Raw genomic sequence first — 56,401 nt, 5'->3', positions numbered from 1 at the left:
TCGATGCAGGACAGCGCATCGGCGAGACGCTGGCGGAGCGCGGCGAGATCGTTCGTCGGCGGAAGCATCAGAACGGCCGAGCCGAACGCGCGATGACCGTTGAAGACCGCGACATCAGGATCGCTCAGATGCATACGGTCGATGAGGAGCGGCTCCTCGCCCGTCCGGCGCACGACGAGCGCGGAGTCGAGCTCGCGGAACAAGCGTCCTTGCCCGTCCGGGTCATGCATCGTGAAGGCGTCGGTCACCAGCGCCGATGCATCGGCGGCGCAGTTCAGGTCGAGCACCTGGCACAGGGCCGCCCCGGGAAAGAGGATGCGCGGCTCCGGCCGATAGTCGAGCCTGGCGCCGGTCGCGACCCGGAGCAGAACCTGCTCCTTGGCACGTGCGCCCGGCTCGGCGCGATGTACTGAGGTGGCGCCCTGCGTGGCCACGCAAACGGCTGTACCCGCAGATAGCGTGAAGCGCTGCGTCAACCGGTCCTCGCCGTGCACGGCGCCACTGCCGGTCTGCAGGATCACGCTGAGGCAATCCGGCCGCGCGGCATCGGTGTGGAAGCTGCGCGTCAGCACGAACGGCCAGGCAAACAGCCGGCGATCGATCACGGTGCGGCCGCCGCGGCGGGCGAAGGAGAGATCGAGCCGCGGCGGCTCTGGGGCTGAAGCGCTCACGTGCGGAACAGCACCTCGCGCTCGAGCAGGTCGACGATCGCTTCAACGCCCTCACCGCGCCGGCAGTTGGTCAAGAGCACCGGCCGGCCGTCGCGCACAGCGGCGGCCTCGCGCTGCATGCGTGCGAGATCGACGCCGACATGAGGGGCGAGATCGACCTTGTTGATGACCAGGAGATCGGCGCGGATGACGCCAGGGCCGCGCTTGCGCGGGATGTCGTCGCCGCCGGCGACGTCGATCACGAACATCCAGAAATCGGTGAGGTCGCGCGAGAAGGTCGAGGCGAGATTGTCGCCGCCGCTCTCCAGCAGGATCAGCTCGACGCCGGGAAAGCGCCGCTCCAGTTCGTCGGCGGCCTCGATGTTGAGCGTCGGATCCTCGCGGATCACCGTGTGCGGACAGGCGCCGGCCTCCACCGCCGAGACCCGCTCGGGGTCGATCAGGCCGGAGCGCCGCACGCGCTCGGCATCTTCGGCGGTGACGAGATCGTTGGTGATGACGGCGATGTCGATGCCGCGCGCCTGCAGCGCCGGGATCAGCTGCTCGACCAACGCGGTCTTGCCGGAGCCGACGGGGCCGCCGATGCCAACGCGCGCGGCCGTCATCGGCGCATCGGCGCGGGTGAGAGCGAGACGGCTCATCGCAGCATGAACCTCCTCGCGAGCGGCACGGTTGTCGCGGGCGGGCAAATCAGGAGCTTGCCGTCGGCACGGACCTCGAAGGTCTGCGGATCGACCTCGACATGCGGCATCGCCGCGTTGCGGACCATGTCGGTCTTGCGCAGGCGGCGCACGTTCTTGATCTGCACCGTCTCTCGGCCGAGCCCGAGCCTGCCTCGGATGCCGGCGTCGACCGCGAGCTTCGACATGAAGTTGACGCCGAGCCGCTGCGGCGCTGCGCCAAGCGCGCCCCACATCCGCTTCTGGATCATCGGCTCCGACAGCCCGAGGCTGCCATTGCCGTCGCCCATCGCGGCCCAGACTGGGAAGCCGTTCTTGATCACCATGTACGGCTTGAGCCCGAACGAGGCGCGCGGCCACAGCACGAGATCGGCCATCTTGCCGACCTCGATGGAGCCGACGACATGATCAATGCCGACGGCAATGGCCGGGTTGATCGTGAGCTTGGCGATATAGCGCTTGATGCGCTCATTGTCGGCGCGCGTCGTCGTCTCCTCCGGCAGGCGGCCAATGCGGTCCTTCATCACGCTGGCGAGCTGCCAGCATTTGGCGACGTTCTCGGCGAGCCGGCCCATGCCCTGCGTGTCCGTGCCGAAGATCGAGATCGCGCCCATGTCGTGCAGGAAATCCTCCGCCGCCATCGACTGCGCGCGCACCCGCGCCTCGCCGAACATGACATCCTCCGGCGCATTGTAGTTGAGCTGATGACAGATCATCGTCATCGGCACGCCCTCCTCCATCCCATAGGAGGTGTAGGGATTGGTCGGGTTGGTCGAGGACGGGATGACGTTGGGCCAGGACACCACCTTGAGCAGGTCGGGCGCATGGCCGCCGCCGGCGCCCTCGACGTGGTACATGTGGATGGTGCGGCCATCGACCGCCGCCATCGTGTCCTCGCAGAAGCCGTATTCGTTGATCGAGTCGGTGTGCAGATGCACCGCGAAGTCGTGACGATCCGCCGCGATCAGGGTCTTGTCGATGACATCGGGCGACGCGCCAAAGTCCTCGTGGATCTTGACCGACATGCCGCCGGCCGCGACCGCCTCCTCGACCGCTGCGGGATTGGAGCCGCCGCGGCCGAACAGCGCGTAGTTCAGCGGCGAGAACTCGATCGACTTGAGGAAATGGCCGAAGTTCGGGCCCGAGCCTGAGCCGACGTCGAACACCGGCCCCGAGCCGTTGCCGACCATCGTGGTGGTGCCGCCGGCCAGCGCGTGATCCGACTGCTCCGGCGAGATCAGATGCGCGTGGCTCTCGATCGCGCCCGCGGTGACGATGAACGGGCCGCCGGCGATCGGCGCGGTGGTGTGACCGACCACCATGTCCGGATGCACGTCCGGCATGATGTCGGGATTGCCGGCCTTGCCGATGCCGACGATGCGGCCGTCGCGGATGCCGATGTCGGCCTTCACGATGCCGATCACGGCGTCGACGATGGTCGCGTTCTTGACGACGACGTTGAGGGCCTTGTGAGTGGACGTCCGGTGCGCCGCGACGGCCTCGCCGTCGCGGATGTTCTTGCCGGCACCGACCAGCAGCTCATGGCCGTAGGTCGTGTAGTCGTGCTCGATCTCGGCGAGCAGGCTGGTGTCGGCGAGCCGGACGAGATCGCCTTTCGTGGGACCGTAAAGCTCGGCATACGCTTGCCGTGTCAGTGTTGCCATGACCTAGGCTCCGAGATAGCCACGCGATTGCGCGAGCTTCAGCGCCGCGTCGCGCGCGCCGGGCGCATCGAGCGGACCATTGACCAGCCCGGCCTGGCCGCGCACGATCCGGTCGCCGGTGATCGGCACCAGCCGCACCGATTTGAAGATCCCCGGTTCGAAGCGCATCCCGAGCCCGGCGGGGCGGTCGATCTTCATGCCCCAGGCGGCGGCGCGGTCGAAGCGCAGCGCGCGGTTGACCTCGAAGAAATGGGTGTGGCTGCGCACCTGGATATCGCGATCCCCGGTGTTGACGACATCGATGGTGACCGCCGGCAATTCGCTGAACATCGCGATGTCGTCGCCGCCGGCGATGATCTCGCCGGGCACGATAGTCTCAGGCTCGGCGCCGTCGGCCGGCTGGATCGGTTCGAACAGCGCCATCACCTTGGTGCCCTCGGCGAACATCAGCTCGACATAGAGCATCGGAATCATCTGGGCGACGCCGGGCTCGACATCGTCTGATGTGAGCAGCCGTCCGGCCATGTCGCGGATCTCGGCATAGGGCAGATTACGGCGCGCCGCGGTCATCACCTCATCGGTAATGTAGGCGACCGCTTCGGGATGGCTCAGCTTGATGCCCAGCAAGCGATTGCGCCGCGCCATCTGCGCGGCGTTGAAGATCACGAGACGATCCAGCTCGGTCGGCGACAGGTTCATCATGGCGCGGCACCTCAGGTCGTGAACATGCGCACATGCCGCAACGGCCCGCGCGACACGGCGATATCGATGAAGGGCGTGAAGCTCGACGGCATCGCGTCGTCGTCGGGTGTGCCGTTGAGCAGATCGCCGAGCCGTGCGCGGGCGCGCGCTAGGCTCTGCTGCGAGTCGATGTGGCCGATCAGGCCGAGCCGCACCGCGGCGCTGACGAGGCCAGTGATGAGGGTCCAGCCGGAGACGAGCTCGGCGGCATCGAGGCTCAGGCCGGCATCACGGCCGGCGATCGCCTGCACCACGGCGAGGTGTCCAAGTCTCGGATCGGCCGAGACGCGCGCGCGGTAGGACACGGACAAGGGGCCTGCAAGCTTGACCCAGACGCCGAGCAACGCCCTGCCCGCACGCCGCGAGCCCTCGCGCATCTCGGCCGACGGCGTCGTGGCCTCGGCGAGGCGATCCACGGCTACCATCGCCGCGGTATCGCCAGCGTGCCAGGCGCGCCGCAGCAGGATGCGATCCATCGTGGCCCAGCGCTGCGCAAGGTGATCGGCAATGACGCCGTCGAGATCGCTGCGGTCGGACAGCAGGCCATCGGCGGCGAGACCTTCGATGCCCCAAGAGAAGGCAAAGCCGCCGGCGGGAAAGGCGCTGTCGCCGAGTTGCAGCAGGGCCAGCGTCTCGCCGCGGTCAAACATGCGCGCGCTCCACGACTTCGCCGGCGTCGAGCAGCGGCTTGATCCGCGCACGGTAGGTCTCGATCGGGGCGTCGAGCAGTACGACGAGGCTGTCGCCCTCGAAGCGGACGCGCCAGTGCAGATTGCCGGCATGCCAACCGAGCTTGAGCGCGCTGGCCTCGTCACGCGCCTTGAGGCGCAGCACATGCTGCTCGCCAAAACGTGCGATGATGGCGCGATCGGAGTCGAGATGCAGCAGCGCGCCGTCGACCAGCTCCTCGTCGCGATCCAGGCTGACGGCGCAGTCGGTGCCGCGATCGGTGGTCAGGCGGAAGCGCTTGCGGCCGGCATCCTCCGGCGGCACGAACAGCAACTCGATGCCACCGCGATGCTCCAGCGCGTGGATGCGGCCGGCATAAGCCTTGTCGCTCGCGCGTCCCAGGATGCCGTGCAGACGGAGCATCGGCGATGTTCCTCTTGTTGTTCTGCGCTCGTCGTTTGGGGCCTCATGGTTCGAGACGCCCGCCAAAGGACGGGCTTCTCACCATGAGGATCGAGATAGAGGGCGGGACTTGCATGCGGTGTGGCCGCAAGCCCCGTACGATTTTGCATGAGGCTCGCTTTGGCCGAAGACTTTCATCCGGCCAAACCCGAAGCCCTCGTCGAGAGGAGCCCGCCCTTGGCGGGCATCTCGAAGAACGGTTGGTGTGGTCATCTCTCGCCGCGCCCTACCGCATCGTCGCCGAGACCTCCTGCGAGGTCACGAGAATGACCTCGCCGTCGAGGATCGGCTTGGCGATGCCGAAGAAGGTCGCCACCGCGGCGGAGCCGTTGTGGCGGTCCATCGCGGCCTTGTCGGCGAAGCGCTCATAGGTGGTGAACAGACCGGGCTCGGTCTCGCTCTGCGAGATGAAGAACCCGATCGTCTCCGGTTCGTTGGCCGCGACATGGGCCGCGACGGCGACGAGGGCGTCGCGCATCGTGGCCTCTTGTCCCGCCTTGGCCCTGATGACCGCGGTGATGGTGATCATCAGAAGGTCTTCCAGTCGCCGTCGGCCTCGAACGCCGCCGCCGCCTGGTAGATCGTGGACTCGGCGTAGTCCTTGCCGATCAGCATCAGGCCGACCGGCAGGCCATCCGAGAGGCCGCACGGCACGGTCATCGCGGGATGACCGGTGACGTCGAACGGGCTCGTCGTCGCGGTCATCTCAAAGGCGCGCTGCACCACCTCGGCGAGCGGCGCGTCCTTGGCCGGGATCGGCGTGGCGACGCACGGCAGGGTCGGCATCAGCAAGAGGTCGTAGGAGCCGAACATCGCGTCATAGGCCGCCTTCGCCTGGATCGCGATGTTGCGCGACTTGGCGTAGTAGCGGCCGCGGTAGTGCTCGAGGCCCCACTGCCCGACCAGCATGGTCAGCTTCAACGTCACCGACAAATCGTCAGCGCGCGTGCGCCAGCCGGAATGCGCGTCGAGCAGGCCGACGTCGTAGAGGCCCTTCCAGTTGAAGCCCATGCCGTTGCCGAGCATCATCTGCACCAGGAAGCCTTCCAGCGTGATCGGATTCCACGCCGCCAGCGCATGCATGTGCTCGGGGATCGAGACCTCCGACACCGACGCGCCCATCTTGGCGAAGCGCTCCGCGCCGGCCTTGACCTTGCTGACCACGCCCTCTTCCATGTTCGGCGCGCTGAAGCCTTCCTTGAGCACGCCGATCTTGAGGCCCTTGACGCCCTTGCCGAGCGCCTCGGTGTAGGCCGAGACCTTCGGCGCATATTGCCGCGGATCGAGGCCGTCGGCACCGGCCAGCACTTCGAGCAGCAGCGCGTTGTCGGCGACCGACTTGGTCATCGGCCCGGTGTGGTCGATCGTCGACTCGATCGGCATGACGCCGGTGTAGGGCACGAGACCGTGCGTCGCCTTCATGCCGTAGATGCCGCAATAGGACGCGGGAATGCGGATCGAGCCGCCCTGGTCGCCGCCGATCGACATGTCGACCTCGCCGGCCGCCACCAGCGCAGCGCTGCCCGAGGACGAGCCGCCGGCCGAATAGCCCATCTTCCAGGGATTGTGCACCGGCGCGGGATTGGAGGTATGGCTGCCGCCGGACAGGCAGAAGTGCTCGCAGACGGCCTTGCCGACGATGGTGCCGCCGGCATCGAGGATGCGGGAGACAATGGTGGCGTCGGCTGCGGGAATGAAGCCTTCCAGCGTGGTCGAGCCGTTCATCATCGGCACGCCGGCGAGCGCGACGTTGTCCTTCAGCACCACCGTGCGGCCGGCGAGCTTGCCGGACGACGCACCCTTCACCTCGGTCTTGATCGCCCAGGCGTTGTACTTGTTCTCCTTAGGCATCGGCTTGGCGCCCGGCGTGCGCGGATATTTCACCGGCGGCAGCGGGTTCGGCAGTTCGTCGATGATGTCATACTGGTCGAACATGCCGCCCATCAGCGACAGATATTCGGCGGCCTCCTCGACCGTCATGTTCATGTGCAGGCTGGCGGCGAGATCGGCAACTTCCTCGGCATTCGGGCGTTTGATGGACATGAGTCATCCTTTCTTGTGAGGACAAGCTGGGCAGAGACAGCAAATTGTCAGTTCAATGGGCCGGCGCGCGCGCGCCGGTACGGGCTCTAGCTCGGGATCATCTGACCTTCCCGGGCCAGGAGAGTCTCACGGTCGAGTTCCTCGGTGATACGCCCCTTCTGGATGTGCAGGATGCGATCCGATAACGACGTGATGAATTCGAGGTTCTGCTCGACCACGATCAAAGACATCTTCCAGCGCGACTTCAACGCCAGCAGCGTCTCGATGATCTCCTCGATGATCGACGGCTGGATGCCTTCGGTCGGCTCATCCAGCAGGATCAGCTTGGGCTTTGTGCACAGGCAGCGCGCCAGTGCCAGCAATTGCTGCTCGCCGCCCGACAGCGCGCCGCCGCGGCGGTCGAGCAGCCGCACCAGGCGCGGAAAATCCTGCAGCACGGCATCGATGACACTGCGGTCCTCCCTCGGCGCCGCAGCGAGCCCCATGCGCAGATTTTCCATGACCGACAGGTCCGGAAAGATCTCGCGGCCCTGCGGCACCAGGCCGATGCCGAGCCGGGAGCGCTCGTGCGGCTTGAGATGCGTGATGGTCTTGCCGGCAAACACGACCGAGCCGTCGGTGGTCGGCAGGTGTCCCATCAAGGTGCGCAGCGCCGTGGTCTTGCCCATGCCGTTATGGCCGAGGATGCCGAGATATTCGCCGTCGGCGACCGTCAGGTCGACGCCGAACAGGATCGGAATCCGGCCATAGCCGGACTTGAGCCCCTTGACCTCGAGAAGCGTGCTCATGCGGCCACCTTCTTGCCGAGATAGACGTCGCGCACGCGCTGGTCGGCGAGCACCTTGTCGACGGTATCCTCGACCAGCACGCGGCCCTGGTGAAACACGGTCACACGCTTGGCGATCTGCTTGATGAACTCCATGTCGTGCTCGACCACGACGATGGCGCGGGTCTGGTTGATCTCGCGGATGATCGCAGCGGTATGGAACGTCTCCTCGTCGGTCATGCCGGCGGCGGGCTCGTCGAGCAGGATCAGCTCGGGCTCGGCGGCGAGCACCATGCCGATCTCGACCCATTGGCGCTGGCCGTGCGACAAGGTCGCGACGATACTGTCGGCGTAGTCGGTCAGCCGGATCATCTCCAGCACGGCATTGACCGCCGGGCCCTGCTGCCGCGGCGTTGCCTTGCGCCGTACCGCCATCCAGATGTTCTCACGCACCGAGAGGCCGTTGAACACGTTCGGGACCTGGGTCTTGATGCCGATGCCCATGCGCGCGATCTCGTGCGACAGCTTGCCCGCGATCGGCATGCCGCGGAACGCGATGCTGCCCGACGTCGGCACCAGTTGTCCGGTCAGCGTCTTGAAGAACGTGCTCTTGCCGGCGCCGTTTGGGCCGATCAGGCAGCGCAGCTCCATCTCCTGCAGGGTGAACGTGATGTCGTCATTGGCGACCACGCCGCCGAAGCGCATCGTCAGGTGCTCGGCCTTGAGCAGAGGAACGAGGTCGGCCATGTCACTCGGCTCCTGCAGGATGCGGCGCCGCCGCTGACGGGACCGGCGGACCATTGGTCTTCGGCTTCTTGTCCGGGATCAGCCGCATCACCAGATCACGCGCGGTCGGGAAGATGCCCTTCGGCAGGAGCAGCACGAACACCACGAGTACGCCGCCGAGAACGAGGTTGGAGTTCAGGAGCTGCTGCGAGCCGATATAGGCGACGATGTACTCGATGACGACGCAGCCGATGATCGGCCCGAGCAAGGTGCCGAGCCCGCCGACCGTGATCCAGATGATGATCTCGGCGGACAGCGACAGGCTGAAGATGGTCGGGCTGACGAAGGCGCCCCAGTTGACGTAGAGCGCGCCGGCAAGACCGGCGATGGCGCCGCCGAGGATGAAGGTCAGGCACTTCACCAGCCGCGGATCGTAGCCGAGCAGCGACGCCCGCACCTCGTTCTCGCGCACCGCGACGATGATGCGCCCGGCCGGCAGCGCCAGCAGCAGCCGCAGCAGCAGGAACACGCCGAGCAGCACGTAGGCGGTGGTCCACCACGACTGCTCGGGCGACAGCACGGTCGACGGATCGAACGGCATGTTGAAGGTCGGCACCGCCGGCATGCCGTTGAAGCCGCCGAGCAGCGCCTTGCCGATCTTGTAGGCGTCGCCCGAGGTCGAATTGACCGAGTTGAACAGGATCAAGGTGACGGTGAGCGTGATGACGCCGAGATAGACGTCCGAGATGCGGCCGAAGAAGATGAAGTAGCCGAGGATCGCCGCGAACAGCGCAGGCACGGCGATCGCCAGCAGGATCGCCGGCGTCGAGTCCTGGAAGTTGACGGCAGCGATCGCGTAGGCATAGCCGCCGAGGCCGAAGAAGGCGGTTTGGCCGAACGACAGGATGCCGCCATAGCCCCAGATGAAGGCGAGGCTCAGCGCCAGAACCGACATCGCGGCGAACAACGTCAGTTGCATCAGGCCGAACAACTCGATCACGCTCGGCATGATCGCGATCACGCCAATGGCGACGACGGTCCCCGCGGCCTGGAGAGCGAGGCGAAGGCGCTTGTCCATCACAGGTTCCCCTTGAAGAAGCGCCCGGAGATGCCCTGCGGCAGCAGACGGATGAGCACGATCGCGGTGGTGAAGACGATCACCTCGCCATAGACGGGCGTGGTGAAATAGGCGCCGATCTGGTTGACCGAGCCGAACAGGCTCGCCGCCGAGAGCGTGCCCGACAGGATCGCCGCGCCGCCGCCAACCACCGTCATGAAGGCCTTGGCGACATAGGCGCCGCCCATCACCGGCGTGATGCCGGACACCGGCGCCAGCAGGCCGCCGGCGAGACCCGTCACGGCGGCCCCGAGCGCGAACGTGCTCATGTAGACGCGGGCCGGGTTGACGCCGAGCGTCGCCGCCATCGCCGGGTTCTGCATCGTGGCGCGGGCGACCAGGCCGAACCGGGTGTAGCGCATCACGCCGTAGATGATGGCCATCATGACGGCCGCCATCAGTGCAAGGAACAGCGTGTAGTAGCTCGACTGGTACGAGCCGATCGAGAAGCCGCCGAGCGGTGTCGGCACGCCCTGCTGGGTGTTGCCGTAGATCGTGGTGATGATGCCGATGATCAGGAGGCTGAGGCCCCAGGTCGCGAGCATGGAATCGACCAGGCGGCCGTAGAGAAACCGGATCAGGCAGCGCTCGATCACGAGGCCGACGATGCCGACGAACAGGGGCGCGATGATCAGCATCGCGATCCAGATGTTCACCCCGGCATTGGCCGAGATCACGGTGGCGTAGGCGCCGAGCATGATGAACTCGCCATGGGCGAGATTGATGATCTTCATCATGCCGAAGATGATCGCCAGTCCCAGGCAGAGCAGGAACAGCGATGAGATTCCGTTGAGGACATCCAGCGCGAGGATGACGTAGATCGCCATGCGTCAGGTCTTTCAGGGCAGTCCAATGAAACCGGGTCCCGCCGAATGGCGGGACCCGGCACGCGTCAGAGATTGATGATGTACTGCTTGACGTCGTTCGGGTTCTTGACGAGGTCACAGACGCTCGCGGTGTCCGCGGGCTTGGCGTCGGTGTAGGTCTCGAGCACCGACCATTTGCGGTCCTTCACCTCGGCCAGGAACGCGTTGCGGACGGTGTGATGGGTCTGCTTGTCCAGCGAGACCTTGCCGCTCGGGCCGTCGAAAACGAGGCCGCTTTCGAGCGCCTCGATCACCTTCATGCGGTCGATGCTGCCGGCCTTCTTGACGCCTTCAGCCCAGAGCATGACGCCCTCATAGGTGCACGAGGCGAGCTCGCTGATGTAAGGCGAATCCGGATGCGCCTTCTTGATCTTCTCGACGAAGCTCTTGGAGGCCGGCGTGGTCAGCTCCTCGAAATAGCCGTAGGCCCCGATGACCCCATCGCTCTCCGCCGCATCCAATGTCGAGGGCTCGTTGACGAGACCAAAGGTGGTCGAGGCGATCGGGATCTTCCCCTTCATGCCGGCCGCGGTCCACTGCCGGTAGAACGCGGTGTGGTTGCCGCCGACCAGCGCCGACAGGATGAGGTCGGGCTTGGCCGCCTGGATCTTCGAGATGGTCGAGCCGAAATTGGTGACGTCGAGCGGGAAGAAGTCGGTCGCCAGGATCTCGCCGCCATTGTCCTTGCAGTATTTGGTCATCCACTTCGCGGTGATCTGACCGTAATTGTAGTCGGCCGCGATGATGTAGGCCTTCTTGCCGGACTTCTTCATCGCGCTCGGCACAAGCTTCTCCACCGTCTGCGCCGGCGTCGTGCCGGTGCAGAAGGTGTTGCGGTCGCAGACCCCACCTTCATACAGCGTGTTGTAGAAGTACAGCACCTTGAAGCGGTCGAAGGTCGGACGGATCGCCTCGCGCGAGGCCGAGGTGATTCCGCCGTGAACGACGTCGACCTTGTCCTTGACCGCCAGCTGCTGGGCGTATTGCGAGTACATCTGGATGTTGGACTGGGTGTCGTAGTGGATCACCTTCAAGGGACGCCCGAGCAGGCCGCCCGCGGCGTTGATCTCCTCAACGGCAAGCTGCAGCGCGTAGACCATCGGCGTGCCGGAGGTGCCGATGGGACCGGACTGGTCGTGCAGGCTGCCGACCGTGATCGGGTTCTCGGCCGCGAGCGCACCCGAGCGCAGCACGGCGGGTGCCGCGATCAATGTCGAGGTCGCGATGGCCGAGCGTTGCAGGAAACGACGTCGGGAGAGAGTCATAAAGGTCCCCATGGGTTGATGATGCTGGTTCATGATCCGCGAGAAGTTTAAAATTACAATATTTGAAAAGGCAAGTGTTTTTTGGAGCGCGCCCTGCGCCTCAGCGCGAGGCGACGACCGCGAAGTCGTAGCCATCCAGCTCGGCGAGATGGATCGGATGGCGCCCGCCAACCACCGGCTGCGCCTCGTTGCCGCGCGCCGTGCGCCGCTGCAGCGTGCGCCCGAAGACGCGCCTGAGATCGCGGGCGTCGAAGCTCTCGGCGCGCTCGATCAGCGCGGCGAGCGCGTGAATGCCTTCGTAGCAGGACTCGCCATAGCCGTTGGGCGGCGGCGGATTGTCACCGAAGGCCGTGTAGTAGCGCTCGAGAAACGCGCCGTTGTTGCGCGACCGCAGCGAGGCGAAATAGCTGGAGGCGACATAGACATTCTCGGTCTCGCCGCTGTCGAGCCCGTAGACGATGGTCTCGTCGAAGGCGGACGAGAATCGCAGCACGTGACGGCTGAGACCGGCGGCGCAGAAGGCGCGGCTGAAGGCGATGCAGTCGAAGCCGAGAAAGACCGGCAGCACCACGTCGCTGCGCGTGGTCTTGATGCGGTCGAGCATCTCGTCGAAATCGTGGACGCCGACCGGCACGTAGCATTCGCCGGTCACGGTCCCGCCGAAGCGCGCGATCAAGCGCCTGGCGATGCCGAGCGACGAGCGCGGCCAGATGTAGTCGTTGCCGCACAGGAAGAAGCGCCGGGCGCGCTTGATCTCGGAGAGCCACTGCACCGCCGGCCCCAGTAATTCGCCGGCGGTCTCGCCCGTGGTCATCACATCGCTGTTCGCCGGCAGGCCCTCGAACTGGGGCGTGTAGACGAACGGCACGCGGCCGCGCGCGGCTTGCGCGACGGGATCGCGCGCGTAGCTCGGCAGCATGCCGACCAGGCCATCGACGGCGAGCTCGTCGACCGCCTCCACCGCAGCCCGGCCCGCGCTGGCGCCGGTCGCGCCGGCGTCGATGACGATCAGCTCGACCTGTCGGCGGCGGATGCCCGCGGCCTGGTTCAGCTCGGTCACGGCCAGCCGCCCACAGGCTTCCGCGGAGGGTGCCCACAACCCTGCCGAGCCGCGCCGAGGAATGATCAGGCCGATCCGAACGCTGCGCAAACGTGCCGCCTCTGCTGTTGCAGGGGACTTGCACTCACGAATCGTGCCAAGCGCGTTTTGGCGTCATCGCGGTCGTTCGTGTACCAAAGATCGCCGATTTTGGTTATGGAACCTGACGCTGATCAAAACATCGGCGCGCCGACGCCTATTCGTTAGGCATCCGCGGCCATGGCCTCGATGTCTCACCATGGCTCGCGACTCACGGCGCAGTGGCGAGGGTCTTGCTCATCGGATAGGAGGCCGCGGTGCCGAACTTGCCGGCGGGCACGCCGACATCCGCGTAGCCGCGGGCGAGATAGAATCGGTGCGCGGTCTCGGTGCTCAGCAGGGCCACGTCACGCGCGCCCAGTGCGGCCGCCCGCCGCTCCAGCTCCGCCAGCAGAGCCGAGCTGATGCCGCGAAAGCGTCCGCGCGGCGACACGTAGTTGAGCGTGATCTCGCCGGGGTGGGCGAGCCCGCCAACGGCGAGAATCACATCATCCTCGACCGCGACGAGCAACGATCGCCCTCGCCCGTCCGCCCAGGCCGCGACGTTCTGCGGTGTCTTGTTGGCGAGCCAGCGCGCCAGGATATCAGGGTTGCCGCGGTGATCCGCCAGGCACAATTCGGATATGGAGGCGCGCAGCACGACGCAGGCCGCCTCGGCATCGTCAGCCGTCGCATCGCGGATGATCATCGCAGTCCCTCTGTCGAACGGAGGGAACGCGATGCATTCCGCTCCTGCTACTCGCGCTTGCCCTGCACCCAGCTCTCGAGCATCTGCAGCGCCGAGGCGCGGTCATCGTCCGAGGCCTTGGCGAAGGCGCGGTTGTAGCTCTCCTTGATCCAGGCTTCGTCCGGACCGGCGCTGTCGCGCGCCAGAGTGAGCCACATCAGTCCGCGCGCCGGCTGGCGCGGCAACCGGTCGCCGTTGAACAGCATCTGACCAAGCAGCGCCTGGGCCTGGTGCTGGCCCTTCTGCGCGGCGAGGCCGAGCCAGCGCGCGCCATAGCGGAAGTCGTCGCGCGAGGCGTCTGCGGTCTTCAGGTACATCCGCGCCAGATCGTACTGGGCGTCGGCATTGCCGAAATAGGACGCCGCATAGGAGAACATCTCCCGCGCGCGATCCGGATCGGCCTTGACCTTCGTGTTCGGAATGCCGCTCAGGTAATAGCGGCCGAGCGCGACAAAGGCATTGGCGACGATCTGCGCCTGAGGCGCCGACGGACTGTCCTCCGCATGCGCATTGGCGATGCGGCTGAAATAGTCGAAGGCGCGCATGTCGTCGCGCGCAACGCCATCGCCCGCCGCATACATGCGGCCGAGCTTGAACTGCGCAATCGGGTGACCTTCCTCCGCCGCGTATTGCAGCGCCGTCAGGGACTGCGTGGGCGAGGTCGAGGACGTCGTCGCGGGCAGCGCCTTGCGCAGCGCGCCGGCGCCAGCCTGCTGTCCAGCCACAGGGATCGCCGGCTCCTGGTTGACCGGAGCGCCATCGAACGCGAACGATGGCGTCGGCAACGCGAGCGGGGCAACCCCCAGCATCAATGCGAAAAGGATCCGATCAGATGTCCGCATAGCAATACTTCTCTTGCGCACCACCTGGATGGGTCACGGCGCCCGCCACGGCCGGCCCCACCTGCTGGGCATATTTCCAAAGTGCACCTGACGTGTGATGCGTCTCACGCGGCGTCCACTTGGTCTTGCGTGTCGCCAGCTCGGCATCGCTCAACTTCACGTTAAGGATGCCCGCCTCGGCGTCGATCTCGATGATGTCGCCATCCGCGACCAGCGCGATCGGTCCGCCGACCGCCGCCTCCGGTCCGATATGGCCGATGCAGAAGCCCCGCGTCGCGCCCGAGAACCGGCCGTCGGTGATCAGCGCGATCTTGCCGCCCATGCCCTGCCCGGTCAGCGCCGCCGTGGTCTGCAGCATTTCCCGCATGCCCGGACCGCCGCGCGGCCCCTCGTAGCGAATGACGATCACGTCGCCTTCGCGATAGGTGCGCTTCTGGACGGCGTCAAAGGCGTCCTCTTCCCGATCAAAGCAGCGGGCCGGCCCAGAGAATTTCAAGTTCGACATGCCCGCGACTTTCACGATCGCGCCCTCTGGCGCGAGATTGCCTTTCAGACCGACCACACCTCCGGTTGCAGTGATCGGCTGGTCGGCCGGCCTCACCACGTCCTGGTGCGGATTCCACTTCACGCCATTGAGGTTTTCGGCGATCGTCCGGCCGGTGACTGTGAGGCAGTCGCCGTTCAAATAGCCATGGTCGAGCAACGTCTTCATCAAGAGCGGAATGCCACCAGCCTCGAACATGTCTTTGGCGACATAGCGGCCACCCGGCTTCAAATCCGCGATATAAGGTGTCTTTTTGAAGATTTCGGCGACGTCGAATAAGTCGAACTTGATGCCGGCCTCGTGTGCAATCGCAGGTAGATGCAGCGCAGCATTGGTCGACCCGCCGGACGCCGCCACAACCGCAGCGGCATTCTCCAGGGATTTTCGCGTGACGATGTCGCGCGGCCGGATGTTGGCGGCGATCAGCTCCATGACCTTCTCGCCGGCGGTCATGCAGAAGGAATCACGGATCTCGTAAGGCGCGGGGGCGCCGGCCGAATAAGGCAGCGCCAGCCCGATCGCCTCGGACACCGTCGCCATCGTGTTGGCCGTGAACTGGGCGCCGCAGGCGCCGGCCGACGGACAGGCGACGCGTTCGAGCTCGTCGAGGTCGTCGTCCGACATCGCACCCACCGAATGCTTGCCGACAGCCTCGAACATGTCCTGCACCGTGACCTGCTGGCCGCGGAAATTGCCGGGCAGGATCGAGCCGCCATAGATGAAGATCGAGGGCACGTTGAGCCGGACCATCGCCATCATCATGCCCGGCAGCGATTTGTCGCAGCCGGCGAGGCCGACGAGCGCATCGTAGGAATGGCCGCGAATCGTGAGCTCCACCGAATCGGCGATCGCCTCGCGCGACGGCAGCGACGAGCGCATGCCGTCATGGCCCATTGCGATGCCGTCGGTCACGGTGATGGTGCAGAACTCGCGCGGCGTGCCGCCGGCGTGGGCGACGCCCTTTTTCACCGCCTGGGCCTGCCGCATCAGCGCGATGTTGCAGGGCGCAGCCTCGTTCCAGCACGAGGCGACGCCGACGAAGGGCTGATGGATCTGCGCCGTGGTGAGGCCCATGGCGTAGAGGTAGGACCGATGCGGCGCACGCTCGGGCCCTTCCGTCACATGACGGCTGGGCAGCCTGCGCTTGATGTCGGTCTTCGCGTCCATCGCTGTTTTGGCCTCCCGGTGCTGCGGAGAACGCTCAAAATCCGGCAAGTGGATTTTCGGCAGCCTCACACGCACTGGTTATGTTCTGATCAAAGTATTTCACGACCAGGTGTGGCTAAAAAGCGGCGCGTTTGCGGAGCGCCGGAGATTGTTACCAAAACTTCGCAAACTGTGGCGACGTCGCAACATTCGTGGCCGATGCGCAACCATCCTTGGTTGGCAGGAATTGCGGGCGCCTACTCCGGCACCACCCCGGCGGCGCGGATCATCGGCCACCATTTGCGGATCTCGGCCCGCTGCAAAGTTCCAAGCGCAGCGGGGCCGCGCTGATCGGCCGCCGGCATCTGCAACCCCAGGTTTTTCAACTGGTTTTTCACATCCGGCTCGTCCAGCGCGGCCACCGCCGCCGCACTGAGCGTATCGACGATCTCCTTGCTGACGCCCTTCGGCAGCCAGAGGCCCGACCACAGGGTCATGTGGAAACCCGGCAGGCCGGCCTCGTCGGTGGTCGGAATCTCCGGCGCGGACTCGAGCCGCTTGGCGTCGGTGACGGCGTAGGCGCGGATCGTCCCGGCACGAACCTGGTTGATGGCGTTGGAGGTCTGGTCGACGATCAGGTCGATCTGGCCAGCGACCAGATCGTTCATCGCCGGCCCCGTGCCGCGATACGGCACGTATTGCAGCTTGAGGCCGGTGACCTGCTCGAAATAGAGCCCTGCGATGTGGCTGCCGGAGCCATTGCCGGCGGTGCCCGCCGATACGGGGTTCGGCTGCGATTTCACCCAGGCGAGAAACTCCGGCAGCGTCTTGGCCGGGATGTTGTTCCTGCTGACGATGATCATCGGATTGCTCGGCAGCAGCACCACCGGCTCGAGATCGGCCTCGAGGTCATAGCCGAGCCGGTAGACGGCGCCGTTCGCGACATGGGTGCCGAGATGGCCGAAGCTCACGGTGTAGCCGTCGGGCTTCGAGCGCACCGCGCGTCCCACGCCGATCGAACCGCCCGCCCCGGTCACGTTCTCGATCAGAACGGGCTGCCCGAGCGTCTGTCTCATGTGCTCGGCGAGGATGCGCATCATCGCATCCGACGGGCCGCCGGCAGCGAACGGCACGATCACGGTGATCGCGCGCGAGGGATAATTGTCGGCGCGCGCCGGCAACGCCAGCGCGAGACATACAAACAGCACGGCGCAAAGAGCTCGTCGCATCACGTCCTCCCTTGTGTCGCACGCGCCGGTCACAGACGCGAATGCGTCTGCGCCGGAGCATGTGCCCGAGGCCGCGGTGCTGGTTGTTAGTTAGAACTGCCCGAAGTCGATCGGCTGGTGACGATCGAGCGTGCGGGTGACCGGCGGCAGCGGATACTTAAGTCCTGTCGCGCAATTGAACAGCATGACGCGATCGTTTTTCGTCACGCGCCCGTCGGCCAGGCTCTGCTTGTAGGCGGCATAGGTCGCCGCGCCCTCCGGGCACAACAGCAGCCCCTCCTCGCGCGCGACCTCGGTGAGCGCAGATGAAATCTTCTCGTCATCGACCGCGATGGCGAAGCCTTTGCTCTCGCGCACCGCCCGCAGGATGAGAAAGTCACCGACAGCCTGGGGCACACGGATGCCGGAGGCGATCGTGTGGGCGTCCTCCCAGCGCGTGGCGTGCTCGACGCCCTGCTCGAAGGCACGCACCATCGGCGCGCAGCCGGAGGCCTGCACCGCCACCATGCGCGGACGTTTTGCGCCGATGAAGCCGATCTTCTCCAGCTCGTCGAACGCCTTCCACATGCCGATCAGGCCGGTGCCGCCGCCGGTCGGATAGAAGATCACGTCGGGCACGTCCCAGCCGAGCTGCTCGGCAAGCTCGAGGCCCATCGTCTTCTTGCCCTCGATGCGATAGGGCTCCTTCAAGGTCGAGGTGTCGAACCAGCCGACCTTGGCCTTGCCCTCGCCGACGATCTTGCCGCAATCATCGATCAGGCCGTTGACGCGATACACGGTCGCGCCTTGCAGCTCGATCTCGCTGACATTCACCTCGGGGGTGTCTGCCGGACAGAAGATAGTGGTCTTGATGCCGCAGGACGTTGCATAGGCCGCGAGCGCAGCACCGGCATTGCCGTTGGTCGGCATCGCCATGTGCCTGATGCCGAGCGCCTTGCCCATCGACACCGCCATCACCAGGCCGCGCGCCTTGAACGAGCCGGTCGGCAGCCGGCCCTCGTCCTTGACGATGATCTCGCCGCCGCCGAGCTTCTTCGACAGCTTGGGCAGATTGATCAGCGGCGTCATCACCTCGCCGAGGCTCACGATGTCGGCGCATTTGCGCACCGGCAGCAGTTCGCGATAGCGCCACATGTCGCCCGGACGCTGCGCCAGCGCGTCCTTAGTCAGCGCCTGTTTCACCCCTGCGAGATCGTAGCGCACCAGCAGCGGCTTGCCGGCCTTGGAGAGGTTGTGGACCTGGTCCGCCGGATAATGATCGCCTTCCATCGCGCATTCGAGATGGGTGACGAAGGTCGGGCGCTCGGTGGTGAGATTGTCGCTGGATTTCACGGCGGAGCCTCTTGTTGTGCCCGTCTGGTCATCTCCGTCATTGCCGGGCTTGCCCCGGCAATCCATCCCCTTCGCAAGTATTTTCGAAGGGGATGGATGCGCGGGTCAAGCCCGCGCATGACGGCCGGTGAGCGGATTACATATTCAGCACGCGGCCGTAGGCGTCGAGCACAGCTTCCTTCATCATCTCCGACAGGGTCGGATGCGGGAACACCGTGTGCATCAGCTCTTCCTCGGTGGTCTCGAGGTTCATCGCGACCACATAGCCCTGGATCAGCTCGGTGACCTCGGCGCCGACCATGTGGGCACCGATCAGTTGCCCGGTCTTCTTGTCGAAGATCACCTTGACCAGACCCTGGTCCTCGCCGAGCGCGATCGCCTTGCCGTTGCCGACGAAGGGGAAGCGGCCGACGCGGATGTCACGCCCCTGCTCTTTCGCCTTGGCCTCGGTGAGACCGACGGAGGCGATCTGTGGATGGCAATAGGTGCAGCCCGGGATGAGGTTCTTGTCCATCGGGTGCGGATGCAGACCCTTGATCGCCTCGATGCAGACCACGCCCTCATGCTCGGCCTTGTGCGCCAGCATCGGGGGACCCGCGACGTCGCCGATCGCGTAGAGGCCGGGCACGTTGGTCTTGCCGTAGCCGTCGATGACGATGCAGCCGCGGTCGGTCTTCACCCCGAGCTTCTCCAGACCGAGATTCTCGATGTTGCCGACCACGCCGACCGCCGAGATGACACGGTCGAACTCGACCGTCTCGGTCTTGCCCTTGCCGTCGTCGATCGTCGCCACCACGCTGTCGCTCTTCTTGTCGAGCTTGGTGACCTTGGCGCCGGTCATGATCTTGAGACCCTGCTTCTCCAGCTGCTTGCGCGCGATGCCGGCGATCTCGGCGTCCTCGACGGGGAGGATCTGCGGCAGCACCTCGACCACGGTGACCTCGGAGCCCATGGTGCGGAAGAACGACGCGAACTCGATGCCGATCGCGCCGGAGCCGACCACCAGCAGCGACTTCGGCATCCTGTCGGGCACCATCGCCTCGAAATAGGTCCAGACCAGCTTCTTGTCCGGCTCGAGGCCCGGCAGCACGCGCGGCCGGGCGCCGGTCGCGACGATGATGTGCTTGGCCTGATAGGTGCCCTCGCCGAGCGCGCCCTTCGGCGCCTCCACGTCGGACTTGGTCACGGTGACCTTGCCGGGCGCATCGATCGCGGCACGGCCCCAGATCACCTGGACCTTGTTCTTCTTCATCAGGAAGCCGACGCCGTCGTTCAGCCGCTTCGACACGCCGCGCGAGCGCTGCACCACCGCCTTCGGATCGTAGGAGATCTTTTCCGCCGACAGGCCGTATTCCTTGGCGTGCTGCATGTAGTGATAGATCTCAGCCGAGCGCAGCAGCGCCTTGGTGGGGATGCAGCCCCAGTTCAGGCAGATGCCGCCGAGGTAGGATTTCTCGATGATCGCGGTCTTGAAGCCGAGCTGCGCGGCACGGATCGCGGTGACGTAGCCGCCCGGGCCGGAGCCGATGATGATGACGTCGAAGGATGTGTCGGCCATTACGGCTCCCATTCAACTGAAGCAGTTGGAAATCAGATGGTCGTGGTGCTGCCGACGGAACGTCGCCAGATCAAGGCTCGAACTATTGCCTCCAGCAGCACCAGCACGGCGCAGATCGCAAATCCGGCAAGCACGATCGGCGCCCAGATGCCGCGCGACAGCGCCTCGCCGGAGTAGAAAGCAGAATGGATGACGTCGATCCCGAGCGGGTTGGCAAACAACGCGGCGCTCACCAGTGCCGTGATCCAGGGCCACCGCGTTCTGATGCGCATGCGCTGGCCCCGTCTGCCATCCCGCTCCGGAACGCAACGTCACACCATCATCATCACGGGATTCTCGATCAGCTGCTTGAACGCGCCGATCAGCTCGGCGCCGAGCGCGCCGTCGATGGCGCGGTGATCGCACGACAGGGTCACGCTCATCATGCTGGCGATCTCGATCTTGCCGTTGCGCACCACGGGGCGTTCTTCCGAGGTGCCAACCGCGAGGATCGTCGCATGCGGCGGATTGATCACGGCGGTGAAGTGATTGATGCCGTACATGCCAAGGTTGGACACGGCCGTGGTGCCGCCCTGATATTCCTCCGGCTTCAGCTTGCGCGAGCGGGCGCGTGCGGCGAAGTCCTTCATCTCGCCCGAGATCGCCGACAGCGTCTTGGTCTCGGCCTTGCGGATGATCGGCGTGATCAGCCCGCCCGGCATCGCCACGGCGACGCCGACGTCCGAATGCTTGTGCTTGACCATGCCGCCTTCGGTCCAGCTCACATTGCAGTTCGGAATCTTCTGCAGCGCGACCGCCATCGCCTTGATGACGAAGTCGTTCACCGAGAGCTTGTAGAGCGGCTTCTTCTCCTTGTCCTTTGGAGCTGCCGCATTGATCTCCTCGCGCGCGGCCAGGAGCTTGCCGATGTCGCAGTCGATCGTGAGATAGAAGTGCGGGACGTTCTGCACCGACGCCGTCAGGCGCTGCGCGATGGTGCGGCGCATGCCGTCGTGCGGGATGACCTCGTAGGAGCCCGGCTCGAACAGCGCCAGGATCTGCTTGTCCGACATCGACGGCGCCAGCGCCGGCGCGCCTGCCGCGGCGGGAGCCGCGGACGGCGCGGCCTTCAGGCCCTTGCCGGACTTTGCGTCCTCAACGTCGCGCGCGACGACGCGGCCGTGCGGGCCGGTGCCGGTGATGCGGCCGAGATCAATGCCGGCATCCTTGGCGAGACGACGTGCCAATGGCGACGAGAAGATGCGCACGTGACCGTTGACCTGGGGCGCAGCCGCGGGAGCGGCCGGCACAGGAGCCGCGGCCGGCTTCGGCGCGGGCGCGGCGGAAGGTGCAGGTGTGGCGGCGGGCGCCGCCGCGGACACCGTCGGCCTCGCCTCGGGCTTGGGAGCCGCCGCCGCCGGCGCGCTGCCGGCCGCCTTGACGTCCTCGCCCTCACCCGCAAGCACGGCGATCACGTCGTTGACCGGCACGTCCTGGGTGCCCTCGGGCACCAGGATCTTGGCGAGCGTGCCTTCGTCGACCGCCTCGACTTCCATCGTGGCCTTGTCGGTCTCGATCTCGGCGATGACCTCGCCGGACTTGACCTGGTCGCCTTCCTTCTTGAGCCAACGAGCGAGGTTGCCCTTCTCCATCGTCGGCGACAGCGCGGGCATCAGAATGTTGATCGGCATGATCAGTGACCTTGTTTCGACCTGGGGCTGGTGGTGCCCGTGTCAGTCGGCCGAGCCAGCTCGGCTTCGAACATCTCGACGATGCGCTGCAGCGCCTCGTCTTCGGAATAGTCGCTCTCGCGCGCATAGGCGCGCGCAGCATGTCGGGCGACGTCGACCAGGAGCAGCCCCCACACGTCGGGCTCCTCGAAGGCGCGCTGGAATGCGATCGAGAGCCCGCCATCGAGCACGAAGGCGCGCAACACTTCGGTGGCGTCCTCGCGGCCGATGACGTCGGGCGGCAGCGGCTGCTCCTTGGGTCCGGCCATGGTGGGATGTCCCTTAGCGGTAGCAGACGGACTTGGCGGCCTGCACGACCTCCGCCGCCGAGGGCAGCGCGAGCTTCTCGAGGTTCGCCGCGTAAGGCATCGGCACGTCCTTGCCGGATACGCGCGTCACCGGCGCATCGAGATAGTCGAAGGCGTGCTCCATGATGCGCGCGGCGATCTCGGCGCCGACGCCGCTCTGCGCCCAGCCTTCTTCCACCGTCACCGCACGGCCGGTCTTCTTGACCGAGGCGACGATGGTCTCGGTGTCCATCGGACGCAGCGTGCGCAGGTCGATCACCTCGGCCTCGATGCCCTCCTTGGCGAGCTCATCGGCGGCCTTCAGCGCGTAGGTCATGCCGTTCGACCACGAGATGATGGTGACGTCCTTGCCGCTACGGGCGATGCGCGCCTTGCCGATCGGGATCACGTAGTCGTCGAGCTTGGGCACCTCGCCGGAGTGACCGTAGAGCACCTCGTTCTCGAGAAAGATCACCGGATTGGGATCGCGGATTGCGGCCTTCAACAGGCCCTTGGCGTCCGCGGCGGAATACGGCGCGATCACCTTGAGGCCCGGGATGTGCGAGTACCAGGACGAGTAGTCCTGGCTGTGCTGCGCGGCAACGCGGGCGGCAGCGCCGTTCGGACCGCGGAATACGATCGAGCAACCCATCTGGCCGCCGGACATGTACAAGGTCTTGGCCGCGGAGTTGATGATCTGGTCCATCGCCTGCATGGCGAAGTTGAAGGTCATGAACTCGACGATCGGCTTCAGGCCGGCCATCGCGGCACCGACGCCGATGCCGGCGAAACCGTGCTCGGTGATCGGCGTGTCCATCACGCGGCGGGCGCCGAACTCCTGCAGCAGGCCCTGGGTGACCTTGTAGGCGCCCTGATATTCGGCGACCTCCTCGCCCATGATGAAGACGTCGCCGTCGCGGCGCATCTCCTCGGCCATCGCGTCGCGCAGCGCCTCGCGGATGGTTTGCGTCACCATCTCGGTGCCCGCGGGCACCTCGGGATCGGGCTCGGCCACGCTCTGCGGCGCAGCCACGCCGGTCGGCGCAGGCGATGCCGACACCGAAGCAGCCGGCTCGGCCGGCGGCGCCGACTGCGCGGCCTTCATCTCGGCTGCAGGCGCTGCCGCCTTGCCGAGATCGGCGGCGGTCTCGCCGTCGGCGAGGATGGTCGCAATCGGCGTATTGACCGCGACGTCGGCAGTGCCTTCGGGGATCAGGATCTTGCCGAGCGTGCCCTCGTCGGTCGCCTCGACCTCCATCGTGGCCTTGTCGGTCTCGATCTCGGCGATCACGTCACCCGACTTGATCGCCTCGCCTTCCTTCTTCAGCCATTTGGCGAGATTGCCCTTTTCCATCGTGGGCGACAGCGCAGGCATCAAAACTTGAATAGGCATATCAGCTCCAGAGAAACAGCTTGCGCGCGCTCAGCGATAAACGTCGGTATAGAGCTCGGCGACATCGGGCTCGGGATCGGCTTGCGCGAAATCGGCGGCCTCGTTGACGATCTTGCGCACGTCGGCATCGATCGTCTTGAGATCCTGCTCGCTGACCTTGGCCGCCAGCAAGCGGTTGCGCACCTGCTCGATCGGATCCTGGTCGTGACGGACCTTCTCCACCTCCTCGCGGGTACGGTACTTGGCCGGGTCCGACATCGAGTGGCCGCGATAGCGGTAGGTCTGCATTTCCAGGATATACGGACCCTTGCCCTCGCGGCACCACGCGACCGCCTTCTCGCCGGCGGCCTTCACCGCGCGGACGTCCATGCCGTCGACCTGCTCGCCCGGGATGTTGAAGGAGATGCCGCGCTTGGAGAAGTCGGTCTGCGCCGAGGCGCGCGACACCGCCGTACCCATGGCATAGCGGTTGTTCTCGATGACGTAGATCACCGGCAGCTTCCAGAGCTCCGCCATGTTGAAGCTCTCATAGACCTGCCCCTGGTTGGCCGCGCCGTCGCCGAAATAGGCGACGCTGACCGAGTCGTTGCCGCGGTAGCGGTTGGCGAGCGCAAGGCCGGTGCCGAGCGAGACCTGGGCGCCGACGATGCCGTGGCCGCCGAAGAAGTTCTTCTCCACGCTGAACATGTGCATGGAGCCGCCCTTGCCCTTGGAATAGCCGCCGCGGCGTCCCGTGAGCTCGGCCATGACGCCCTTGGCATCCATGCCGGTGGCCAGCATGTGGCCGTGATCGCGATAGCCGGTGATGACCTGGTCGCCCGGCTTCAGCGCCATCTGCATGCCGACGACGACCGCTTCCTGGCCGATGTAAAGATGGCAGAAGCCGCCGATCGCACCCATGCCATAAAGCTGACCCGCCTTTTCCTCAAAGCGGCGGATCAGCAGCATGTCGCGCAGCGCAGCCAATTCCTGTTCTCTGGTGAATTCCGGCGGCGGGCCGTTGTCTCTGTCCTGCCCTTGTTCCTTTGCGGCGGTCTTCTTCGGTGCGGCCATGGCAATTCCGGATGAGAGAAAAAGTAGCTCTCTCTAGCTCAACTCCAGGAGACGTAAAAGGACCGCGTGGCACGTCCGAAGGCTTTGGCGTGCCGCACTGCAATGCACACGAAATATTGCAAATACAATTCCACCATTTTTGGAATCCGACCGCAGGCCGCTACAAAAAAGAGCAGCCATCTCAGCGGATGGGACGCGTCAGGCCAAGCCGACGACGCCCTCCGCGACACCCTCATCGGTGGATCTCGACGACGCCATCGGCGACCAAAAAACCCGACATATCGAACATCGGCATAACGGATATTCCGACCGAGCAGCGGCAGAGGGTCTCCGTGTTTCTACGGGCCTTCGAATCAATCAATTCTAAACCTTCCGCAACGCACAATTTTTCCGAATTCATCAACGAAATCAAATAACTCAACGGAAATCCCTGGCTGCCTGAACTGTCCGGCTGCCTCGGCCCCCTGACAGGAACGAACATGGTTCTCACCATCCCTCGCCGCTTTGCGGTTCTGGTCGCGTTATCCATCGGCGTCTGTATCGTCGCCGTCGTCAGCCAGCTGCTGGCCACCCGCACAGCCCTGGTCGAAGAGCGTAAGGCTGCAGTCGTCGGACAGGTGCAATCTGCCGTGTCGATCGTTAAGGGCTTTGCCGATGCGGCGGCGAAGGGCGCCCTGACCGCGGACGAGGCGCAGAACCGCGCCAAGGCCGTGCTCCGCGGCATCCGGTTCGGCAAGAACGACTACATCTTCGTCTACCAGCCGGACGGCGTGAACCTCGTGCTTGGCCCGAAGCCGGATTGGGAGGGCAAGGGCCTGCTCAACGAGAAGGACGCCAACGGTCTGCCTTTCGTACGCGAGTTGATCGCGGCTTCGACCCAGCCTGGTGGCGGCTTCGTCAGCTATATGTTCGCGCGCGCCGGCAGCAGCGTCCCGGTGGCGAAGCTCGGCTACACCTTGAAGGCCGATCCGTGGAACTGGGTCGTCGGCACGGGCGTGTATGTCGACGATCTCGACGAGGCGTTCTACGCCTCCGTCAAGGTGACGCTGATGTGGGCCGTCGGATTGATCGCCCTGCTGTGCGTTGCGACCCTGATGATCGCGCGCGGCCTGGTCCGGCCGCTGCAAGCGATCACCCGGACGATGACCGAGCTTGCGAACGGGAATCTCGCTGTGCAGATACCGAGCTCGGAACGGCGCGACGAGGTCGGCGAGATGGCCCGTGCCGTCGAGGTGTTCAAGGTCAATGCCGTCGCCCGCCAGCGGCTCGAAGCCGAGCAGAACGAGCTGGAGGCGCGCCAGGCCGAGCAGCGCAAGATCGATACGATGCGCCTTGCGAACGATTTCGAGACAGCGGTCGGCCAGATCATCGAGACCGTGTCGTCGGCAGCGACCGATCTGGAGTCATCGGCCCAGTCGCTCAGCGCGACTGCCGAACGCTCGAAGGGTCTCGCCACCGTCGTAGCCGGCGCCTCAGGCGCCGCCTCCAACAACGTCCAGTCGGTCGCCGCCGCCACCGAGGAAATGTCCTCCTCCGTGAACGAGATCAGCCGGCAGGTGCAGCAGTCTTCGGCGATCGCCAGTGAAGCCGTCGAGCAGGCCCGCAAGACCAATGAACGCGTGGGCGAATTGTCGCAAGCGGCGGCTCGCATCGGCGACGTGGTGGAGCTCATCAACACCATCGCCGGCCAGACCAACCTGCTGGCCTTGAACGCCACCATCGAGGCGGCGCGGGCGGGTGAAGCCGGCCGCGGCTTCGCTGTCGTCGCCTCGGAGGTCAAGGCGCTCGCCGAGCAGACCGCCAAGGCGACCGGAGAGATCAGCCAGCAGATTGGCGCCATCCAGACCGCCACCCAGCATTCGGTCACCGCCATCAAGGAAATCGGCGACACGATCGGCCGGATGTCGGAAATCGCCGCCACCATCGCAGCCGCTGTCGAAGAACAGGGCGCCGCAACCCAGGAAATCTCGCGCAACATCCAGCAAGCCGCCAGCGGCACGAAAGAGGTTTCCGCGAATGTTGCCGACGTCCAGCGCGAAGCAACCGAGACGGGGACGGCTTCGTCCCAGGTGCTCAACGCCGTGCAGTCACTGTCCCAGGACAGCAACCGCCTGAAGGCCGAGGTCCACAGGTTCCTCGCCACCGTGCGGGCCGCATAAAGAGCAGCGCATCAGCGATCGTCGAAGGCCCGCGCGCAGCGCGGGTCTTCCTCGTCATGGGCTTGTCGTGCACGCGTTCGTTACGCAGACGCGAGGCCAGTCTCCCAACGGATGCCTCGCGGAGACCGGCTCGCTCAGTTTGGCCGATTGATCCGGATCAGATCACGCGGATTGGCGTAGCCGAGCTGGAAGCGGGCGCGCTCATCGAGCATGTCGGGATCGACCCGGTCGGAGCGCAGCAGCGACACGCGCTTCTCACCCTCCGCCCGCTCCTGCTTCAGCCGGGCGAGCTCGGAGGTCAGCGCAATGATCTCCTGGTCGAGCTCCTGGCGCGCGGTCAGGCCGTAGCGGCCGGTATAGGCGTTGATGCCGAAATAGCCGATGATGGCGGCCGCCATCGTGTAGAGGGCGAGCCCGGTCAGGAACGATTTGAGCCGCGCGCGGGAGACCATGGCCGGAAGATGGGGCGCCTTGGTTAAGGATCTGCTAATCCGCCCCGCGAGGCTTCTTTACGAAGGTCGCACCACCCGTCACGGGCTGACGGATCGCCGAAGCACCGTGAAACACAAGGTGGCTCGCGACACGAAGCCGAGACGCTCATACAGCGCGATCGCGGCATGATTGTCCTCTATGACGTGGAGAAACGGCGTCTCGCCCCTGCCCCTGATGGCCGTCATCAGGGCTGTTACGAGCCTTTGGGCATAGCCACGGCCGCGAGAGTCCGGATGGACACAGACCGCGCTGATTTCCGTGAACCCGTCGAGGCGCATGCGCTCCCCGGCCATCGCAGCCAGGCGCTGCCCGTCGCGGATGCCGATATAGCGGCCCAGCTCGTGGGTCCTGGCCAGGAACGGGCCGGGCTTGGTCAGCGCCGTCAGCTCCAGCATCGCCGGAATGTCACGCTGGTCGAGCGTTTCGATCACGGCATCCCCAACAGGGGCCTCGGCCTCGACCGCAACCATCTGGCGGACGCTGGCGCTGAACCAGGCGGCAAGGCCGTGCAGGTCGCCCGGAGGAGCGGGAGTCACGATCGCAACTACGTCCTTCTTGGCGAAGTCGGCGAGCTCCGACCATGCGGCATCGCTGTCGTCCGACATGGCGGCAAATGGTGCAATCGCCGCAGGATAGCGACGAGCATGCGCGGTGCCTTCCGCAAGCGCCCGGTGCCCGGTGGTCAGGGCTGACCAGACGGGACGATCCAGCGCTGCGCGCTGCTCGGCAGAAAGCTCCAATCTGGACATCGCACCAGCCTCCAGACGATCAGTCCTCAGCTCCGGTAGACCGGCTCCTCGAGGTCGAGCATGCGTTTGACGGCCTCGAGGTGCAACCGAGCCGATTCCGCATCTCCTTCGCGCATCTGGCGAGAGGCGGCTTCCGCGATTGCCGGCGCGACGGCGGTGACCTTGCGGCCGGTCGACAGCGCCAGGCACTGCACCTGGCAGGCGCGCTCGAGATAATAGAGATCGTCCCAGGCTTCAGCGATGGTCGGCGCCAGAACCATGACGCCATGATGCTTCATGAAGACGATGTCGGCGTTGCCGACCGCCCCGGCGATGCGGTCGCCCTCCCGCGCGTCGAGCGCCAGCCCGTTGTAGTTCGCGTCGACCGCGGTTCGTCCGTAGAATTTCAGCGCCGTCTGCCCGGCGAAGATCAGCGGGTCGCCTTCGGTCATCGACAGCGCGGTGGCGTAGGGCATGTGGGTGTGGAACGCGACCTTGGCCCGCGGCAACGCCTTGTGGATGCGGGCATGGATGTAGAAGGCAGTCGCTTCCGGGCGGCCATCGCCGGCAATGACGTTGCCGTCGAAATCGCACACCAGCAGCTTCGAGGCCGTCAGCTCACGAAAGGCATAGCCGTAGGGATTGACGATGAAGAGGTCGTCATAGCCGGGCACCAGCGCCGAGAAGTGGTTGCAGATGCCCTCTTCGAGCCCGTGCCGCGCCGCCATCCGGAAGCACGCCGCGAGGTCGATCCGCGCCTGCCAGACGGCCTCCGAGTCGAGATCCGGCTGGTTCGGGCCGGGCCTCGACGACGACGCGGGTGTGAACGAATGGGCCATCATGCTTCCTTGGCAATGCGCATCCTTGCGCTGGTCCGGCATGGCCTTGAAACGGATCGGGCAAGGCGCGTCAACGCCCTGCCCGCATCATACCCGTCATGCAGTTGGCGACCGCCGCACGGCGACGACCAAGGTCAGCCGTTCTGCTTGGCCACGAAGGCGGCGAACGCATCCAGATATTGCTGCAGCACCGTCTTGAGCGAATCCTTGACCAGCTCACCCTGGGCGTCGAACGCGTCGCCGACGCCATTCAGGTAGATTTCCGGCTGCCCCATGATCGGGCCCGAGATGCCCGGCATGATGTTCTGCAGGTGCTTGGCCGCCGCCACGCCGCCAAGCGGGCCCGGCGAATTGGAGATGAGGCCGACCGGCTTGCCCAGGAACGAGCTCTGCCCATAGGGGCGCGAGGCGATGTCGATCGCGTTCTTCAGCACACCGGGGATCGAGCGGTTGTATTCGGGCGTGAGGATCAGCACGCCGTTCGAGGCCTTCAGCTTGTCGCGCAGGGCGAGCCAGTCGGCCGGCGGATTGGCTTCGAGATCCTGGTTGAAGAACGACAGGCCGTTGAGCGTGGTGACGTCGATCTTCAGGCTGGCCGGCGCCAGCTTGGCGAGCGCATTGGCGATCTTCAGGGTGAAGCTCTCCTTGCGGAGACTGCCGACGAGGGCGACGATGGCGTACGGAGCAGGCATAGGGCATCCTTTGCAGGGGAACGTGAGGGGTGCACTTAAGACACATGGGCAAGACCATGCAAGTGCATGAAAACAGCGTGTCGCGAAACTCAGCGTTTCATCGCGAGCAGGGCTCCAATGTTCCAGACCTTCGCCGCGGCGAGCTCAAGCCGTGGCTTTGAGGCTGCGGGCAAATTCAGCCACCGCCTGATGCGTCAGCCAGATCGCCTGCCCGTCGACCGGCTGAGCCCAGCTCGACAGCTTGGCGATCACGATGCCGTTGGCGGCATCGACGAACAGGTTCTGGCCGTGAATGCCCATCGCGAACATCAGCTGCGGCTGATCGTTGATGACGTACCAGCCGCTGCGGTAGTGCATGTTGCGGCTGATCGCGGCGAAACTGTCGCGCCAGTGGCCGTCGCGCCAGGCCTGCACATCGCCATTGTGCCTGACGTCGTCGAGCCAGCCCTCGGGGACGATCGTCTGCGAGCCGCGCCGGCCGCCCGACAGCACGAGTTGGCCGAGCCGGGCGAAGTCGCGCAGCGTCGCGCAGAAGCCGCCAGTGCAGCGCGGCGCGCCCTTGCGGTCGAGAGTGATGAAGGCCTCGCCGCTCGCCCCCATCGGCTTCCACAGCAAGGTGCCGACGAGGCTCGCGAAGCTGCGGCCGGTGGCGCGCTCGATCGCCCAGCCCAGCAAATCGGTGTTGGAGGAGACGTAGCTGAAGGCGCCGCCATGCGGCGCCGACTGGGCGCGCATCGTCGCGAAGAAATCGTGCAGGTTCGGCGTCGTGCCCGGCGCGACCGGCTCCCAGCCGCTGGCGTCGGCATAGGCCTGCAGGCCGGCGCCATCGAACACGACGCCCGCACGCATGTCGAGAAGCTGCCGGATCGTGGCGCCGCGATAGGCCGTGGCGGCCACCTCCGGCACGTAGCGCGTGACCTCGGCGTCGATGTCGATCTCGCCGCGACCGGACAGGATGCCGACCATGAGGCCGGTGATCGACTTGGTCGCCGACATCAGGATGTGCGGCGTGTCGCGGTCGGTGCCGCCGTCATAGCGCTCGAAGACGATGCGGCCGTCATGCAGGATCAGCAGCCCGTCGGTCGCCGTCGCCTTCAGGAAACCGTCGAGATCGAGCGTGCCGCCCTTGGGCAGCCGCACGCTGAAATCCTCGAACGCAACCGGGCTCGCCGGCAGCGGCCAGGCGCTGCCGGGCGCGCTCTCGACGTCGGCGACCGGCAGGATCGCGCGGATGTTGTGAAAGGCCCAGCGGCTGAACGGCGCAGTGCGCCAGTTGGAGAGATCGGCGGTGGTGGGAGAGAGGTCGATCGACATGCAAGGCCCTGCGGAGTCCCAGGAACGCCTGACATAGGCGTTCGCCGGAGCGGCGGGAAGCCCGGCATTTCGCATATGCAAAACAAGCAGGCCGCATCGAAAGACGGCCTGGCACACTCCATCCCCGTCATTGCGAGGAGCGAAGCGACGACGCAATCCAGAGTCCCGACCGAGCCCCTGGATTGCGTCGCTTCGCTCGCAATGACGCCGGTTAAAGCGAAATCAGATCACCGGATTCCACGGCGCCGGGATCAGCCGGTACTTGGCGCCGTCCTTCTCGACATAGCCCACCGAGGGGAACGAGAAGTGGAAGCCGATCACCTTGGCCTTCTCGGCGGCGGCCATGTCGTAGAACTTGTGCCGCGTCTCCTGGGCCATCGCGGCATCGGTGTCGAACATCACGTGCCAGTCGGGGTTGCGCAGGAACAGTTCGGGGACGTTGGTGACGTCGGCCTGGATCAGGACCCTGGCATTACCGGAAGCGACCGCGAACGAGGTGTGTCCCGGCGTGTGACCGGGCGTGCCGAGCGCGGTGATGCCGGGCGCGACCTCCTTGTCCCACTCGTACTGCGTGACCTTGCTTTCGAGCCCGCCGAACACCTTCTTGAAGTTGGCGAAATTGCCCTTCATCAAGTCGGTCTGCGCCTTGGCGGCGTTCTCGTCGCTGGCCCAGAACGCCCACTCCTTGGCCGGCACCTTCAGCTCGGCGTTCGGAAATGCCAGCGAGCCGTCCGCGAGCTTGAGGCCGTTGATGTGGTCGCCGTGCATGTGGGAGAGCACGACGACGTCGATGCTCTTCGGATCGACGCCGGCGGCAGCGAGATTCTGCAGGGTGCGCCCGACCGCGCCCTTGCTGGCCTCGAAGGCCCCGGCGCCGTTGCCGGTATCGATCAGGACCAGCTTGGAGCCGGTGTTGATCAGTTGCGGATTGAAGGGGATCGTGATCATGCCCTTCGGCATGTAGGCGCTTTCGGCAGCCGCGAGCGCGTCGTCCTTGGCGGTGTTGACGACGAACTTGTCGGGCATCGGGAAGGTGCGCGCGCCGTCATTGACGGAGGTGCACTCGTAGTCGCCGACCTTGTAGCGGTAGAAGCCGGGGGCCTGCGCGCCGGCGGGCGCAACCGCCGCGCGTGCCTGTCCGGCCAGCGGCGGCAAGGCGGTTGCAGCTCCGGCGAGGGCCGCACCAGCCAGAAATCGACGGCGATCCAATCGGGTCATGACAAATCTCTCCTCAGTGCTTCATGCGGCTGACGCCGCCCCCCAGACAAACGGGGCGGATTGTCTCCGCATGCGGGCCAAACGCAAGCCCGTCAGCAACGTCCGAGGAGCGACGTTAGGTCACTTATCTTTGTTGGGGTCGATGAGGAATTTTTCGCCGGTGGCCCGTTTGGCGTACACGGCGAGGTTGGCCGGATCGAGCGCCTCGGACAAGGAAACGACCTTGGTGTAGTGGCTGGCAAAGGTCGTCTTCAGCTCGTCGACGACGCGCTGGCGCAGCCGCTCGGTATCCGCCTTGCCGATCTTCATCAGGAACGGAAACAGCAGCCAGCCGCCGACGCTCCAGGTCATGCCGAAGCCGCGCGTGATCTCGGTCGGCCTGACGTCGAGGCTGCCGTAGATGTAGACCTGCTTGTGCACGCTGGAGCCGTAGCGGCTGTAGGGGTGCTTGCCGGACTTATTGATCGCAGCTTCCATCGCGTTGAGGATCTGGCCCGCAAGCTTGCCGCCGCCGATCGCATCGAAGGCGATGGTCGCGCCGGTCTCGACCAGCGCCGCGATCAGATCGTCCATGAAGGTGGGCGAGGTCGAATCCACGACGTGCTTGGCGCCGAGGCCGCGCAGGATCTCGGCCTGCGCCGCACTGCGCACGATGTTGACGAGCGGGATGCCGTCCTTGAGGCAGATCTTGTTCAGCATCTGCCCGAGATTGGACGCGGCCGCTGTATGCACCAGCGCGGTATGGCCCTCGCGCCGCATCGTCTCGGTCATGCCGAGCGAGGTCAGCGGATTGACGAAGCAGGAGGCACCCTCGGCGGGTGTGGTGCCCGCCGGCAGCGGCAGGCATTCGGAGAGCTTCAGGCAGCGATACTGGCTGTACATCGCCCCGCCGATCGCCGCGACCGTGCGGCCCATCAGCGCCTTGGCGGCGTCGGAGGATCCGGTCTTGACCACGACGCCCGCCCCCTCGTTGCCAACAGGCATGGACTCGTCGACCCGGGCGGCCATCGCCCGCATCCCCGCCTCCGGCACCTTCGCGATGATGACCGGACGGTCCTTGGTGCCGGATGCCTGCATGGTCGTGAGGTCGGCAGCGCCAACGAGCAGGCCGAGATCGGACGGGTTGATCGGCGCCGCCTCGATCCGCACCACGACCTCGTCCGGGCCCGGCTCGGGGGTCGGCACGTCGACCAGCGAGAGCTCGAGCTCACCGCTGCGCTTGATCAGCGTCCGCAGCTGCAGGCCTTGTGTCTCGACGCTCATGCGTGCCTCCCCTCTTCCTCTTCGTTGTTTATTCAGCGCGCGATCAGGCCAGCGCCTTCAGCGCCGCCCTGCCCGCATATTTGGCCTGCGCATCCAGCTCCTGCTCGATGCGCAGCAGCTGGTTGTACTTGGCGGTGCGGTCGGCGCGCGCCAGCGAGCCGGTCTTGATCTGCCCGCAATTGGTGGCGACCGCCAGATCGGCGATCGTCGAATCCTCGGTCTCGCCGGATCGGTGCGACATCACGGCGGTGTAGCCGGCCTTGTAGGCCATCTCGACCGCGGCGAGCGTCTCGGTCAGCGTGCCGATCTGGTTGACCTTGATCAGGATCGAGTTGGCGCGGCCGTTACGGATGCCGTCCTCCAGACGGTTCACGTTGGTCACGAACAGGTCGTCGCCGACGAGCTGGCACTTGTGGCCGATCAGATCGGTCAGCTCCTTCCAGCCGTCCATGTCGTCCTCCGACATGCCGTCCTCGATCGAGGCGATCGGATAGCGCGCGACGAGGTCGGCGAGATATTTGGCCTGCTCCGAACGCGAGCGCGACTTGTTCTCGCCCTCGTAGACGTACTTGCCGTCCTTGAAGAACTCGGTCGCGGCGCAGTCGAGCGCCAGCATGACGTCCTCGCCCGCGGTGTAGCCGGCCTTGCCGATCGCGGCCATGACGAAGTCGAGCGCGGCATCCGCCGACGGCAGGTTCGGCGCGAAGCCACCCTCGTCGCCGACATTGGTGTTGTGACCGGCCTTCTTCAGCTCGGCCTTCAGCGTATGGAAGATCTCCGAGCCGCAGCGCAGCGCTTCCGCAAAGCTCGGTGCGCCCACCGGCATGATCATGAATTCCTGGAAGTCGATCGGGTTGTCGGCGTGGACGCCGCCATTGACGATGTTCATCATCGGCACCGGCAAAGTGCGCGCCGAGGTGCCGCCGACATAGCGATACAGCGGCATGTCGTAGGAGATCGCCGCCGCCTTGGCGCAGGCGAGCGACACGCCGAGAATGGCGTTGGCGCCGATCCGGCTCTTGTTCTCGGTGCCGTCGAGCTCGATCAGGATCTGGTCGATCTGGACCTGGTCCTGCACCGACATGTCGCTGAGCGCCTCATAGACCTCGTCGTTGATGGCTTCGACGGCCTTCAGCACGCCCTTGCCGAGATAGCGGTGCTTGTCGCCGTCGCGCAGCTCGACCGCCTCATGGGCGCCGGTGGAGGCGCCGGACGGCACGGCGGCGCGGCCGACCGAGCCGTCCTCCAGCACGACGTCGACCTCGACCGTGGGATTGCCGCGGCTGTCCAGGATTTCGCGGCCGATGATGTCGACGATGGCGGTCATGAGGTCCTCTTACGGGCTTCTGGTGGGCGTTGCTGCGCCGCTTCTACCGCAGGGACGGGAGGGCGAAAAGGCCAAGTCGGACAGAAGTCGGGCAGAAGTCGCGGCCAAATGACGAGGCGGCTGCCCGACGCGGCGAGTGACGGCGGCGGCCGGATTGGCTAAGACGGCGCCCAACCTCATCCCTGGCCCGAGACATGGCGAAAAGATCCACAAAATCCGACACATCAGCCGAGCTCCAGCTCGGCCGCCCGGTCACCCAGCCGGACAGCCCGGAGACGGCCAAGCTCGACCGCGTTCCCAACCCGCAGAAGGACACGGATTATCTGGCCCGCTTTACGGTGCCGGAATTCACCTCGCTCTGCCCCGTGACGGGACAGCCGGACTTCGCGCATCTCGTCATCGATTACGCCCCCGGTCCCTGGCTGGTCGAATCCAAGTCGCTGAAGCTGTACCTCGCGAGCTTCCGCAACCACGGCGCCTTCCACGAGGACTGCACGGTCGCGATCGGCAAGCGCCTCGCCGCCGAGCTCAAGCCGAAATGGCTGCGCATCGGCGGCTACTGGTACCCCCGCGGCGGCATCCCGATCGACGTGTTCTGGCAGACGGGCAAGCTGCCGAAGGGCCTGTGGGTCCCGGAGCAAGGCGTGGCGCCGTATCGCGGGCGGGGTTAACGAGGCGAACGCTCGGCAATAGCGTGATCGTCACGGTCATTCCGGGGCAAGGCCGCGGCCTTGAACCGGAATCTCGAGATTGTTTTGCATCTGCTCCTTCACAGGCGATTCTTGAATGCCCGTCACAGACGTTGTCTGCACCTCACTTCGAGGTACGGTCGTCGTCATCTTTCCTCATTACCCGAACCTGCCAGGATTTCCATGAGGATCACCGTTATTCTCGCGGCGTCCGCGTACGTAACGTTCGAGTCTATCTTCTGCGCCCTCTGAGCCACTTCATCTATAAATTGACTCGCAAGCTCCTCATTGTCGCTTCCACGCACGACCCAAAACCGCTTCACCAGCTCTGCATTTCGGACAAGCTCGATCGCCAGAGGCCTCAACTCCTCGCGTGATCGAATGAACCTTCGTGCGACGGTCTCTTCGGAAGGAGTGGCCTCGGCCTTCGCACCATTCACTGCTGGGCCGCTCAGAATACGGAGGACGAATCTTGGTCGTTCTTGATCGATCATGTTGCAATACCAAATCGCGGCTAAGCCAGGGTCACAGTTACTGCCGAGCACTTCCACGCAACCCCCAAGCCATTTACGTTTTTCAGATGGATGACATGAGCCGACTATTTCGGGAGCGACTTGACGCGCTCTCGCTCAAACACTCCGATCTCTTGCTGCCACTCGGTATACTTGGCGGCTTCGATGGGAACACCGATCAGATGAAACCCGGAAAGGTCTTCGTACATCGCGACGAAATATTCCTGTTGGAGCTGACGCGGTGTAGTGGGACCTTGAGCGTAGCTATGGCCGCTGCCGAACGTCACGTTTATGCGCTCTAGCTCTGGTCGCTTGCCACGGAGAACGGCAAGCACCTGTAACCAAGCTGAATAGTCCTCGTGGAAAGCTTCGCCCGGACGCGCGGATTGCTCGAAACCATAGAGACCTGCAGGCCCACCTAGGACCCGTACCCTGGCCACAACGATTTGATCCATGGATGACAGGGACTGGGGCTTGGTTATTTCGACAGGCAACTCTTCCGAAAAGTAAGTCCGCAGGCCACTGGCTGCTGCGGTCACGATCGTCGTCGTCCCAATCAAGACAGCGCAAACCAAACAGCTAACGAACGACCTCATCACTCTCACCTCAACTCGCTCATTGAATCGATTGCCACGGGTCAATTGGATAAGAACAGTGATCGCGACCATCAATCGCCCGAATTTTTTTCAGCATCTCAACTCTCCCGTCAGGGTAGACTTTAAGGCAGTCGTCGAAATCCTACTATTTCAAAAAGGACCACCATGTGACGCTCGTATCCGCCTGAATGCCGGATTTCGACTTGGGACACATTCCAAGGTACGCAGCCGAAAGTTTTCTCTTTCATTTTTTCCGAAACCGTGCTCTATTATGCGCGTCCCGTCTCGATCAGAGGGGCGCTTCGCGGTCGTCACGGACGTTGAGGCGGGATGCGGTGGGTGTGTCAGGTTCGCAGCGTGCTCAGTCATGCGGACGAACGAGCCTGATGCGCCGGCGAAATCGTATGGTCCTGGCCTCCCGACGCTGAGGCTACGCTGGTGGTGATGATCCGCCGGTCACGGGGGCAAGACAGCCCGGTCCCCGGGGAGATTACGTATAAGCCGCCCAACCATCGCGCGGGGAATGCCGGGATGTCTCGGCTGAACCTGTGGTTCCTGCCGCCTGCATTCTTGTTAGCAGGCGGGCCATGGGGGCGGCCAGCTCCCGGCATTCCCCGTGCCCTCTTTTCGGAAATAGGGCATGTCCAAAGGCAAAGCTCGGACGCAGATGCGCCGCGAGATGGCGGCGGTGTGCGCCCAGGGCTAAAGCAGCAAACGATGGGCCTTTATGCGCTCGCCTGTCTCCACGTCGTCATGCCCGGGCTTGTCCCGGGCATCCACGTCCTTCTCGGCGTGCCGGACGACGTGGATGGCCGGGACAAGCCCGGCCATGACGGAGCAACAAATGAGCAGGCGTTCCTGCGGCTATGGCTCGGTGTCTTCAGATGCAATGAGCATGCACCTGTGCCCGACAGGGCGGTCAGCTCGTCGCCGCATCCGCCGGCGGCCGCTGCCGCAGCAGCGCGGCACAGGCGAAGCCGAGCGCGACCATCAGGACGGCGGCGGCGAGCAGCGTCGGCTGCTTGCCGCCATGGACGACGCCAAAGCCGTAGGCGATGGGGCCGACGGTCTGGCCGAGGAAGAAGAAGAACGAGTGCAGCGACATCGCGGTCGCGCGGGCGCCGATCGACAGCTCGCTGGCGAACACCTGCAGGCAGCCGTGGATCATGTAGAAGCCCCAGCCCATCATCAGCATGCAGGCGAACTGCAGCTTCCAGCCGGGGCCGAAGGCGAGCGCAGCGAGTTGCAGGCCGACCAGTCCCGCGCCCACGATCATCATGCCCTTGACGCCGAGCCGCGGCAGGAAGCTCGACACCGTGAAGGTGTAGAACAGGCCGCCGACCGCAAAACCCGCGATGACGATGCCGGCGATCGACAGCGAGGTTTCGCCGAGGTCGAACAGGAACGAGGCGATGAACGGAAACAGCCCGAATACGCAGCAGCCTTCGACGAACACCGCCGGAAAGCAGAAGCGCGCATTGGGGTTGGTGAAGATGGTGCGGTAGCCCTTCCTCAGCGCGGCGAGATCCGTGGTCGGCACGTGGGTGACCTTGGCGCCGCGGAAACCGGCCGCCACCGCGAGCGAGGCGATCAGTCCGAGCGCGCCGAGGATCGCGAGCACGCCGCGCCAGCCGATGAAGTCGCCGATGATACCGGAGGCCGTGGCGCCGAGCAGGTTGCCGGCCATCGATCCCGCCAGCGTCCGGCCGATCGCAACCTGGCGCTTGTCGGGCGCGACGAGATCGCTGGTCAATCCGAGCGCGACCGGGAACACGCCGCCCGAGGCAACGCCAGCGAGAATGCGCGAGGCGAACAGCAGCGGAAACGAGGTGGCGAGCGCGCCAAGGATGCTGGCGACGCCGAGCAGCGCGAGGCACAGCGTCATCAGGCGCGCCTTGCCGAACAGATCGGCGGCGGCGCCGATCGCCGGCTGGATCAGCGCATAGATCAGCGCATAGCCGGCGGCGATGCCGGCCGCCGTCGCAATGCTGATCGAAAAATCCTCGGCGACATGCGGCAGCACCGGATCGAGCGCCCGCGTCGACAGCGCCGCCGAGAAGCCCGCCAGCGCGATGATGTTCACGGCTGGCGGAAACTTGTTGTCTGCGGGCTTGGCGACGGGCTGGTGCATCAGCTGATGGCGTCTGCCGTCTGCGCCTTGGCGAGCCGGTCGAAGTCCATCAGCGTCTTCAACAAGGCCTCGAACTGTGCGAGCGGCACCATGTTCGGTCCATCGGAGGGCGCATGATCCGGATCGGGATGGGTCTCGATGAACACGCCGGCGACGCCGACCGCGACCGCCGCGCGTGCGAGCACCGGCACGAATTCGCGCTGGCCGCCCGACGAGGTGCCCTGCCCGCCCGGCTGCTGCACCGAGTGCGTGGCATCGAAGATGACCGGCGCGCCGGTGGTCTTCGCCATGATCGGGAGCGCGCGCATGTCCGAGACCAGCGTGTTGTAGCCGAACGAGACGCCGCGCTCGGTCGCCAGCACGTTCGGATTGCCGGCGCCGGTGATCTTGGCAACGACGTTGGCCATATCCCACGGCGCCAGGAACTGGCCCTTCTTGACGTTGATCACCTTGCCGGTCGCGGCGGCCGCGAGCAGCAGGTCGGTCTGGCGGCACAGGAAGGCGGGGATCTGCAGGATGTCGACGGCCTGCGCCACCTCGGCGCACTGGCTCGCGTCATGGACATCGGTCAGCACGGGAAGGCCGAGCGAGGCGCGGATCTCCGCGAAGATCGGCAGCGACTGCTGGAGGCCAAGCCCGCGCGCGGCGGAGCCGCTGGTGCGGTTGGCCTTGTCGAACGAGGTCTTGTAGACGAGGCCGATGTTCAGGCGCGTCGCGATCTCCTTCAGCGCCGAGGCGACCTCGAGCGCGTGGGCGCGGCTCTCGAGCTGGCACGGCCCGGCGATGACCGCGAGCGGCAGCTGATTGCCAAACTTGACGGAGCCGAGGCTGACGACCGGCGCGGCAGAGATCGGAGCGTTCACGACTTCATCCTCTTTGAGCGCGCGACCATGGCCCGGCGCGGGCATCCGGATCAACCCGGCGCGCGCCCGCGAATAGCAGGGTTGCGGGGATCGGTCATCCCCGCCCCTCCCCGGCCTCTATTTCAGCGCCGAGAATGCGGTCGGCACCAGGAACTGGCTGGTGATGTTGGCGACGATCTGGCCGTCCTCCTCGCTCTTGGCGCGGGCGGCGATCCAGTCCGGATTGGTCATGAAGGCGGTCCATTTGGTCTCGCGCTCGGCGAGCGATTCCCAGGCGAGGAAATAGGTCAGGTCCTGGTTGGATTCGCCGATCAGGGTGGTGAAGAAGCCGACCGGGCGGATGCCATGTTTCTCCCACAGCTTCAGCGTGGTCGTCTCGAAGCGCTTGAGCAGCGCCGGCAGCCGGCCGGGAATGCAGCGATAGATGCGGCTCTCATAGATCATGTGATCCTCCCTGATCTGTTCTTGCTTCGCGTGAACAGGGAGCGTTGTCGCAACAATCGCTGCGGTCGTCAAAGGCGGAGTGACCGCTGTGGCCGCAGGGTTGGAGATGGCTCAACGCGTCTCCTGCCGCTGCGCTTTGGCGATAGGCGGTTTGCTCGTGGAGAGAGATTTGCGCCACTTGGAACGTTGTTCGACCCTCACCCTGAGGAGACCGCCGCAGGCGGTCGTCTCGAAGGGCGAGGCCCGTACTGTGGCCTCATGGTTCGAGACGCGTCACAGAGGGCGACGCTCCTCACCATGAGGGTCCGGCTCCGAAATCGGCGCTGCTCATTGGCCATGAGCAGCGTGCTTATGGAGAGGGGTGATCGCTCGCCCCTCGCGTCTGGCTCAGACCAGCCGGCTCTGCACCACCGCCGCCTGGATGAAGGACGCGAACAGCGGATGCGGCTCGAACGGGCGCGACTTCAGCTCGGGGTGGAACTGGACGCCGATGAACCACGGATGGTCCTCGTACTCCACGATCTCCGGCAGCACGCCGTCCGGCGACAGGCCGGAGAACTTCAGGCCATGCTGCTCGAGCCGGTCCTTGTAGGCGGTGTTGACCTCGTAGCGGTGGCGATGGCGCTCGGAGATCTCGGTCGCGCCGCCATAGACCTCGGAGACGCGGCTGCCGCGCTTGAGCGCCGCGGGATAGGCGCCGAGCCGCATCGTGCCGCCGAGATCGCCGCTCTTGGAGCGCTTCTCCAGCTCGTTGCCGCGCAGCCACTCGGTCATCAGACCGACCAGCGGCTCCTTCGTCGGACCGAACTCGGTCGAGTTGGCCTCGGTGATCCCGACCAGATTGCGCGCGGCCTCGATGACCGCCATCTGCATGCCGAAGCAGATGCCGAAATACGGCACGTCGCGCTCCCTGGCGAACTGCGCCGCGCGGATCTTGCCCTCGGCGCCGCGCTGGCCGAAGCCGCCGGGCACCAGGATGCCGTTGACGTGCTCGAGGAACGGCGCCGGGTCCTCGTTCTCGAACACCTCGCTCTCGATCCAGTCGAGCTTGACGCGGACCTTGTTGGCGATGCCGCCATGCGACAGCGCCTCGATCAGCGACTTGTAGGCATCCTTCATGCCCGTGTACTTGCCGACGATCGCGATCGTCACGTCGCCTTCCGGGTTGCGGACGCGCTCGTTGATCGTGTGCCAGCTCGCCAGCGCCGGCGGCACCCGCGGCTCGATGCCGAACGCGGCCAGCACCTCGTCGTCGAGACCCGCGGCGTGATACGCCTCGGGCACGGCATAGATGTTGTCGACGTCGCGCGCCTCGATGACGGCGCTTTCGCGCACGTTGCAGAACAGGCCGAGCTTGCGCCGTTCCTCCTTCGGGATCGGGCGGTCGGTGCGGCACAGCAGGATGTCCGGCTGGATGCCGATCGAGCGCAGCTCCTTGACCGAATGCTGCGTCGGCTTGGTCTTCAACTCGCCGGCGCTCGGGATGTACGGGAGCAGCGTGAGATGGATGTAGATCGCGTGATGGCGCGGCAGCTCATTGCCGAGCTGGCGGATCGCTTCGAAGAACGGCAGACCCTCGATGTCGCCGACGGTGCCGCCGATCTCGACCAGCACGAAATCGTACTCGTCATTCCCGGACAGGACGAAATCCTTGATCGCATTCGTCACGTGCGGAACGACCTGGATGGTCGCGCCGAGATAGTCGCCGCGGCGCTCCTTGGTCAGGATGTCCTGATAGATCCGCCCGGTGGTGATGTTGTCGGCCTTGGTCGCGGGCCGCCCGGTGAAGCGTTCGTAATGGCCGAGATCGAGATCGGTCTCGGCGCCGTCGTCGGTCACGAACACTTCGCCGTGCTGATACGGCGACATCGTGCCTGGATCGAGGTTGAGATAGGGGTCGAGCTTGCGAAGCCGGACCTTGTAGCCGCGGGCCTGCAGCAGCGCGCCTAACGCGGCTGAAGCCAGACCCTTTCCGAGCGAGGAAACCACGCCGCCGGTGATGAAGATGTACCGCGCCATGGGACCCTACCTTTAATGCCGCGCGCTCGATTCGCCAAAACGAATCGTGGTCGGCCCGCAACGTCGTCGCGGGCCTGTGGGTGACGTCAAAATATGAATGGTCCCAGGGACTTGAGACCGCTTTATGATGCAGGACGCCAACTGCGTTCCTGCATGGCTTGCCCGCTTTATTGCGACTGCGGGGCCTGCGGCGCGCTCGGTGCCGCGGGGGCCTGCTGCTCGTCGGCCTTCTTGAGCTGGTCGAGCACGCCACCGCTGGTCGGCGCCACCGGGGTCGCCCCGCCCGATTGGGTCTGCCCAGGCACGGTGCCGAGGATCGAGGCCGGCTTGCGATCGTATCCTGCCAGCCAGGTCAGGGCCAGGCTGGTGAGGAAGAAGCCGACCGCCAGGATCGCCGTGGTGCGCGTCAGCAGGTTCGCCGTGCCGCGGCTCGACATGAAGCCGGCGCCGCCGCCCATGCCGAGGCCGCCGCCTTCGGACTTCTGCAACAGCACCGCGCCGATCAGGACGGCGACGATCATGAGGTGAATGACGATCAAGACAGTCTGCATGGTGACCTTCCGTCACAAGCCCTCGCAGGCCCCGGCCGGAGGCCGGGATCGCGAGAGCTTCGCGGGCTATTCGGAAATTTGCGCGGTGTTACACGATCGTGTCGAGCAACGCCACCCCGCAGATAATCGCAAGCGCGCTTCGCACAAGCGCCGGCGTAGCCCTCGGGGTCGCCCCTTGCCGTCCGCCTCGATATCCATTATCAGAGACGAATGGATCAAATAATGGACGATTTCAGCCAGCGGCTCGCGCGCCGCCTGCTGCTGGAACGCGACGCCCGCGGGTGGTCGCTGGCCGACCTCGCCGAACGCTCCGGCGTGTCGAAGGCAACCATCAGCAAGATCGAGCGTGCCGAGGTCAGCCCGACCGCGGTCATCCTGGTGAAGCTCGCAAGCGCGTTCGACCTCACGCTGGCCGGCCTGATGCTCCGCGCCGAAGCCCAGTCGGAGCGCCTGTCCAAGGCGGCCGAGCAGCCGGTCTGGCGCGATCCGGAGACGGGCTATGTCAGGCGCCAGGTCTTTCTCAGGCCGGATCATCCGATCGAGTTGGTGACGGTCGAGATGCCGGCGCACCGCAGCGTGACCTTGCCGGCCTCTTCATACATCCACATCCGCCAGCTTCTCTGGGTGCAGAGCGGACAATTGACCATCACGGAAGGCGCGGACCGCCACGTCCTCGGCCCCGGCGACTGCCTCGGCTTCGGCCCACCGATCGACACCACCTTTGCCAACGAATCGGACGCACCCTGCGTCTACGTCGTGGCGCTTGCCCGGAGTTGAGCATGTTACCGCGAATCGCAGCCTTGTCCGACACGCCGGCCATTCGCGCGGCGCTGAGCGCGATGCTGATCGAAACAGTGGCCCATGGCGGGTCCGTCAGCTTCATGCACCCGCTCAGCTCCGGCGATGCCGATGCTTTCTGGCAGGACTCGCTCGCGGCCGCGGAGCGCGGCGAACGAATCGTGCTGGGGGCCTTTGACGGGCAGGACCTGATCGGGACGGTGACGCTGCAGCTGAAGCTGCCGCCGAACCAGCCACATCGCGCCGAGATCGCCAAGATGATGACCCGCGTGAGCCATCGTAAGCGCGGCGTCGCACGTGCTCTGCTGGATGCGGCAGAAACCCTCGCGCGCGGGCACGGCCGCACGATGCTCGTGCTCGACACCGCCGAAGATGGCGGCGCCTCATCACTCTATGAAGGCGTCGGCTTCCAGCTGAGCGGCATCATTCCAGACTATGCCGTGAAGCCGCATGGCGGCCTCACCGGCACGATGATCTATTGGAAGCGGATTGGAGAAGCGGCATGAGGCGCAGGGTATCAGAGCGCCCGGCTCAGCTCGGCTCTCAACAGCCCTTCGCAATTGCGAGAAAATCAGCCGCTTTCAGGCTAGCGCCGCCGACCAGCGCCCCGTTGACGTTGGCGACCGCCATCAGCTCGGCCGCATTGGAGGGCTTGACCGAGCCACCATAGAGGATACGCATGCGCGCCCCCTGCTCCTTGAAGCGGTCGATCAGCAATTGCCGAATAAAGGCATGAATCTGCTCGACATCCTTGGCGGTCGGCGTGAGGCCGGTGCCGATCGCCCAAACCGGCTCATAGGCCACGACCAGGTTGTCGGCCCGTGAGTCCTGCGGCAGGCTGAGGTTGAGCTGGCCGCGCAGGATGTCGAGCGTCTGTCCGGCATCGCGCTGCTGCTGGGTTTCGCCCACGCAAACGATCGCGACCAGCCCGGCGCGCCACACCGCCTCGGTCTTCTGGTGCACCACAACATCGCTTTCGCCATGATCGGCACGCCGCTCGGAATGGCCGACGATGATGGCGCTGGCGCCAGCATCGGCCAGCATCTCCGCCGAAATGTCCCCGGTATGGGCTCCTGAGGCCTTAGGGTGGCAGTCCTGCGCGCCGATCGCGATCGCGTGGGTGCCGCGCGCCCGCTCGGCGAAGCCTGCCACCAGGGTGGCGGGAGGACAGACCAGCAGGTCGGCCTTGCCGGTGACCTCGGCGGCTCCGGCCAGCATGGCGTCGAACTCGGTGGTCGAGGCCTTCAGGCCGTTCATTTTCCAGTTGCCGGCGATCAGCGGCCGGATGCGGTCGGTCATGGCGGGATTCCAGCAAATGTTGTGACGGACATCGGCTAGCAGAGCCCTTCGAGGAGCACCAGAGCGGGAGCCGTCTTCTCACCGCTTCAATCGGCCTCAGGGCCGAGGTTGCGACCGGGCGGCTGCCTCTTTATAAGCCGTTTCAACTCGGCGACGGCCTTTCGCGGAATCTGCTTTAAGGCGCGGCCTCTTCATCCTTTTTCCTGCAGACAGACTGGACCCATGCTTCGAGGATTACGCAAGGCCTCATCAAACTGGCTCGGCAAGACCATCATGGCGGTGGTCATGGGCGTTTTGATCGTCAGTTTCGGCATCTGGGGCATTGCCGACATCTTCCGCGGCTTCGGGCAGTCGACGGCTGCAACCGTGGGACGCACGGAGATCTCGATCAACGAGTTCCGGCAGATCTATACCGACCGGCTGCAGCAGATCGGCCGCCAGCTCGGCCGTCCGCTGACCACCGAGCAGGCCCACATGTTCGGGCTCGACCGCTCCGTGCTGCAGCAGACGATTGCGGAAGCCGCCCTCGACGAGCAGGCTCGCCGTCTCGGTCTCGCCCAGTCCGATGCGGAGACCATGCGGGTGATCCTCAGCGATCCCAACTTCAAGGGCCCGAACGGGGCATTCGACCCGCAGCGTTTCCAGGCCATCATCCGCAATTTCGGCTTCACCGAGCAGCGCTATCTGGCTGACCAGCGACGGCAGTCGCTGCGGCGGCAGATCACCGGCACGATCGCGGCCGGGCTGGAGCCGTCCAACACGATGCTCGAGGCGCTGAGCCGCTTCCAGAACGAGCAGCGCTCGATCGATTACATCAAGCTCGACGCGGCGCAGGCCGGCACCATCGATGCGCCCTCGCCCGAGGTTCTCGCGTCCTATTTCGATGAGCACAAAGCCCAGTTCAAGGCGCCGGAATATCGCAAGATCTCGTTCGTCGTGGTGACACCCGAAGAGATCGGCAAGTCGACCGACGTTTCTGACGAGGACGCCAGGAAGCTGTTCGACCAGCGCAAGGCGCTGATGGGCACGCCGGAGAAGCGCCAGGTCCAGCAGATGACCTTCCCCACCATGGAGGAGGCACAGGCGGCGCGCGCCCGGATCGCCGCGGGTGAAGTCACGTTCGACGAGCTCGCCAAGGAGCGCAACCTCAACCCGGCCGATCTCGATCTCGGTCTGGTGACGAAATCGGCGATTCTCGACCCTGTCGTTGCCGATACCGCCTTCTCGCTGCCGACCGGCGAGGTCAGCCAGCCGGTCAAGGGCGCGTTCAACGTGGCGCTGGTCAAGGTCAGCGCGATTCAGCCGGGCCAGCAGCCCGAATATGAGAGCGTCGCTGCCGAGATCAAGAAAGAGATCGCAGCCGACCGCGCCAAGTCGCAAGTCGCCAATCTTCGCGACAAGATGGAAGATGAGCGCGGCGGCGGCGCCAGCGTGGCCGAGGCCGCCAAGAAGCTCGGTCTCAATGCCGTTACGCTCGAAGCGGTCGACAGGTCCGGCAAGCAACCCAACGGCCAGCCCGTTTCGAACATCCCGCTTGGCCTCGATGTCGTTGCGCAGGCCTTCACCAGCGACGTCGGTGTCGACAACGAGCCGATCTCGTTCCGCGGCGGCTATGTCTGGTTCGAGGTTCTCGGCATCACCCCGCCGCGCGATCGCGCCCTCGACGAGGTCAAGGATCAGGTCGCCGCGCGCTGGCGCGACGACGAGGTCGCAGCGAAGCTGCGCGCCAAAGCCACCGAGCTGGTCAAGAAGCTCAACGAGGGGGGCAAGCTCGCCGATGAGGCGACATCGCTGGGCGTGAAGGTCGAGACGGCCAGCGCGTTCAAGCGCGACGCCTCGGTGCCCGGCGTCCCCACCGGAGCGATCACCGCCGCATTCCGCACCGCCAAGGACGGCGTCGGCCAGACCGAGGCTGATGGCGGCCGGCAGTGGATTGTGTTCCGTGTCACCGACATCATCGATCCGAAGGTCGACCTCGCGTCCGAGGACACCAAGAAGCTGAAGGACCAGTTGCAGCGCGCGCTCGCCGACGAGCAAGGCACGGCCTACGTCATGAAGCTCGAGAAGGACATCGGGACGACGATCAACGAGACCGCCGTGGCCCAGGTGGTCGGCGGCAACAATCAGTGACGGTTTGCTAGGGGCACGCGTGATGGACGATCTCAAGTCGATCATTGGCAAGGTCGCGACCGGTGCGCCGCTGTCCCGCGAGGAGGCGGCGTCCGCCTTCGACAGCATGATGTCGGGCGAGGCGACGCCGTCGCAGATGGGCGCGCTGCTGATGGCGCTGCGCGTGCGCGGCGAGACGATCGAGGAGATCACCGGCGCCGTCAGCGTGATGCGGGCGAAGATGCTGCGCGTCGATGCGCCGGCGAGCGCGGTCGACATCGTCGGCACCGGCGGCGACGGCTCCGGCTCGGTCAACGTCTCGACCTGCGCCTCCTTCATCGTGGCCGGCGCCGGCGTGCCGGTCGCCAAGCACGGCAACCGCGCACTGTCGTCCCGCTCTGGCGCCGCCGACGTGCTCGCCGCGCTCGGCGTCAAGATCGACCTGAAGCCGGACCAGGTCGGACGATGCGTGCATGAGGCCGGTATCGGCTTCATGTTCGCGCCCGCGCATCATCCGGCGATGAAGAACGTCGGACCGACCCGGGTCGAGCTCGCCACCCGCACGATCTTCAATCTGCTCGGTCCCCTGTCCAATCCGGCCGGCGTCAGGCGCCAGATGGTCGGCGTGTTCTCGCGGCAATGGGTCGAGCCATTGGCCCACGTGTTGAAGAATCTCGGCTCGGAGGCCGCCTGGGTCGTGCACGGCTCCGACGGGCTCGACGAGATCACCTTGACCGGCCCGACCTTCGTCGCCGCGCTGGAGAACGGCCATATCCGCACCTTCGAGGTCTCGCCCGAGGAGGCCGGGCTTGGCCTGTGCGGCAGCGACGGTCTGAAGGGCGGCGACGCTGCGGCCAATGCGGTGGCGCTGCAGAGCGTGCTGGACGGCCTGCCGAGCCCCTATCGCGACGTCGCTCTGCTGAACGCTGCGGCGGCGCTGGTCGTCTCCGGCCGTGCCAAGACGCTGAAGGACGGGGTCGCAATCGGCCGCGATTCGCTCGACAGCGGCGCCGCGGCGGCGCGGCTGAAGCAGCTGATCGAGGTCTCCAACAGCTGATCCACCGGAGCGTGCCATGTCGGACATCCTGACCAAGATCGAAGCGTATAAGCGCGAGGAGATCGCGGCAGCCAAGAGGGCATGCGCGCTGCCCGAACTCGAGGCCCGCGCGCGCGTCGCTTCGCCGCCGCGTGGCTTCGTGACGGCGATCCGAGCCAAGCACGTAAACGGCGACTACGCGCTGATCGCCGAGGTGAAGAAGGCCTCGCCGTCCAAGGGACTGATCCGCGCCGATTTCGATCCGCCGGTGCTCGCAAAGGCCTACGAGGCCGGCGGCGCGGCCTGCCTGTCGGTGCTGACCGACACGCCATCGTTCCAGGGCCATCTCGACTTCATGGTCGCCGCGCGGGCCGCGACCGCCCTGCCCGTGCTGCGCAAGGACTTCATGTTCGACACCTACCAGGTGATCGAAGCGCGTGCTCACGGCGCCGACTGCATCCTCATCATCATGGCCGCGCTGGACGATGCCGCCGCTGCGGACATCGAGGCTGCCGCGCTCGCCCACGGCATGGATGTGCTGATCGAAATCCATGATCGCGCCGAGCTCGATCGCGCGCTGAAGCTGCGCTCGCCGATGATCGGCATCAACAACCGCAACCTGCGCACCTTCGAGACCACGCTGGCGACCTCCGAGGCGCTGGCGCCGCTGGTGCCGAAGGAGCGCCTGCTGGTCGGCGAGAGCGGCATCTTCACGCCCGCAGACCTCGCGCGCCTGGCGCGCGTCGGCATCCAGACCTTCCTGGTCGGCGAGAGCCTGATGCGGCAGGCGGACGTCACGGCGGCGACGCGCGCGCTGCTCGCGCGCAATGCCGCCTCCGCCAGCGCGGCTGAGTGACCATGTCCGACAAGTCGCCCGACGCTCCCGCCCTCACCCACATCGACGCCCGCGGCGAAGCCCGCATGGTCGACGTGTCGGACAAGGCCGCGACCGAGCGAACCGCGACCGCCGAGGGCCGCGTCGTCATGAGCCCGGCGACGCTCGAGCTCATCCTGTCCGGCAACGCCAAGAAGGGCGACGTGCTCGGCACTGCCCGCATCGCGGGCATCATGGCCGCCAAGCGGACCTCCGAGCTGATTCCCCTGTGCCACCCGCTGGCGCTGTCCAAGGTGACCATCGACATCACGCCCGATGCCGCGCTACCCGGCTGCATCGTCAGCGCCACCGTCAAGGTGACCGGGCCGACCGGCGTGGAAATGGAAGCCCTAACGGCCGTGTCCGTCGCCTGCCTGACCATTTACGACATGATCAAGGCGGCCGAGCGCGGCGTACGCATCGAAGGTATCCACTTGACCGAGAAGATCGGCGGCAAGTCCGGGCACTATCGCGCCTGAAGAGATTACCAAGTCAAATACAACTTCGAATTAATTGTTCGCTAACTCAACTTCCTAACCTCACTTCCATAGCGGGCCTATAGCAATGGTTGTGGGAGGGACGTCGTAGCGGTCCATCCCGAAGCGCCTATCGCAGCGTATTCAGGGGCCGATGACGACCAACGCCAGTCCACGGAATGCCCTCAGAGCTTCGACCGACCGCGGTGGACCGATCCGCTGGCTGGTCGGCGGAGGCCTCGTGCTGATTGCAGCCATCGCGATCGGCACGACCATCATGGCCGACAGTTTCCGGGAACGCGCGCTGAACAGCGCGACGCGCGAGCTGGAGAACACCGTCCTTTTGCTGGCGCGTCATTTCGATCAGCAGATGGAGGATCTCGGCGCGATCCAGCGCGATCTCGCCAACTACGTCCGACAGAACCACATCGACACCGGCGCCCGCTTCAAGGAGCAGATGGGAAGTGCCGCCGTCAATGCCATGCTGAAGGACAAGCTGAGCGCGGTGACCTATGTCGGCGGTTTGAACATCTTCGACTCCGAGGGCAACCTGATCAACTCCGGAGCGGCTTGGCCGGTACCGCCCGTCAACATTGCCGATCGCACATTTTTCAAGCGGCTGAAATCCGATCCGACTGCGCCGCAACTGCTGATCGAACCGGTCGTGGGCCGGATCACCGGCACCTATGTCGCGGTCATCGCCCTGAAACTGACCAGTCCCAGCGGCGAGTTCCTGGGCATCATCAGCCGCAGTCTCGAACCCATCAATGTCGAGCGGTTCTTCGCCTCCGTTGCGCTCGGGCCCGACGCGGCGATCTCGATGATGCATCGCGACGGAACCCTTCTGGCCCGCCATCCACGCCATGAGGGCATGCAGAACCAGAACTACAAGAACGCGCCGATCTTCCGCCAGATCCTGGCCGGCGATGGCAACACCACGGGCATTTTCAGCAGCCCCGTCGACGGCGAGCACCGCATCGGCGCATCGCACCGGCTGACGAGCTATCCCTTGATCGTGACCGCGACGACAACGGTCTCGGCGGCGCTCGCTGACTGGCGCGAGCAGATGCGCTTCCTGATCGCCGTCGGCGTGACATCGGTGCTGCTGATCGCCGGCATGCTCTACGTCGTGGTGCGCCGGCTGATCAGCGACCACGACGTTTCGAGCCGCCGCTTGACGCTGGAGAAGGAACGGCTCGACAAGGCCGTCAACAACATGACCCAGGGCCTCCTGCTGTTCGACGCATCGGAGCGCCTGGTCATCAGCAACCAGCGCTACGTCGACATGTACGGCCTGTCGGCCGACGTCGTGAAACCAGGCTGCACGTTCCGCGAGTTGATCGCGCACCGCAAGGCGACCGGCTCGCTCGCGGGCGACGACGGCGAATATGCCGATGCGGTGCTGCGCGACATCGGCCGCAAGACCTCGCAGATCATCGAGACCACGGACGGTCGCTGGATCCAGATCGTCAACGAGCCGATCGCGGGCGGCGGCTGGCTCGCCACCCACGAGGACATTACCGAGCGCAAACGGTCCGAGGAGCAGATCACGCATCTGGCGCACTACGACGCCCTGACGGATCTGCCGAACCGCACCCTGTTCCACGAGCGCCTCAAGGAGGAGCTGACCGGCGTCCCCCAAGGCCGGCGCCTCGCGCTGCATTACATCGACATCGACGAGTTCAAGGGCGTCAACGATTCGCTCGGCCATCTCGTCGGCGACGAGCTGTTGAAGTCCGTCGCGGCGAGCCTGAGCGCCTGTGTCGGCACCACGGGATTCGTCGCCCGCCTCGGCGGCGACGAGTTCGCCGTGGTTCAGACGGCGATCCGCAACCGCGAGGACGTCGAACAGCTGATCGAGGACATTCTCGGCGCGATCCGCGCGCCGCGCGACTGCCTCGGCCATCAGCTCACCGCCGACGCCTCGATCGGCGTGGCGCTGATCCCCGAGCACGGCACCGATCTCGACCAGATCATGAAGAACGCCGATCTGGCAATGTACGCCGCCAAGGGCGCGGGACGGCGCACCTGGCGCTTCTTCGAGCCCGAGATGGACGCCCAGGTCAAGGCGCGCCACCAGCTCGAGGTCGACCTGCGCCAAGCCATCGCCGACGATCGGCTCGAGGTCTACTACCAGCCTTGCCTGAGCCTGCAGGACGACCGCATCGTCGGCTGCGAGGCACTGGTGCGCTGGAAGCATCCGGTGCGCGGCAGCGTCTCGCCGGCCGAGTTCATTCCGATCGCCGAGGACACCGGCCTCATCAACCTGCTCGGCGAACGCGTCCTCCAGGTCGCCTGCACCGAGGCGGTGAGCTGGCCGGACGACATCCGGCTCGCCGTCAACGTCTCGCCCGTGCAGTTCAAGAGCGGCACCCTGGCGCTCAAGGTCGCCAATGCCCTTGCGACCTCCGGCCTGCCGCCGCATCGGCTGGAGCTCGAGATCACCGAAGCAGTGCTGATCCGCGACGACGACGCGCTCGACACCCTGCACCAGTTGCGCGCGCTCGGCGTCCGCATCGCGCTCGACGATTTCGGCACCGGCTATTCGAGCCTCAGCTATCTGCAGCGCATTCCGTTCGACAAGATCAAAATCGACCGCTGCTTCGTCCAGGACATCACCGAGAGCGAGGGCTCCGCGGCGATCGTGCAGGCCGTGGTCAACATTGCCGCCATCCGCAAGATGTCGACGACCGCCGAGGGCGTCGAGACCGAGGCGCAGCGCCAGGTGCTGAAACGGCTCGGCTGCTCGGAGATGCAGGGCTATCTCTTCAGCCCTCCGAAGCCGGCGGCCGACGTGCGGCAATTGTTCGCCGCGCAGCGCACCAATCGCTCATCCGGCCGCCGTTCGCGCTCGGACGCCGCCTGAGCCGGTTCCGAACCGATAAATACCGTTGCAATTTGAGGCGTTTCCGCAAGCCAGATTCAAACCCTGCCGACCAGTCGTCCCGTTCGCCGCTTGAAGTCCACAGCTCCGCCATGATCTATCGGACACAGACGGACATGCTCCGTGTCCGCCAGTACACGCTGGTCGAAAACCACGGCGGGACGGCCTCAGGGCCGCCCCGTCGGGTGTGAGCATCGAGCGTCGCAAGCCGCGCACCCGCCCACTTCGCAGATCAGTTCGGCACCGCCGCCTTGGCGCGGACATCGGCGTTCACCGTGACGCCCCGCAGCACGTTGAATGCGGCGTGCAGCGCCTTGTCGTCCTTCTCGTCCGGCGGAACGTAGGACTGCGACCCGGTCTGCTCGGTGCCGTCGGCGGCCGAGAGATGGCCGCGCATGCCGGCCTCCCCCTTGAGATCGCCGCGATCCTTGAATTCGTCCGGCACGTCCTGCTTGACCTCGATGTCCGGCGCGATGCCCTGCGCCTGGATCGAGCGGCCCGACGGCGTGTAGTAGCGCGCCGTGGTCAGCGCCAGCGCGCCATTGCCGGCGCCGAGCGGAATGATGGTCTGCACCGAGCCCTTGCCGAACGAGCGCGTGCCGACCAGCGTCGCACGCTTGTGATCGTGCAGCGCGCCGGCCACGATCTCCGAGGCCGAGGCCGAGCCGCCATTGATCAACACCACGAGCGGCTTGCCCTTGGTGAGATCGCCGCCGCGGGCGGTGAAGCGCTGCGTCTCTTCCGGATTGCGGCCGCGGGTGGAAACCACCTCGCCGCGCGGCAGGAACGTGCTGGAGACCGACACCGCCTGGTCGAGCAGGCCGCCCGGATTGTTGCGCAGGTCGACCACGTAGCCGGCGAGCTTCTCCTGCGGGATCTCCTTGGAGATGGTGGCGACGGCCTTGCGCAGGCTCTCGGTGGTCTGCTCGTTGAAGGATGTGATGCGGATATAGCCGATGTCGCCGCCTTCGGTGTGATAGCGTACCGGGCGCACCTTGATGATCTCGCGCGTCAGCGTGACGTCGAGCGGCGACTCCTTGCCCTTGCGCATGATCGTGAGCTTGGTCTTGGTGTTGACGCCGCCCTTCATCTTGGCGACGGCCTGCTCGAGCGTCAGTCCCTGCACGGCTTCGCCGTCGATCTTGGCGATGAGATCGCCGGAGAGAATGCCGGCCTTGGACGCGGGCGTGTCATCGATCGGCGCGACGACCTTGACCAGGCCCTCTTCCATGGTGACCTCGAGACCGAGTCCGCCGAACTCGCCGGACGTCGTCTCCTGCATGTCGCGCCAGGACTTGTCATTCATGTAGCGCGAGTGCGGATCGAGCGACGACACCATGCCGTTGATGGCGCCTTCGATCAGCGCGGGATCGCTGGGCTTCTCGACATAGTCGGCGCGGACACGCTCGAACACCGCACCGAACAAATTGAGCTGCGAATAGGTGTCGGCCATGCCGGCCGCGGCCTTGGCCTTCGCCACGAGTTGCGCGCCGTCGGGACCCGTCACCATCAGGGTCAGACCGACGCCGGTCATCGTGCCCGCCAAGAACAGCCAGTTTTTCCGCATTGTTTGCTTCCCGAGCGTTTGTTGGATGGCCGGTCGATTCACAGGGTCCGCACGCGTCGCCGGCGCGATTTGTGTTGCGAACTCACACCACATTTCCGGTTTCTTCAAGGCCGATATTGCGCCGCCGTACCGGAGCCCGACCGCCGGCGCCCGCATCCGAAATGGACGTTCGCAGGCTGAAATCAAGATCAGGGCTGCGCCTGTCCTCCAGGGACCGACTGCACATATCCGGTCTTTCACGGGCACCCCTCATCACATTTCGACGAGCCGCGGAAGATGACGCGATTTGACCGCCGGCGGCTGCGGCGACCGCCTTTGCACGCCCGGCGAGCTCCAGTTCGGAATGGCTTGCACCCGGACCGCACGATGGGCGATGCTCCGCGGCAAAACCGGGAAACATGACAGTCGCTGGGAGGCAACCATGAACCAACAGACCCCGATCGAGGCCGGGTGGCGGAACGTCGAGCTCGGCTCGAGCGACGAGAAGTTCCAGAACCTGCACGAGTTCATCCGCAAGGCCCGCGCCCAGCTCAACCAGAATGCCTGGGACTACATCATCGGCGGCGCCGAAACCGAGACCACGCTGCGCCGGAACCGGATGGCGCTCGACGAGATCGCGTTCCGTCCGCGCGTGCTGCGCGACGTCTCCAGGGTCGATGCCTCGGTCGAAACCTTCGGCCGCAGGCTGCGCCTGCCGGTGGTTCTGGCCCCGGTCGGCGCGCTCGAAATCTTCGATCCGGCAGGGGCCGCCAGCGTCGCTCGGGGCGCCGGACGATTCGGGGCCGCGCATATGCTGAGCTCGGTGTCCGAGCCCGGGCTGGAGAAGACCGCCGAGGCCGCTCCCGACGCGCTGCGCATCTTCCAGCTCTATGTCCGCGGCGACGACGCCTTCGTCGAGGACTATGTGAGCCGCGCCGTCGCCAACAGCTACACGGCGTTCTGCCTCACCGTCGACACCGCCCACTACAGCCGGCGCGAGCGCGACATCGCCAAGCGCTATGTGCGCGAAAGCCGGCTGCGCGCGACCGGCGGCGATCATCAGAAGGCGCTGAGCTGGCACACCGTCAAGCTGATCAAGGACAAGTTCAAGCTGCCGCTGATCATCAAGGGCATCGCGACCGCCGAGGACGCGCAGATCGCGGTCGATCACGGCGTCGACTGGATCTACGTCTCCAACCATGGCGGCCGCCAGCTCGATCATGGCCGCGGCGCGATGCACGTGCTGCCGGAGATCGTCGCGGCGGTGAAGGGCCGGGCCAGGATCATGGTCGACGGCGGCTTCTGCCGCGGCACCGACATCGTCAAGGCGATCGCCTCCGGCGCCGATCTCGTCGGCATTGGCCGGCTGCAATGCTGGGCGCTGGCGGCCGCCGGCGAGGACGGCATCCTGCGCATGCTCGAGCTGCTGGAGGACGAGGTCATCCGCGCGCTCGGCCTGCTCGGCGTCACCTCGTTCGCGGAGCTGAACGCATCCTATCTGCATCCGGCGACCGCCACCAACCTGCCGAGCGTGGTCAGCGCGTTTCCGCTGGTCGACATCGAGCCCTATCGCTATTAAGGAGGCGCTCCGTCGCTTCCACACCAGGCACCGCCGCCGCTGTCCATGCCCTCCTCCGCTCTCCACCCCGGCGCGGCCGATGCGCTGCTGTTCGATCTCGGCCGCGTCGTCATCGACATCGATTTCGTCCAGGTGGTCTCGCGCTGGGCGGCGCATGCCGGCTGTCCGCCCGAGCAGATCGCGGCGCGCTTCGTGCGCGACGAGATCTATCACGGCCATGAGCGTGGCACCGTTTCCGACGCCGCGTTCTTCGCCAACCTGCGCCAGCAGCTCGGCATCGACATCACCGACGCGCAGTTTCTCGAGGGCTGGAACGCGATCTTCGTCGGCGCGATGCCGGGCATCGCCGCGCTGCTCGCACGCGCGGCGGAAAAGCTGCCGCCCTACGCCTTCTCCAACACCAACCAGCCGCACATCGATCACTTCTCGCCTGTTTACGCCGATCTGCTCGGTCACTTTCGCGAGATCTTCCTGTCGTCGTCGATCGGCCTGCGCAAGCCGGATGCCGAGGCGTATGATCACGTGGTGCGAGCGATCGGCGTGCCCGCCGAGCGGATCGTGTTCTTCGACGATCTCGCCGAAAACGTCGAGGGCGCGCGGGCCAGCGGGCTGAATGCGGTGCTGGTGCGCTCGACAGCCGATGTCGCCGCGGCGCTGGAGGCGCTGGGGATCTAGGCGCTTGTCGGAAGGACGCGTCATGGCCGGCGGCGGCGTATCAACGAGGCTCGGGCCCGCAACTCCGCCACAACCTCCGCTGTCGCCCCTGCGAACGCAGGGGCCATAGCCACCGGCAGCCATGATCTGGCAAGACTCGTTCGATATCGTGCGCAAAACATCTCCCTGTGGCTATGGATCCCGGGTCGGCGCCCCGCCGCCGCTGGCGCGGCGTCGTGACTTGCCCGGGACGACAGCGGAGGGCGGCGCTGGATCGAAGCTCATACAGGCTTGAGGCGGTGAGAGAGGCACGAGGAATTCGCAAAGACGAAAACTCCGCTTCTCGATCACCGCGCATAAGCGGAGTCCCCCCGCGGAAAAATTCTGAGTTGCTGCGCTCGCAATCACGACGTCCACTCATGCGAAATTGTTCTCGCGGCACGGTGAGCCCGAGTGATGCTGCTGTCGTTCACCCTCGAAGTCGGAGGGCGCAGGGAATGCCGGGCTGCAGGCCGCAACCCATGGCCCGCCTGCAGAAAAAAAGCAGGCGGCAGTCACCACAGGTCCAGCCGACATCCGGCATTCCCTGCGCGATGGTCTTCACGCTTACTTCGCGCTCTTGTGTGTTCGAAACCTGCCAGAATGTGCGAACGGGCGGTTCTGACCAACCGCCCGTCGCTG

54 protein-coding genes (1 of these 54 cut by a window edge) are annotated in these 56,401 nt (G+C 65.7%); 11 read left to right on the top strand and 43 right to left on the bottom strand.

Features of this window, described 5'->3' with window-relative positions; genetic code table 11:
• From QX128_RS00270 to QX128_RS00145, 26 genes are all read right to left on the bottom strand, one after another.
• Positions 1-671 carry the 5' portion of an urease accessory protein UreD gene (locus QX128_RS00270; RefSeq protein ID WP_316236399.1) on the bottom strand. The gene continues 175 nt to the left of window position 1, outside the view, so only the first 671 of its 846 coding nucleotides appear in the window; its start codon is at positions 669-671; its stop codon lies beyond the left edge, outside the window.
• A complete protein-coding gene (gene ureG, locus QX128_RS00265; RefSeq protein ID WP_316178531.1) occupies positions 668-1,312 on the bottom strand; it encodes an urease accessory protein UreG in 645 nt (214 codons plus the stop codon). The genes QX128_RS00270 and ureG overlap by 4 nt, the downstream gene beginning before the upstream one ends.
• The gene (ureC, locus tag QX128_RS00260; RefSeq protein WP_316236398.1) at positions 1,309-3,015 is read right to left on the bottom strand and encodes an urease subunit alpha; all 1,707 of its coding nucleotides are present in this window, start codon (positions 3,013-3,015) and stop codon (positions 1,309-1,311) included. The genes ureG and ureC overlap by 4 nt, the downstream gene beginning before the upstream one ends.
• 3 nt (positions 3,016-3,018) lie before the next feature.
• A complete protein-coding gene (gene ureB, locus QX128_RS00255) occupies positions 3,019-3,717 on the bottom strand; it encodes an urease subunit beta (RefSeq protein ID WP_316236397.1) in 699 nt (232 codons plus the stop codon).
• A gap of 11 nt (positions 3,718-3,728) precedes the next feature.
• Positions 3,729-4,406: an urease accessory protein UreF gene (locus QX128_RS00250; RefSeq protein ID WP_316178525.1), complete on the bottom strand. Its 678-nt coding sequence runs from the start codon at positions 4,404-4,406 to the stop codon at positions 3,729-3,731.
• The gene (ureE, locus tag QX128_RS00245; RefSeq protein ID WP_316178523.1) at positions 4,399-4,848 is read right to left on the bottom strand and encodes an urease accessory protein UreE; all 450 of its coding nucleotides are present in this window, start codon (positions 4,846-4,848) and stop codon (positions 4,399-4,401) included. The genes QX128_RS00250 and ureE overlap by 8 nt, the downstream gene beginning before the upstream one ends.
• Positions 4,849-5,113: 265 nt before the next feature.
• Complete coding sequence (locus QX128_RS00240) at positions 5,114-5,416, bottom strand: putative quinol monooxygenase (RefSeq protein ID WP_315799796.1); 303 nt, start codon at positions 5,414-5,416, stop codon at positions 5,114-5,116.
• Positions 5,416-6,930: an amidase gene (locus tag QX128_RS00235; protein WP_316178521.1), complete on the bottom strand. Its 1,515-nt coding sequence runs from the start codon at positions 6,928-6,930 to the stop codon at positions 5,416-5,418. The genes QX128_RS00240 and QX128_RS00235 overlap by 1 nt, the downstream gene beginning before the upstream one ends.
• An 86-nt stretch (positions 6,931-7,016) precedes the next feature.
• The gene (locus QX128_RS00230; RefSeq protein WP_315799794.1) at positions 7,017-7,718 is read right to left on the bottom strand and encodes an ABC transporter ATP-binding protein; all 702 of its coding nucleotides are present in this window, start codon (positions 7,716-7,718) and stop codon (positions 7,017-7,019) included.
• Complete coding sequence (locus QX128_RS00225) at positions 7,715-8,443, bottom strand: ATP-binding cassette domain-containing protein (RefSeq protein ID WP_315711676.1); 729 nt, start codon at positions 8,441-8,443, stop codon at positions 7,715-7,717. Before QX128_RS00225 ends, QX128_RS00230 begins: the two co-directional genes overlap by 4 nt.
• Before the next feature lies 1 nt (position 8,444).
• Positions 8,445-9,500 carry a branched-chain amino acid ABC transporter permease gene (locus QX128_RS00220; protein ID WP_315799793.1) on the bottom strand — a complete coding sequence of 352 codons (1,056 nt, stop codon included), beginning with the start codon at positions 9,498-9,500 and terminating at the stop codon, positions 8,445-8,447.
• Positions 9,500-10,366 (bottom strand): ABC transporter permease subunit, encoded by an 867-nt coding sequence (locus QX128_RS00215; protein ID WP_315711674.1) that lies wholly within the window; start codon positions 10,364-10,366, stop codon positions 9,500-9,502. Before QX128_RS00215 ends, QX128_RS00220 begins: the two co-directional genes overlap by 1 nt.
• 65 nt (positions 10,367-10,431) lie before the next feature.
• Positions 10,432-11,670: an ABC transporter substrate-binding protein gene (locus QX128_RS00210; protein WP_316236396.1), complete on the bottom strand. Its 1,239-nt coding sequence runs from the start codon at positions 11,668-11,670 to the stop codon at positions 10,432-10,434.
• A 100-nt stretch (positions 11,671-11,770) separates the two neighbouring features.
• Positions 11,771-12,820, bottom strand: a complete 1,050-nt coding sequence (locus tag QX128_RS00205) for a substrate-binding domain-containing protein (RefSeq protein WP_316236395.1) — start codon at positions 12,818-12,820, stop codon at positions 11,771-11,773.
• 199 nt (positions 12,821-13,019) lie between these two features.
• Positions 13,020-13,496: a GNAT family N-acetyltransferase gene (locus QX128_RS00200; RefSeq protein ID WP_316236394.1), complete on the bottom strand. Its 477-nt coding sequence runs from the start codon at positions 13,494-13,496 to the stop codon at positions 13,020-13,022.
• Positions 13,497-13,543: 47 nt separating this feature from the next.
• Positions 13,544-14,260 carry a tetratricopeptide repeat protein gene (locus tag QX128_RS00195; protein ID WP_409977886.1) on the bottom strand — a complete coding sequence of 239 codons (717 nt, stop codon included), beginning with the start codon at positions 14,258-14,260 and terminating at the stop codon, positions 13,544-13,546.
• Positions 14,261-14,363: 103 nt separating this feature from the next.
• On the bottom strand, positions 14,364-16,088 hold the full coding sequence (gene ilvD / locus QX128_RS00190) for a dihydroxy-acid dehydratase (RefSeq protein WP_315799789.1): 1,725 nt from the start codon (positions 16,086-16,088) through the stop codon (positions 14,364-14,366).
• A 236-nt stretch (positions 16,089-16,324) separates the two neighbouring features.
• The gene (locus QX128_RS00185; RefSeq protein WP_316236393.1) at positions 16,325-17,296 is read right to left on the bottom strand and encodes a tripartite tricarboxylate transporter substrate binding protein BugD; all 972 of its coding nucleotides are present in this window, start codon (positions 17,294-17,296) and stop codon (positions 16,325-16,327) included.
• 90 nt (positions 17,297-17,386) lie between these two features.
• The gene (locus QX128_RS00180; protein WP_316236392.1) at positions 17,387-18,628 is read right to left on the bottom strand and encodes a threonine synthase; all 1,242 of its coding nucleotides are present in this window, start codon (positions 18,626-18,628) and stop codon (positions 17,387-17,389) included.
• Positions 18,629-18,764: 136 nt separating this feature from the next.
• The gene (gene lpdA, locus QX128_RS00175; RefSeq protein WP_316236391.1) at positions 18,765-20,186 is read right to left on the bottom strand and encodes a dihydrolipoyl dehydrogenase; all 1,422 of its coding nucleotides are present in this window, start codon (positions 20,184-20,186) and stop codon (positions 18,765-18,767) included.
• A 32-nt stretch (positions 20,187-20,218) separates the two neighbouring features.
• Positions 20,219-20,458: a hypothetical protein gene (locus tag QX128_RS00170; RefSeq protein ID WP_315799785.1), complete on the bottom strand. Its 240-nt coding sequence runs from the start codon at positions 20,456-20,458 to the stop codon at positions 20,219-20,221.
• A gap of 39 nt (positions 20,459-20,497) precedes the next feature.
• The gene (locus QX128_RS00165; RefSeq protein WP_316236390.1) at positions 20,498-21,856 is read right to left on the bottom strand and encodes a pyruvate dehydrogenase complex dihydrolipoamide acetyltransferase; all 1,359 of its coding nucleotides are present in this window, start codon (positions 21,854-21,856) and stop codon (positions 20,498-20,500) included.
• A 2-nt stretch (positions 21,857-21,858) separates the two neighbouring features.
• The gene (locus QX128_RS00160) at positions 21,859-22,164 is read right to left on the bottom strand and encodes a DUF5076 domain-containing protein (protein WP_015666657.1); all 306 of its coding nucleotides are present in this window, start codon (positions 22,162-22,164) and stop codon (positions 21,859-21,861) included.
• A gap of 13 nt (positions 22,165-22,177) precedes the next feature.
• On the bottom strand, positions 22,178-23,575 hold the full coding sequence (locus QX128_RS00155; RefSeq protein WP_315799783.1) for a pyruvate dehydrogenase complex E1 component subunit beta: 1,398 nt from the start codon (positions 23,573-23,575) through the stop codon (positions 22,178-22,180).
• Positions 23,576-23,605: 30 nt separating this feature from the next.
• A complete protein-coding gene (gene pdhA / locus QX128_RS00150; protein ID WP_316178501.1) occupies positions 23,606-24,628 on the bottom strand; it encodes a pyruvate dehydrogenase (acetyl-transferring) E1 component subunit alpha in 1,023 nt (340 codons plus the stop codon).
• 232 nt (positions 24,629-24,860) lie between these two features.
• Positions 24,861-25,109: a hypothetical protein gene (locus QX128_RS00145; protein WP_315799781.1), complete on the bottom strand. Its 249-nt coding sequence runs from the start codon at positions 25,107-25,109 to the stop codon at positions 24,861-24,863.
• Between QX128_RS00145 and QX128_RS00140 the strand changes: the two genes are divergently transcribed.
• Complete coding sequence (locus QX128_RS00140) at positions 25,108-26,787, top strand: methyl-accepting chemotaxis protein (protein ID WP_316178498.1); 1,680 nt, start codon at positions 25,108-25,110, stop codon at positions 26,785-26,787. The genes QX128_RS00145 and QX128_RS00140 overlap by 2 nt on opposite strands.
• Before the next feature lie 134 nt (positions 26,788-26,921).
• Here the strand turns inward: QX128_RS00140 and QX128_RS00135 are convergent, their stop codons facing one another.
• The 8 genes from QX128_RS00135 to eno all read right to left on the bottom strand — a co-directional run bounded on the left by QX128_RS00135 (position 26,922) and on the right by eno (position 34,660).
• Positions 26,922-27,239: a septum formation initiator family protein gene (locus QX128_RS00135; protein ID WP_315711657.1), complete on the bottom strand. Its 318-nt coding sequence runs from the start codon at positions 27,237-27,239 to the stop codon at positions 26,922-26,924.
• A gap of 78 nt (positions 27,240-27,317) precedes the next feature.
• Complete coding sequence (locus tag QX128_RS00130) at positions 27,318-28,028, bottom strand: GNAT family N-acetyltransferase (RefSeq protein ID WP_316236389.1); 711 nt, start codon at positions 28,026-28,028, stop codon at positions 27,318-27,320.
• A gap of 26 nt (positions 28,029-28,054) precedes the next feature.
• On the bottom strand, positions 28,055-28,846 hold the full coding sequence (locus tag QX128_RS00125; RefSeq protein WP_315799778.1) for an aldolase: 792 nt from the start codon (positions 28,844-28,846) through the stop codon (positions 28,055-28,057).
• Positions 28,847-28,980: 134 nt separating this feature from the next.
• Positions 28,981-29,538: an NADPH-dependent FMN reductase gene (locus tag QX128_RS00120; RefSeq protein WP_316178495.1), complete on the bottom strand. Its 558-nt coding sequence runs from the start codon at positions 29,536-29,538 to the stop codon at positions 28,981-28,983.
• Positions 29,539-29,682: 144 nt separating this feature from the next.
• Positions 29,683-30,852, bottom strand: a complete 1,170-nt coding sequence (locus tag QX128_RS00115) for a serine hydrolase (protein WP_316236388.1) — start codon at positions 30,850-30,852, stop codon at positions 29,683-29,685.
• Between the two features lie 222 nt (positions 30,853-31,074).
• The gene (locus QX128_RS00110; RefSeq protein ID WP_316236387.1) at positions 31,075-32,070 is read right to left on the bottom strand and encodes an MBL fold metallo-hydrolase; all 996 of its coding nucleotides are present in this window, start codon (positions 32,068-32,070) and stop codon (positions 31,075-31,077) included.
• A 120-nt stretch (positions 32,071-32,190) separates the two neighbouring features.
• The gene (locus QX128_RS00105) at positions 32,191-33,333 is read right to left on the bottom strand and encodes a zinc-binding dehydrogenase (RefSeq protein WP_316236386.1); all 1,143 of its coding nucleotides are present in this window, start codon (positions 33,331-33,333) and stop codon (positions 32,191-32,193) included.
• A 43-nt stretch (positions 33,334-33,376) separates the two neighbouring features.
• Positions 33,377-34,660: a phosphopyruvate hydratase gene (gene eno, locus QX128_RS00100; protein WP_316236385.1), complete on the bottom strand. Its 1,284-nt coding sequence runs from the start codon at positions 34,658-34,660 to the stop codon at positions 33,377-33,379.
• 194 nt (positions 34,661-34,854) lie between these two features.
• On the opposite strand from eno, the gene queF reads away from it, so the two are divergent.
• Positions 34,855-35,331 (top strand): preQ(1) synthase, encoded by a 477-nt coding sequence (queF, locus tag QX128_RS00095; RefSeq protein ID WP_316236384.1) that lies wholly within the window; start codon positions 34,855-34,857, stop codon positions 35,329-35,331.
• A gap of 164 nt (positions 35,332-35,495) precedes the next feature.
• On the opposite strand, the gene QX128_RS00090 is transcribed toward queF, so the two are convergent.
• The 7 genes from QX128_RS00090 to secG all read right to left on the bottom strand — a co-directional run bounded on the left by QX128_RS00090 (position 35,496) and on the right by secG (position 42,465).
• Positions 35,496-35,843 (bottom strand): hypothetical protein, encoded by a 348-nt coding sequence (locus QX128_RS00090; RefSeq protein WP_316236383.1) that lies wholly within the window; start codon positions 35,841-35,843, stop codon positions 35,496-35,498.
• Positions 35,844-35,947: 104 nt separating this feature from the next.
• Positions 35,948-36,400, bottom strand: a complete 453-nt coding sequence (locus tag QX128_RS00085; RefSeq protein ID WP_316236382.1) for a hypothetical protein — start codon at positions 36,398-36,400, stop codon at positions 35,948-35,950.
• A gap of 976 nt (positions 36,401-37,376) precedes the next feature.
• Entirely contained in the window at positions 37,377-38,588 is a 1,212-nt protein-coding gene (locus QX128_RS00080) for an MFS transporter (RefSeq protein ID WP_316217896.1), read from the bottom strand.
• Positions 38,588-39,451: a 3-deoxy-8-phosphooctulonate synthase gene (gene kdsA / locus QX128_RS00075; RefSeq protein ID WP_316236381.1), complete on the bottom strand. Its 864-nt coding sequence runs from the start codon at positions 39,449-39,451 to the stop codon at positions 38,588-38,590. The genes QX128_RS00080 and kdsA overlap by 1 nt, the downstream gene beginning before the upstream one ends.
• Before the next feature lie 117 nt (positions 39,452-39,568).
• On the bottom strand, positions 39,569-39,895 hold the full coding sequence (locus QX128_RS00070) for an NIPSNAP family protein (RefSeq protein ID WP_315756696.1): 327 nt from the start codon (positions 39,893-39,895) through the stop codon (positions 39,569-39,571).
• Between the two features lie 387 nt (positions 39,896-40,282).
• Positions 40,283-41,914, bottom strand: coding sequence for a CTP synthase (locus QX128_RS00065; protein ID WP_316236380.1), 1,632 nt, complete (start codon positions 41,912-41,914; stop codon positions 40,283-40,285).
• A 167-nt stretch (positions 41,915-42,081) separates the two neighbouring features.
• A complete protein-coding gene (secG, locus tag QX128_RS00060) occupies positions 42,082-42,465 on the bottom strand; it encodes a preprotein translocase subunit SecG (RefSeq protein ID WP_315799765.1) in 384 nt (127 codons plus the stop codon).
• 210 nt (positions 42,466-42,675) lie between these two features.
• Here secG and QX128_RS00055 point away from each other — a divergent pair, with 210 nt between their 5' ends.
• Together QX128_RS00055 and QX128_RS00050 are read left to right on the top strand one after the other, a co-directional pair.
• Positions 42,676-43,242 (top strand): XRE family transcriptional regulator, encoded by a 567-nt coding sequence (locus tag QX128_RS00055; RefSeq protein ID WP_315799764.1) that lies wholly within the window; start codon positions 42,676-42,678, stop codon positions 43,240-43,242.
• Positions 43,243-43,244: 2 nt separating this feature from the next.
• The gene (locus QX128_RS00050; protein WP_315799763.1) at positions 43,245-43,769 is read left to right on the top strand and encodes a GNAT family N-acetyltransferase; all 525 of its coding nucleotides are present in this window, start codon (positions 43,245-43,247) and stop codon (positions 43,767-43,769) included.
• A gap of 37 nt (positions 43,770-43,806) precedes the next feature.
• Here the strand turns inward: QX128_RS00050 and tpiA are convergent, their stop codons facing one another.
• The gene (gene tpiA, locus QX128_RS00045; protein WP_316236379.1) at positions 43,807-44,562 is read right to left on the bottom strand and encodes a triose-phosphate isomerase; all 756 of its coding nucleotides are present in this window, start codon (positions 44,560-44,562) and stop codon (positions 43,807-43,809) included.
• Between the two features lie 222 nt (positions 44,563-44,784).
• Here tpiA and QX128_RS00040 point away from each other — a divergent pair, with 222 nt between their 5' ends.
• The 5 genes from QX128_RS00040 (at position 44,785) to QX128_RS00020 (ending at position 51,923) form a co-directional block, all read left to right on the top strand.
• Complete coding sequence (locus QX128_RS00040) at positions 44,785-46,692, top strand: peptidylprolyl isomerase (protein WP_316236378.1); 1,908 nt, start codon at positions 44,785-44,787, stop codon at positions 46,690-46,692.
• 22 nt (positions 46,693-46,714) lie between these two features.
• The gene (gene trpD, locus QX128_RS00035; RefSeq protein WP_316236377.1) at positions 46,715-47,728 is read left to right on the top strand and encodes an anthranilate phosphoribosyltransferase; all 1,014 of its coding nucleotides are present in this window, start codon (positions 46,715-46,717) and stop codon (positions 47,726-47,728) included.
• Between the two features lie 16 nt (positions 47,729-47,744).
• On the top strand, positions 47,745-48,563 hold the full coding sequence (gene trpC, locus QX128_RS00030; RefSeq protein ID WP_316236376.1) for an indole-3-glycerol phosphate synthase TrpC: 819 nt from the start codon (positions 47,745-47,747) through the stop codon (positions 48,561-48,563).
• A 2-nt stretch (positions 48,564-48,565) separates the two neighbouring features.
• Complete coding sequence (moaC, locus tag QX128_RS00025; protein WP_315799758.1) at positions 48,566-49,060, top strand: cyclic pyranopterin monophosphate synthase MoaC; 495 nt, start codon at positions 48,566-48,568, stop codon at positions 49,058-49,060.
• A gap of 151 nt (positions 49,061-49,211) precedes the next feature.
• Positions 49,212-51,923: an EAL domain-containing protein gene (locus QX128_RS00020; protein WP_316236375.1), complete on the top strand. Its 2,712-nt coding sequence runs from the start codon at positions 49,212-49,214 to the stop codon at positions 51,921-51,923.
• Positions 51,924-52,173: 250 nt separating this feature from the next.
• Here the strand turns inward: QX128_RS00020 and QX128_RS00015 are convergent, their stop codons facing one another.
• Entirely contained in the window at positions 52,174-53,508 is a 1,335-nt protein-coding gene (locus tag QX128_RS00015) for a S41 family peptidase (protein WP_315799756.1), read from the bottom strand.
• Between the two features lie 421 nt (positions 53,509-53,929).
• On the opposite strand from QX128_RS00015, the gene QX128_RS00010 reads away from it, so the two are divergent.
• On the top strand, positions 53,930-55,066 hold the full coding sequence (locus QX128_RS00010) for an alpha-hydroxy acid oxidase (protein ID WP_315799755.1): 1,137 nt from the start codon (positions 53,930-53,932) through the stop codon (positions 55,064-55,066).
• A 45-nt stretch (positions 55,067-55,111) separates the two neighbouring features.
• Positions 55,112-55,741, top strand: a complete 630-nt coding sequence (locus QX128_RS00005) for an HAD family phosphatase (RefSeq protein ID WP_316236374.1) — start codon at positions 55,112-55,114, stop codon at positions 55,739-55,741.
• Positions 55,742-56,401 lie beyond the last annotated feature (660 nt).

Origin of the sequence: Bradyrhizobium sp. SZCCHNR1015, from assembly GCF_032489875.1 — a bacterium.
Taxonomy (GTDB): domain Bacteria; phylum Pseudomonadota; class Alphaproteobacteria; order Rhizobiales; family Xanthobacteraceae; genus Bradyrhizobium.
The sequence above is the reverse complement of the archived record's forward strand: the minus strand, read 5'-3'. Positions and strand labels throughout refer to the sequence as shown.

Excerpts from the sequence above, each read along its gene's own strand:
- QX128_RS00125 (WP_315799778.1), bottom strand. The coding sequence starts at position 28,846 with ATGGCCCATTCGTTCACACCCGCGTCGTCGTCGAGGCCCGGCCCGAAC.
- QX128_RS00135 (WP_315711657.1), bottom strand. The coding sequence starts at position 27,239 with ATGGTCTCCCGCGCGCGGCTCAAATCGTTCCTGACCGGGCTCGCCCTC.
- trpD (WP_316236377.1), top strand. The coding sequence starts at position 46,715 with ATGGACGATCTCAAGTCGATCATTGGCAAGGTCGCGACCGGTGCGCCG.
- QX128_RS00080 (WP_316217896.1), bottom strand. The coding sequence starts at position 38,588 with ATGCACCAGCCCGTCGCCAAGCCCGCAGACAACAAGTTTCCGCCAGCC.
- QX128_RS00130 (WP_316236389.1), bottom strand. The coding sequence starts at position 28,028 with ATGTCCAGATTGGAGCTTTCTGCCGAGCAGCGCGCAGCGCTGGATCGT.
- QX128_RS00020 (WP_316236375.1), top strand. The coding sequence starts at position 49,212 with ATGACGACCAACGCCAGTCCACGGAATGCCCTCAGAGCTTCGACCGAC.
- QX128_RS00055 (WP_315799764.1), top strand. The coding sequence starts at position 42,676 with ATGGATCAAATAATGGACGATTTCAGCCAGCGGCTCGCGCGCCGCCTG.
- QX128_RS00160 (WP_015666657.1), bottom strand. The coding sequence starts at position 22,164 with ATGGCCGGACCCAAGGAGCAGCCGCTGCCGCCCGACGTCATCGGCCGC.
- lpdA (WP_316236391.1), bottom strand. The coding sequence starts at position 20,186 with ATGGCCGACACATCCTTCGACGTCATCATCATCGGCTCCGGCCCGGGC.
- QX128_RS00215 (WP_315711674.1), bottom strand. The coding sequence starts at position 10,366 with ATGGCGATCTACGTCATCCTCGCGCTGGATGTCCTCAACGGAATCTCA.
- QX128_RS00225 (WP_315711676.1), bottom strand. The coding sequence starts at position 8,443 with ATGGCCGACCTCGTTCCTCTGCTCAAGGCCGAGCACCTGACGATGCGC.
- ilvD (WP_315799789.1), bottom strand. The coding sequence starts at position 16,088 with ATGGACGCGAAGACCGACATCAAGCGCAGGCTGCCCAGCCGTCATGTG.
- ureG (WP_316178531.1), bottom strand. The coding sequence starts at position 1,312 with ATGAGCCGTCTCGCTCTCACCCGCGCCGATGCGCCGATGACGGCCGCG.
- QX128_RS00005 (WP_316236374.1), top strand. The coding sequence starts at position 55,112 with ATGCCCTCCTCCGCTCTCCACCCCGGCGCGGCCGATGCGCTGCTGTTC.
- QX128_RS00155 (WP_315799783.1), bottom strand. The coding sequence starts at position 23,575 with ATGCCTATTCAAGTTTTGATGCCTGCGCTGTCGCCCACGATGGAAAAG.
- QX128_RS00230 (WP_315799794.1), bottom strand. The coding sequence starts at position 7,718 with ATGAGCACGCTTCTCGAGGTCAAGGGGCTCAAGTCCGGCTATGGCCGG.
- QX128_RS00140 (WP_316178498.1), top strand. The coding sequence starts at position 25,108 with ATGGTTCTCACCATCCCTCGCCGCTTTGCGGTTCTGGTCGCGTTATCC.
- QX128_RS00220 (WP_315799793.1), bottom strand. The coding sequence starts at position 9,500 with ATGGACAAGCGCCTTCGCCTCGCTCTCCAGGCCGCGGGGACCGTCGTC.
- QX128_RS00185 (WP_316236393.1), bottom strand. The coding sequence starts at position 17,296 with ATGCGACGAGCTCTTTGCGCCGTGCTGTTTGTATGTCTCGCGCTGGCG.
- QX128_RS00200 (WP_316236394.1), bottom strand. The coding sequence starts at position 13,496 with ATGATCATCCGCGATGCGACGGCTGACGATGCCGAGGCGGCCTGCGTC.
- QX128_RS00050 (WP_315799763.1), top strand. The coding sequence starts at position 43,245 with ATGTTACCGCGAATCGCAGCCTTGTCCGACACGCCGGCCATTCGCGCG.
- QX128_RS00015 (WP_315799756.1), bottom strand. The coding sequence starts at position 53,508 with ATGCGGAAAAACTGGCTGTTCTTGGCGGGCACGATGACCGGCGTCGGT.
- ureB (WP_316236397.1), bottom strand. The coding sequence starts at position 3,717 with ATGATGAACCTGTCGCCGACCGAGCTGGATCGTCTCGTGATCTTCAAC.
- pdhA (WP_316178501.1), bottom strand. The coding sequence starts at position 24,628 with ATGGCCGCACCGAAGAAGACCGCCGCAAAGGAACAAGGGCAGGACAGA.
- moaC (WP_315799758.1), top strand. The coding sequence starts at position 48,566 with ATGTCCGACAAGTCGCCCGACGCTCCCGCCCTCACCCACATCGACGCC.
- QX128_RS00240 (WP_315799796.1), bottom strand. The coding sequence starts at position 5,416 with ATGATCACCATCACCGCGGTCATCAGGGCCAAGGCGGGACAAGAGGCC.
- trpC (WP_316236376.1), top strand. The coding sequence starts at position 47,745 with ATGTCGGACATCCTGACCAAGATCGAAGCGTATAAGCGCGAGGAGATC.
- QX128_RS00165 (WP_316236390.1), bottom strand. The coding sequence starts at position 21,856 with ATGCCGATCAACATTCTGATGCCCGCGCTGTCGCCGACGATGGAGAAG.
- QX128_RS00210 (WP_316236396.1), bottom strand. The coding sequence starts at position 11,670 with ATGACTCTCTCCCGACGTCGTTTCCTGCAACGCTCGGCCATCGCGACC.
- QX128_RS00115 (WP_316236388.1), bottom strand. The coding sequence starts at position 30,852 with ATGTCGATCGACCTCTCTCCCACCACCGCCGATCTCTCCAACTGGCGC.
- QX128_RS00145 (WP_315799781.1), bottom strand. The coding sequence starts at position 25,109 with ATGTTCGTTCCTGTCAGGGGGCCGAGGCAGCCGGACAGTTCAGGCAGC.
- QX128_RS00110 (WP_316236387.1), bottom strand. The coding sequence starts at position 32,070 with ATGACCCGATTGGATCGCCGTCGATTTCTGGCTGGTGCGGCCCTCGCC.
- QX128_RS00250 (WP_316178525.1), bottom strand. The coding sequence starts at position 4,406 with ATGTTTGACCGCGGCGAGACGCTGGCCCTGCTGCAACTCGGCGACAGC.
- QX128_RS00105 (WP_316236386.1), bottom strand. The coding sequence starts at position 33,333 with ATGAGCGTCGAGACACAAGGCCTGCAGCTGCGGACGCTGATCAAGCGC.
- tpiA (WP_316236379.1), bottom strand. The coding sequence starts at position 44,562 with ATGACCGACCGCATCCGGCCGCTGATCGCCGGCAACTGGAAAATGAAC.
- ureC (WP_316236398.1), bottom strand. The coding sequence starts at position 3,015 with ATGGCAACACTGACACGGCAAGCGTATGCCGAGCTTTACGGTCCCACG.
- QX128_RS00070 (WP_315756696.1), bottom strand. The coding sequence starts at position 39,895 with ATGATCTATGAGAGCCGCATCTATCGCTGCATTCCCGGCCGGCTGCCG.
- QX128_RS00170 (WP_315799785.1), bottom strand. The coding sequence starts at position 20,458 with ATGCGCATCAGAACGCGGTGGCCCTGGATCACGGCACTGGTGAGCGCC.
- QX128_RS00090 (WP_316236383.1), bottom strand. The coding sequence starts at position 35,843 with ATGATCGATCAAGAACGACCAAGATTCGTCCTCCGTATTCTGAGCGGC.
- queF (WP_316236384.1), top strand. The coding sequence starts at position 34,855 with ATGGCGAAAAGATCCACAAAATCCGACACATCAGCCGAGCTCCAGCTC.
- QX128_RS00120 (WP_316178495.1), bottom strand. The coding sequence starts at position 29,538 with ATGCCTGCTCCGTACGCCATCGTCGCCCTCGTCGGCAGTCTCCGCAAG.
- QX128_RS00010 (WP_315799755.1), top strand. The coding sequence starts at position 53,930 with ATGAACCAACAGACCCCGATCGAGGCCGGGTGGCGGAACGTCGAGCTC.
- QX128_RS00065 (WP_316236380.1), bottom strand. The coding sequence starts at position 41,914 with ATGGCGCGGTACATCTTCATCACCGGCGGCGTGGTTTCCTCGCTCGGA.
- QX128_RS00235 (WP_316178521.1), bottom strand. The coding sequence starts at position 6,930 with ATGTCCATCAAACGCCCGAATGCCGAGGAAGTTGCCGATCTCGCCGCC.
- secG (WP_315799765.1), bottom strand. The coding sequence starts at position 42,465 with ATGCAGACTGTCTTGATCGTCATTCACCTCATGATCGTCGCCGTCCTG.
- QX128_RS00040 (WP_316236378.1), top strand. The coding sequence starts at position 44,785 with ATGCTTCGAGGATTACGCAAGGCCTCATCAAACTGGCTCGGCAAGACC.
- ureE (WP_316178523.1), bottom strand. The coding sequence starts at position 4,848 with ATGCTCCGTCTGCACGGCATCCTGGGACGCGCGAGCGACAAGGCTTAT.
- eno (WP_316236385.1), bottom strand. The coding sequence starts at position 34,660 with ATGACCGCCATCGTCGACATCATCGGCCGCGAAATCCTGGACAGCCGC.